Source organism: Micromonospora aurantiaca ATCC 27029, from assembly GCF_000145235.1.
Classification (GTDB): domain Bacteria; phylum Actinomycetota; class Actinomycetes; order Mycobacteriales; family Micromonosporaceae; genus Micromonospora; species Micromonospora aurantiaca.
Window position 1 is genome coordinate 4489051 of sequence record NC_014391.1, and the last position, 56735, is coordinate 4545785.

The following is a 56735-nucleotide window of genomic DNA, read 5'->3' on the forward strand; positions in this document are numbered from 1 at the left end:
CGGCCAGGTCGCCGGGCTCGCCGTCCGGGCCGAGGTAGAACTCGGACTGGACGAGCACGTACTCGCGATCGACGCGGGGCAGGTCGGGCGGGTCGACGATGACCGCACCGTACATCCCGTTGCCGATGTGGTGCAGCATCGGCATGGTCGAGCAGTGGTACATCCAGATGCCGGCGCGGGTCGCGGTGAACCGGTAGGTCAGCCGCTGCCCGGGGTCGATCGGGCGCATCACCTCGTCCGGGGCGACGGCACCGGCGTGGAAGTCGATGCCGTGGTCCAGGGTGCCGTCGTTGACCAGGGTGATCTCGAAGGTGTCGCCGACCCGGCCGCGCAACACCGGGCCGGGCACGGTTCCGTCGAAGGTCCACAGCCGCTGCCGTACCCCGGGCGCGACCTCCCGGACGACTTCCCGGACGTGCAGCTCACGCCGGTGCAGCCGGCCGGGCGGCGCGGGCGGCGCGGTGGCGTCCCGGGCGACGAAGGCCGCGCCAGGGTCGGCCATGGCATCGAGGCGCGGCCTCGTTCCCTCCGTCGCCACGGCCGTCCCTGTCGGAGCGGTCACCGTGGCCCCCGTCGGGACGATCCGCAGTGTCATGCCGGCCTGCCGGTGGGCGGGCAGGGAGCACCAGCCCTCCACCGTCGCCCCGATCACGCCGGCGTCCAGCCGGGCGTCGCCGCCCCGCGTCAGCAGCGGTGTCCTCGCCCCGGAGGCCAGGACGAGGTCGTGGCGGCGGTTGTCCCGGTTGGTCAGCTCGATGACCAGTCGATCACCCCGGGGCACGTCGATCCGGTCGGGGTGGAAACGCATGCCGTCTGCGACCACTGTGACCGTGGTGGTGTGCCCGGTCGGAGTGACGGCGGTGGCGGCGGCGGGGACGGGTGCGTCACCGGAGACGCGTTGGGCGGCGACCCCGACGAGGACGGCGACGAGGACGAGGGCGAGACCCACGGCTGCTCCGCCGAGCGGGCGGGGCACGGGGGCTTCGGTGCGCGCGGACACGGGTTACCTCCGGGCGGTGAGCAGGACCCGCACGGCCGGCACGAGGAACTGCACCAGCGCGGCGAGGACCAGCAGTGAGGTGGTGATGCGGACGAACGGCGGGGTGGGCAGGACGAGGACCAGCAGGGCGGCGTTGGTCATCGCGACGCGCTGCGGGCCGTGCCGCTCCAGCAGGGCGGCGCGGCGGCGCACCGGCGCGGGTCCGCCGCCGAGCACCACGGGCAGCAGGTGGGTCAGGGCTCCGACGAGGACCTGGGCGACGAAGCCGACCAGCAGCGGGAGCAGCACCGCACCGAAGCGGTCGGCCGCGCCGGCCGGGTCCGCAGCGGGCAGCAGCGTCGCGGCGTCCACGGCGAGAGCGACCATCAGCCAGCCGCCGGCCGCGGCGAGCGACCAGGACGCGAACGCGTACGGGGGGCGGGTGCGCGCGACGGCCAGCGCGGGGCGCAGGGCGATCAGCGCGCCGAGGGCGAACAGGCTCAGCCCGGCCGCGGCGACGACCCGCCACCAGGCGAGCAGGCCGACGCCCAGCAGGACGAGTCCGGTCGTCGCCACCGGCAGCGCGACGGTGGCGGCGCGGACCGCACCGTCGGCCATCCGGGTACGCAGCACGGTGGGCCAGAGTGTCAGCAGCGTCCCGAGGACGGTCAGCGTCACCCAGCCGAGCAGGTTCACGTGCGCATGGAACAGCAGCAGCCGGGGGCGCAGCGGGTCGTCGATCACCAGCATCCCGGCGCCGACCGGCACGCCGGCGAGCAGGGCCACGGTCGCCGCCAGGTAGTAGCGGACCGTGACGGAGAACCGGGCCGGCAGGGCGCGGCGCAGCCGGTGGGTGAGCGCGACGAGGTGGGCGGTCACCGCGACGAAGACCAGCGTAGCGCCCGCCACGCCCAGCCAGGGGCGGTCGGCCGTGCCGCCGGTCAGGACCGCCAGCACGCCCACGTTGAGCGCGGCCAGCCGGGCCGCCTCGGCGCGGCGGCGGTCCGGGGCGGGGGCACGCAGCACGGCGGCGGCGAAGTGGGCGCTCCACACCACGACGGCGTTGCTGACCGCACCGAGCAGCAGCAGGTGGACGGCCGTCCAGCGCCACGCCGGGAGGAACGGATGGACGAAGGCGAGCACGACCAGCCCGGCCAGGTAGGCCAGCGGCAGCGCAGCGACCCGGCGGTGCCAGCCGGCCCGCCCAAGGCCCGCCGCCACGGCCGGAGCGGTCACCGGGCCGGGGGCCGGGGCGGCGGGACCGGCCGACGCGACTGCCGAGACGGTCCGCCCGGCCCCCGGGCCCGAGGGCGCGGTCGGGGCGGAGTCCCCGCGGGTGCCGGCCATCACCGCACCGCCGGCACGACCGGCGGGACGACCGCCGTCCGGGTCCGCCGCCGGGCGGCGCGGACCAACGCGGCCACCACTCCGCCGACGAAACCGAGCACCGCCAGGACGTTGCCGACGCCGCCCCAGCGCCACCCGGCCGGCACGCCGAGCACGTCGCCGACCAGGACCCGGATCGTCAGGGTGGTGTGCAGCAGGGCGAGCGGGGCGTACAGCCACGGCCCGTAGGGCAGTGGGCGGCGAAGCACCGCCGGCAGGATCACCGGAGCGTGCGCGAAGATCATCGACATGGTGAAGCCCAGGAAGACCAGGTGCAGGGTGGCGTCGTAACGGGAGCCGCCGGTGACCGGCCCGGCGCCCGCCCACAGCAGGCCGGCCAGCGCCAGCCAGGCGTACCCGGTGAGCAGGCCGACCGCGACGTAGCGGGGCAGGCCGACGGCGCGCACCGTGTGGCGGGCGACGTCGCAGACCACCAGCCAGGCCACCGTCGCGAGCAGGCCGACCCCGAATAGGTACGCCCCGACGGCCGGCCAGAGCGCGGTGGCGGTGGCGCCGGCGGTCAGCATGCCGAGGGCGGCGAGGAACCAGCCGACGCCGTGCCGGGGCAGCGTGAGGTGAGCGAGTTCCAGACGCTCCCCGGCGATGGTGGCCACCACGAAGGTGGCCAGCCAGGGCACGATCTCCGGCACGCTGAGGCCGGCGAGCCAGAGGAGGGTGGCGGCGTACCAGCTCAGCGCGCCGGTGACCTGGGCCAGCAGCGCCGGGCCGGGCTGCCGCCACCACAGCCGCTGGTAGATGAGCAGCAGCAGCACCGAGGCGAGCATGAGCAGCAGCCGGCCGGGCAGGCTCGGCCCGGTCAGCACCAGCAGCACCGCCCCGGCGCCGGAGCAGGCGGGCGCGAGCAGGGCCCACCGGGTGCCGAGGGCCACCGCGCGTTCCAGCGCCACCAGGGTGCCGACGAAGCCCAGCACCATCAGCGGGCCGTGCACCTGCTCCAGTGGGACGTGAGGCGCGGGCACCGGCAGGCCGAGCAGCAGCAGGGCGGCGTAGAGACCGCTCACCAGGGCGAAGCCGCCCGCGGCGAGGACGGGGAGCCGCCACTGTACGGCGATCGGCCGTGGGTTCATGCCGGCTCTTCGGTGATATTCGGCAGGGCCAGCCGCACCACGCAGGCGTCGGGTGCGCCGAAGGGTTCGAGCACGGCGCCGGCCGGTGAGGCACCGGCGTGTTCGAGCGTGCCGCGGACCACGCCGACGTGCAGGGCGCAGATCGCGTCGGGGTTGCGGTTGACCAGCTCCAGGAAGGGACAGGTGTGCAGGTGGATCTCGGTCGCCCCGTCGGCCGTCCGGTGTCGGCGGGGACTGAAGCCCAGCCCGCGCAGGACGTCGAGCAGCGTATCGACCGGCTCCCTGCCGGGCGGGGTGGCGGCGGCGAGGTGGCGTCCCCAGTCCTGGCCGGCGCGGGTGGCCTCCGCCCGGACGTCTCCGTGGCCCCGCCGCGACAGGTGGTCGAGCAGTGCGGCGGCGAGTGCCCGGTACGGCGCGGGGGCCGGGGCCTCCGCGACGGCCACCCGGTAGCGCCACGCCGGCCGTCCGGGCTGGCCCCCACTGGCCCGCGCCTTGACCAGCAGTCCTGCGTCGACCAGGCGGTCGAGGTGGGCGCGGGCGGTGGACAGGTGCAGGCCCGTCCGCTCCCCCACCTCGGCGATCGTCATGCCGGCGCCGGCGGCGCGCACGAGCTCCAGGATCGAGGCCCGGCTGGCGGTGCCGAGAGCCCGGTGGCGCTGCGGGTCGATGGTCTCGCCGACCGGCCCTGTTCTCGGGGTTTCCACGTTAGATAACGTTACAACGTCGTTCAACCGCAAAACCCTGGAGGGTTCCATGTCCGCCTCACGCTCCCCGGCCGACCGCGAGGCCGCGCAGGCCGTCGTCCGGCACCACGCCCAGCTCGCCGCCGACCTCGACCGGCACGTCGGAAACCTGCTGACCGCGGCCGACCAGGGTGACGCCGCCGGGGCGCTCCGGCACCGTGACGAACTGCTCCGATGGCTCCGCGACGAACTGCTGCCGCACGCGCACGCCGAGGAGGACTCCCTCTACGCCGCCGCCGGTGAGCGGGCCGAGGGTGCGCTGCTGGTCCGGGGCATGCTCGACGAGCACCAGGCGATCACCGGCCTGGTCGCCGAGTTGGAGACCGGCAACCGGCCGGTACGCCTCGCCGGCACCGCGCGCGCCCTCGCCGCGCTCTTCGCCGTCCACCTGGCCAAGGAGAACGACCTGGTCGTCCCGCTGCTGGTGGACGCGGCCGACGTCTCGCTGGCGAAGTTGCTGGAGGGGATGCACGATCTGCTCGGCTCCTCGGAAAGCTCGAATGGCGGCGGTTGCGGCGGGGGTGGCTGCGGCTGCGGTGGTGACCGGGCACCGGCCGACGCGCCGGCCCCGACCCTCACCATCGATCCCCGGCTGGACGTCCGGCAGCTCCCGCACGACCAGCGCCACGCGCGGGTGCTGGCGGCGCTGGAGGCGCTGCCGGCCGGTGGAGCGCTGGTGCTGGTCGCCCCGCACGCACCCCGCCCGCTGCTGGCCGAGGTCGCAGCCCGCTACGGCGACGGCATGACCAGCGAGTGGCTGCAGGACGGGCCGGACGTGTGGCAGATCCGGCTCTCCCGCCGGCCGGTGACGGTCTGAGCAGTCTGTCGGTGCCAGGGCGGTGGGGATCAGGGCCCGCCGTCGCGGCGTACCGGGCCGTCCGGCCCTGCTGACGGAGGTTGCCGGTGCGCACGATGGAGTCGCCCACCCTCGTGGTCAGGAGACGAAGTGTGCAACTACTGCGGCTGTCGGGAGTTCCCGCTGATCGGCCGGCTCTCGGCCGAGCACGAGGCGATCGCGAACGCGGCCGGCCGGCTGCGCGGCGCGGTGCGGGCCTCCGGCCCGGACGCCCTGGTGGCGCTGGACGCGCTGCTGGCGCTGCTGATGCCGCACACCTCCACTGAGGAGGACGGCCTCTTCGTGGAGCTGCGGGCCGAGGGCAGCCTGGCCGGGGCGGTGGCGAAGCTCTGCGCGGAGCACGACGACATCCACGGCGTGCTCGGCGGCGTCGACCGGGCCGACCCGGACTGGCCCGCAGTGCTGGCCGCCCTGGACCGGCTCCACCGGCACATCGACAACGAGGAGCACGGTCTCTTCCCGGCCGCGGTGATCGCGCTGCCGATCCCGGCCTGGGACCGGATCACCCCGGCGGAGGCGGCGGCCAGGTGAGCCGGCCCGGATGTCGGCCGCTGCCGACGCCGCCCCGCGGCTACCGGCGGTGCGCCTCGGTGGTCTTGACCGGCACGGTCTCGCCGAGGTCGTAGAGGGCGTCGAGCACGTCCTCGGTCTGCCCGCGTCGCGGCCGCCCAGCGCGGCGCCCCACCCGGCCGGCACCAGGAAGAACACGCTCCACGGTGGCCCCCGGTCCCGAACCTGCCCGGCGATCTCCGGCAGGGTGACACCGAGACGGCCGGGCCCCGCTCCGTGCCCCGCCGGTGACCGCCCGACCGGGCCCGAAGTCCCGCCACGGACCCGCAGGTACAAAGCCGATGATCTCGGGACCTTCGGCCCGGTTTCCCGAGGTTGTACGTCGGCACCATGGCCAGGACGCCCTCGCTCGGGGTTGCGCTCCGGCGCATCTGCCGAGAACGTGGGGCAGTACGGCCATCTATCGAAGGAATGAGGCGTATGTCGCGAGCCACCGATAGTGCGGGGCGGGCGCTGCTGGCCGTGGGCGGCCTCGTACGCCGGGCCGAGGTCTCCGCCGACGGCCGGACATTGCACCAGATCGGCGGCCGGGAGGCGGACGCCTTCTACCGGGACCGCTGGTCCTACGACAAGGTGGTGCGCTCCACGCACGGGGTGAACTGCACCGGCTCGTGCTCCTGGAAGGTGTACGTCAAGGACGGCATCATCACCTGGGAGCAGCAGCAGACCGACTACCCGAGCGTCGGACCGGACCGGCCGGAGTACGAGCCTCGGGGCTGCCCCCGGGGTGCCGCCTTCTCCTGGTACACCTACTCCCCCACCCGGGTCCGCTACCCGTACGCGCGGGGCGTGCTGGTGGAGATGTACCGGGAGGCCAGGGGGCGCCTCGGTGATCCGGTGGCCGCGTGGGCGGACATCCAGGCCGACCCGGAACGACGCCGCCGCTACCAGAAGGCCCGCGGCAAGGGCGGCCTGGTGCGGATCACCTGGGACGAGGCGCAGGAGATGGTCGCCGCCGCGCACGTGCACGCGATCGCCGAGTACGGCCCGGACCGGGTCGCCGGCTTCTCCCCCATCCCGGCCATGTCGATGGTGTCGCACGCCGTCGGTGCCCGGTTCCTGTCCCTGCTCGGCGGCTCGATGCTGTCGTTCTACGACTGGTACGCCGACCTGCCGGTGGCCTCCCCGCAGGTCTTCGGCGACCAGACCGACGTGCCCGAGTCCGGGGACTGGTGGGACGCCTCCTACTTCGTCATGTGGGGCTCCAACGTCCCGGTGACCCGCACGCCGGACGCACACTGGATGGCCGAGGCGCGCTACCGGGGGCAGAAGGTCGTGGTGGTCAGCCCCGACTTCGCCGACAACGTCAAGTTCGCCGACGAGTGGATGCCCGCCCAGCCGGGCACCGACGGCGCCCTGGCGATGGCGATGGGGCACGTCATCCTCAAGGAGTTCTTCGTCGACCGGCGCACCCCCCGCTTCGTCGACTACGTCCGCAGGTTCACCGACCTGCCGTTCCTGGTCACCCTGGAGCCGGGTGCCGACGGGGCGTACCGGCCGGGCAAGTTCCTCACCGCCGACGACCTGGGCGAGACGGACAAGGAGGCGGCCTTCCGGACGGTGCTCTGGGACTCGGCCACCGACGCTCCCGCCGTGCCGCGGGGCAGCCTCGGCCACCGTTGGGGCGAGCAGCAGGGCCAGTGGAACCTGGACCTGGGCGACCTGGAGCCGGCGCTGACCTGCCTCGGGGCGGGCGACGCGGTGGAGGTGGAGCTGCCTCGGTTCGACACCGACACCCCGCAGGCGCTGCGCCGGGGCGTGCCGACCCGCACGGTGCGGGGCCAGTTGGTGACCAGCGTCTTCGACCTGGTGCTGGCCCAGTACGGGGTGGGCCGCGACGGCCTGCCGGGCCAGTGGCCGACCGGGTACGACGACGTCGAGGCGCCGTACACGCCGGCGTGGCAGGAGCCGGTCACCGGGGTGCCGGCGGCGCAGGTGGCCCGGGTGGCGCGGGAGTTCGCCGACAACGCGGACCGCTCCGGCGGACGGTCGATGATCCTGCTCGGCGCCGGCACGAACCACTGGTTCCACTCCGACGCCACCTACCGGGCGATCCTGGCGCTGGTCACCCTCACCGGCTGCCAGGGGGTCAACGGCGGCGGCTGGGCGCACTACGTGGGGCAGGAGAAGTGCCGCCCGGCGACCGGCTGGGCGCAGCTCGCGTTCGGCCTGGACTGGGTCCGCCCGCCCCGGCAGATGATCGGCACCGCCTTCTGGTACGTGCACACCGACCAGTGGCGCTACGACACCTACTCCGCCGACGTGGTCTCCTCCCCCACCGGCACCGGCGCGTTCGCCGGCAAGCACACCATGGACCTGCTGGCCCAGTCGGCCCGCTCGGGGTGGATGCCGTCGATGCCCACCTTCGACCGCAGCCCGCTCGACCTGGCCGACGAGGCTCTCGCCGCCCGGCCGGACGACCCGGCGGGCTGGGTGGCCGAGCGGCTCGGCGAGGGCGACGTGAAGTTCGCCTGCACCGACCCGGACGCGCCGGAGAACTGGCCACGGGTGCTGACCGTCTGGCGGGCCAACCTGCTCGGCTCGTCGGCCAAGGGCAACGAGTACTTCCTGCGGCACCTGCTCGGCACCGACGCGAACCTGCGCGCCGAGGAGGCGCCGGAGGAGTTGCGGCCCAAGGACGTGACCTGGCGGGAGGAGGCCCCGGAGGGCAAGCTCGACCTGCTGCTGAGCCTGGACTTCCGGATGACCTCCACGACGCTCTTCTCCGACATCGTGCTGCCCGCCGCCACCTGGTACGAGAAGCACGACCTGAGCAGTACCGACATGCACCCGTTCGTGCACGCCTTCACCCCGGCGATCAACCCGCCGTGGCAGACCCGGACCGACTTCGACGCCTTCCACGGCATCGCGAAGGCGTTCTCCACGCTCGCCGGGCCGCGGCTGGGCGTACGCAAGGACCTGGTCGCGGCGCCGCTGCTGCACGACACCCCGGACGCGATGGCGACCCCGCACGGCCGGGTCCGCGACTGGGCGGCGACCGGGGAGACCCCGGTGCCGGGCCGGACCATGCCGAAACTGGTGGTGGTCGAGAGGGACTACGGCGCGATCGCCGACAAGATGGCCGCGCTCGGGCCGCTGATGGACACCCTCGGCACCACCGGCAAGGGCTTCTCGGTCGACGTGCGGCCGGAGGTCGAGTATCTGCGCCACAAGAACGGTGAGGTGCGCGGCGGCGCCGCGGACGGGCGGCCGTCGCTGGCGAAGGACACGCACGCCTGCGAGGCGATCCTGGCGCTGTCGGGCACCACCAACGGGCGGGTCGCCACCGCGGGCTTCCGGGACGTGGAGAAGCGCACCGGGGTACGCCTGGCGGACCTGGCTGCCGAGCACGAGGGCAAGCAGATCACCTTCGCCGACACCCAGTCCCGCCCGGTGCCGGTGATCACCAGCCCGGAGTGGTCGGGCAGCGAGCACGGCGGCCGGCGCTACTCCCCGTTCACCATCAACACCGAGCGGCTCAAGCCCTGGCACACGCTCACCGGCCGGCAGCACTTCTTCCTCGACCACGACTGGATGCACGAGGCCGGCGAGGCGCTGCCGATCTTCCGGCCGCCGTTGGACATGCACAAGCTCTTCGGCGAACCGAGACTCGGCCGCAACGGGGAGCTGGAGATCACCGTCCGCTACCTCACCCCACACTCGAAGTGGTCCATCCACTCCGAGTACCAGGACAACCTGATCATGCTCACGCTGTCCCGGGGCGGGCCGACGATGTGGATGAGCGAGGCCGACGCGGCGAAGATCGGCGTCCGGGACAACGAGTGGATCGAGGCGGTCAACCGCAACGGCGTGGTGGTCTGCCGGGCCGTGGTGACGCACAAGATGCCCGAGGGCACGGTCTACATGTACCACGCCCAGGAACGGGTGATCGACGTGCCCAAGTCGGAGACCAACGGCCGGCGCGGCGGCATCCACAACTCGCTGACCCGGCTGCTGGTCAAGCCCACCCACCTCATCGGCGGGTACGCGCAGCTGTCCTTCGCGTTCAACTACCTCGGCCCGACCGGCAACCAACGCGACGAGGTCACCGTGATCCGCCGCCGCTCCCAGGAGGTGCAGTACTGATGCGGGTCATGGCACAGATGGCGATGGTGATGAACCTCGACAAGTGCATCGGCTGCCACACCTGCTCGGTCACCTGCAAGCAGGCGTGGACCAACCGCTCCGGCGTCGAGTACGTCTGGTTCAACAACGTGGAGACCCGCCCCGGGCAGGGCTACCCGCGCACCTACGAGAACCAGGAGCGCTGGCAGGGCGGCTGGGTGCGGACCCGCTCCGGCAAGCTCAAGCCACGCTCCGGTGGCCGGGTGAAGAAGATGTTCAGCATCTTCGCCAACCCGAAGCTGCCGTCCATGCAGGACTACTACGAGCCGTGGACGTACGACTACGAGCACCTGATCAACGCGCCGGCCGGCGAGGACACCCCGGTGGCCCGGCCGAAGTCGCTGCTCACCGGCCAGGATACGAAGATCACCTGGAGCGCCAACTGGGACGACTCGCTCGCCGGCGGCAACGAGATCGCCGCCGGTGACCCGGTGCTGGCGAAGGTCTCCGGCCAGGTGAAGCAGGAGTTCGAGAAGACCTTCATGTTCTTCCTGCCGCGCATCTGCGAGCACTGCCTCAACCCGTCCTGCGCGGCCTCCTGCCCGTCGGGGGCGATCTACAAGCGGGCCGAGGACGGCATCGTGCTGGTCGACCAGGACCGCTGCCGGGGCTGGCGGATGTGCGTGACCGGCTGCCCCTACAAGAAGGTCTACTTCAACCACCGCACCGGCAAGGCCGAGAAGTGCACCTTCTGCTTCCCGCGCATCGAGATCGGCCAGCCCACCATCTGCTCCGAGACCTGCGTGGGGCGGCTGCGCTACCTCGGGCTGATGCTCTACGACGCCGACCGCGTCGCCGAGGCCGCCGCCATCGCCGACGAACACGACCTGTACGACGCGCAGCGGTCGGTCTTCCTCGACCCGCACGACCCGGCCGTGGTCGCCGCCGCCCGCGAGGCCGGCATCCCGGACGACTGGATCGACGCCGCGCAGCGCTCGCCGATCTGGGACCTGATCATGCGCTACGAGGTGGCGCTGCCGCTGCACCCGGAGTACCGGACCATGCCGATGGTCTGGTACATCCCGCCGCTGTCGCCGGTGGCCGACGCGCTGCGCGAGACCGGCCACGACGCGGAGGAGGCCGGCAACCTCTTCGGGGCCATCGACGCGCTGCGCATCCCGGTGGAGTACCTCGCCGAGCTCTTCACCGCCGGCGACCCGGAGCCGGTGCGCGGGGTGCTGAACCGGCTCGCCGCGATGCGCGCCTACCAGCGCCGGATCAACCTGGGCGAGGAGCGCGACGAGTCCATCGCCGCCGCAGTCGGCATGACCGGCGCGGAGATGGACGAGATGTACCGGCTGCTCGCCATCGCCAAGTACGAGCAGCGGTACGTCATCCCCGCCGCGCACGCCGAGGACGCGCACCGGCTGGAGAAGATCGCCACCGAGTGCAGCCTCGATTACGAGGGCGGCCCCGGGATGGGCGGCGGCGGCCCGTACGGCCAGGGGCCCTTCGGGGAGTCCTCCGGCACGCCGGTGCCGGTCCAGGTGGAGACCTTCCACATGCTGCGCGACCGGCAGACCGCGGAGGGCTTCACCGACCCGGGCGACGAACCCCGCCGGGTCAACCTGCTCAACTGGGACGGCAAGGGCAGCCCGAAGGGCCTCTTCCCGCCCCGCAGCCGCAAATCCGCACCCGTCGACGGAGGTAACCCGTGAGCCGGCCGACCTGGCGGGCGGTGGCCGCCCGCGCGGCGTCCCTGCTGCTGCGCTATCCCGAAGAGGAGGTTCTCGCAGCGCTGCCCACCGTGCGGGCCGCGCTCGACGGCCTGCCGGCCGAGGTCGCCCGGCCGCTGCGCGAGGTGGTCGCCCACCGGGAAGCCGCCGCGCCGGTCGACCTGCGGACCGCCTACGTGGAGGTGTTCGACTTCCGGCGCCGCTGCTGCCTGCACCTGACGTACTACACCTGCGGCGACACCCGTCGCCGGGGTGAGGCGCTGGTCGACTTCGCCGCCGCGTACAAGGCGGCCGGACTGACCGTCGTCGACGGCGAGCTGCCCGACTTCCTGCCCGCCGTCCTCGACCTGGCCGCCGCCGACGACGAGGGGTGGCGGCTGCTGCGGGAGAACCGCGTCGGCCTCGACCTGCTGGTCGAGGCGCTGGGGCGGGAGAAGTCGGTGTACCGGCAGGCCGTCGCCGCCGTCCGGGAGATGCTGCCGCCCGCCCAGCCCGGGGACATCGCCGCCGCCGCCCGGCTGGCCCGCACCGGGCCGCCGGTGGAGCAGGTCGGACTCGAACCATTCGGACTGGTCGACACGACTGGAGGACGCCGATGAACATCCTGCTGTGGGTGGTGTACCCGTACCTGTCGATCGCGATCCTCGTCGGCGGCGTGATCTGGCGCCACCGCTACGACAAGTTCGGCTGGACGACCCGATCCTCCCAGCTCTACGAGAGCAGCATCCTGCGGTGGGGCAGCCCGCTGTTCCACTTCGGAGTGCTGATGGTCCTGATCGGACACATCGGTGGCCTGGTGGTCCCGAAGTCCTGGACCGAGGCGGTCGGCGTCACCGAGCACACCTACCACCTCATGGCCGTGTTCATCGGCACGGTGGCCGGCTTCTGCACCCTGATCGGGCTGGGCATCCTGATCGCCCGTCGCCGGTTGACCGGGCCGGTCTTCGCCGCCACCACCCGCAACGACAAGGCGATGTACGTGGTGCTGGCGGGGGTGATCGTGCTGGGCCTCTGGGCCACGGTGCGGGCCAACGTCGCCGGCCCCGGCTACGACTACCGGGAGACCATCTCCCCGTGGTTCCGGTCGCTGTTCTACCTCCGCCCGGACCCGGAGATCATGGCCGGCGTCCCGGTGGGCTTCCAGATCCACATCCTGGCCGCCTTCGCGCTCTTCGCGTTCTGGCCGTTCACCCGCCTCGTCCATGCGTTCAGCGCCCCGGTCGGCTACGCCACCCGCCCCTACGTCGTCTACCGCAGCCGGGACGACCGGCCCGGACTGCGGCCGACCCGCCCCGGATGGGAGGGGCCGCCCCGGCTGCCCACCCCGCGCGGCGGTCGGACCCGCTCACGCCGGTGACCACCGCACCGCACCACACCGGCAGTCACCATTCGTCCCGACCAGCGACGGAGTGGGCCGCGGCGCGGGCGCTGGCCCACCGGCTCCCCGCTCCCCTGCCCGCGGAGTCGGTACCGCTGGCCTGCGCCGCCGGCCGGACCCTCGCGGCGCCACTGGTCGCGGCGGTCCCGCTGCCCGGGTTCGACAACTCCGCGATGGACGGATACGCGGTGCGTGGTCCGGGCCCGTGGCGGGTGGTCGGCCAGATCCTGGCCGGTCGCACCCACGCCGTCGCGCCCCTGGTCGAGGGGACCGCCGTAGAGGTGGCCACCGGCGCTCCCGTCCCGGGCCGGGCGGACCGGGTCGTGCCCTACGAGATCGCCGACCGGATCGGTGACGTCCTGCGGGCGGTGCCGGGCGACCGTCGGCACATCCGGTGCGCGGGCGAGTACGCCGCCCGCGGTCAGGAACTGGTGCCCGCGGGTTCGCCGGTCACGCCGGCGGTGCTGGGGCTGGCCGCGAGCGTCGGCCTCGACCACCTCACCGTCCGGGCCCGACCCCGGGCCCGCCTGTTGATCAGCGGCGACGAGGTGGTCCACGCCGGCCGTCCCCCGTGGGGCAGGGTCCGGGACGCGATCGGCCCGATGCTGGCCCCGCTGCTGTCCGCCTGGGGAGCGGACCTCCTCGGTCCGCGGATGGTCGGCGACCAGCCCGACTGGTTCGCCGAGGCGATCGCGGACAGCACGCGAGACGCCGACGTGACGGTCGTCTGCGGGGCGTCCTCCGTCGGCCCGGCGGACGGGCTGCACGCGTCGCTGCGGCACCTCGGGGCCGTGGCGCACGTGGACGGGGTGCGGTGCCGGCCCGGGCACCCACAGGTCCTGGCCCAGGCCGGGGCCCGCTGGATCGTCGGCCTGCCGGGCAACCCGTACGCGGCGCTGGTCGCCGCGCTCACCCTGATCGACCCGCTGCTCGCCGGGCTGGCCGGACGGCCGCCGGCCGATCTGGACACCGCCGTCCTCACCGATCCGTTGCGCCTCGACGAGCGGAACACCCGGATCGTGCCGGTCCGGCGCGGCGCGCGGGGCCTGCGGCTGGTCGACGGGGCGCACCCGGGATACCTGGGCGCGGCGGCGGACGCCGACGCGCTGGCCGTGGTGCCGCCCGGTTGGCGTCCCGGCACCCCGGTCGGTCTGCTCACCCTGCCGTGGCAGGTGGGACGTCCTCCTGGGCCGGGTCTTCCGGCCCTGCCGGGGTGGGTTGGCTCAAGCGAGGCTCGTACCGGTGAAGCGGACCGCCGAATTCCCCTTTGACGCCGCGACAGCAGCACGACGATCCCGACGGAGTTGAACGATGACCAGCATCCGTGACCGGCAAGCCGGGTCCACCGCCCCGGTCGGGCGTCCCGAGGCCACCTCCGGCGCCGCCCTCCAGCTAGCCATGGCCACCCTCGGCTTCCTGGTGAATTTCTGGGCATGGGCCCTGCTCGGTCCGCTGGGCCCCGGCATCAAGGAACGGCTGGGGCTCGGCTTCGCCGCGCAGTCCCTGCTCGTCGCGGTGCCGGTGATCGTGGGCTCGCTGGGCCGCATCCCGGTCGGCGCGCTCACCGACCGGTACGGGGCCCGGGTAGTCTTCCCGCTGGTCACCGTCGCCACCATCGTGCCGGTGCTGACCCTCACCACGGTCTCCTCCTACCCGGCGCTGATCGTGACCGGCTTCTTCCTCGGCATCGGCGGCACCGCCTTCGCCGTCGGCGTCCCGCTGGTGTCCGGCTGGTATCCGCCGGCCCGGCGCGGCTTCGCCATCGGCGTGTTCGGTGTCGGCATGGGTGGCACCGCGATCGCCAACTTCACCACCGTCCGGCTGGCCGACGCCTACGGGGAGCGGGCCCCGTTCCTGCTGGTCGCGGCGATCCTGGCGGCGTACGCGGTGCTGTCGTTCCTGCTGCTGCGCGACGCGCCGGGCCCGGCCCGGCCCACCGGGTCGGCCTGGCAGCGGCTCGCCGGCGTCGCCCGGCTGACCGTCACCTGGCAGCTGTGCTTCCTGTACGCGGTCGGGTTCGGCGGGTTCGTGGCCTTCAGCGTGTACCTGCCGGCGTACCTGCGCACCGCCTACGGGCTCAGTGCCGCGGACGGTGCGCTGCGGACCGCCGGGTTCGTCGTGCTCGCCGTGCTGGCCCGCCCGGTGGGCGGCTGGCTCTCCGACCGGCTACACCCCGTGCCGGTGCTGGTGTGGTGCTTCTCCGGGGTGGCCGGGTTCGCCGTCGTGCAGGCCTTCCAGCCGGCCCTGATGCCGGTGGCCACGGTCGCGCTGCTCGGCATGGCGGTGCTGCTCGGCGCGGCCAGCGGCGCGGTGTTCGCCTTGGTCGGCAAGGTCGCCCCCGCCGATCAGGTGGGCGCGGTCACCGGGCTGGTCGGGGCCGCCGGCGGGCTCGGCGGGTTCGTGCCGCCGCTGATCATGGGCTGGGTGTACGGGTCGCAGGGCTCCTACGCCATCGGGCTGATGCTGCTCTCCGACGTGGCGCTGGCCGCCGCGGTGTTCACCGCGGTGAAGATGGGAGGCCTGGCCCGCCGCGCCGGTTGACGGTCTCGGTACGGCCTGACCGGCGCCGGACCGGTCGGGCCAGGCACGACAAAGCTGAATCCGGGTAAACGCCAGCCCCGTGCCGAGCCGCCGTGATAATCCTTCTACTATGCGGTTGTAGTAGAAGAGGATGTCGGGGCGGCCGACCTCTGGGGGTGGGATGCGACAGGTGAGGGTGGGGCGTCCACCGGCGCGTGCGCCGCTGCGGCTGGCGCTTCTCGTCGCCGTGACGCTCGGCGTGTTCGGCATGCACACCCTCGGCCACCCGGGCGAACCCGGAGCCGCCCACGCGAGCACCGCCCACCGGAGCGCCGCCGCGCCCGCCGCCGAACACGGACCCGACGGCTCGCCCGGACACCGGGGCGGGGAGCACGCGTTCACCGTGTGCCTGGCGGTGCTGGGCGGCGCCCTGATCCTCGGCGTCCTGTCCCTGCTGCGGTCCCGCCATCGCGGCGCACGCACGCCGACCGGCCACCGCCGGCGGGTGATCAGCCCGGATCGAGGTCCACCCCGCCGGCCCATCGGGCTGCGACTGCGAGCCGTCACGGTCCTGCGCACGTGAGCAGACCCCGGTCCGGCGCCTCACCCGGACCGACGGCCCTGTTCCGACCCACCTCACGACAAGGACCACGTACCAGATGACGCCAACCATCCTGCGTCGCGCCGCCCTCGCGGGCGTCGCCCTGTCCGCCCTGCTCACCGTCGCCGCCTGCGGCGGCGCGGACGACGCCGGCGGCATGACGCACGACGCCGGCAGTGCCACGCCGAGCGCCTCGTCCTCGGCCAGCGCCAACGCCAACGACGCGGACGTGATGTTCGCCCAGATGATGATCCCGCACCACCAGCAGGCCGTCGCCATGGCCGACCTGGCCCCGACCCGCGCGAGCGACCCCGAACTGAAGAACCTGGCCGCCAGGATCAAGGCAGCGCAGGATCCGGAGATCGCCACCATGAAGGGGTGGCTCACGGCCTGGGGCAAGCCCACGGACCTGCCCAGCGACCACAGCATGCCCGGCATGAGCGCCACGCCCGGGCACGGCATGCCGGGGATGGACGCGGGGATGCCCGGCATGATGTCCGAGCAGCAGATGAAGGACCTCGCCGCGGCGAAGGGCCCCGCGTTCGACAAGATGTTCGCCGAGATGATGATCGCCCACCACAAGGGCGCCATCGACATGGCCCGGACCGAGCAGGCCGACGGGAGCAACCCCGAGGCCAAGGCGCTGGCCGCCAAGATCGCCGCGGATCAGGCCACCGAGGTGCAGACCCTGCAGAAGATCCTCGACCGCCTGTAGCCGGCGTGGTGCGGCCGGTTCCGGCCTTGGCGTCGGAACCGGCCGCACCGCCGCGCGGTGACTCCGTCGCGTCGCCTCGCGTACCCTGAGCGACACGAAGGAGGGCACGTGGCGGAACTGGGCAAACTCGAATCGGCCGTCATGGACGTGCTGTGGCGTGCCTCTGATCCGGTGCTCGTGCGCGACGTCCTCGACGCGGTGACCACCGAGCGGGCGCTGGCGTACACGACCGTCCTCACCGTGCTGGACAATCTGCACCGTAAGGGCTGGGCCGTTCGCGAGAAGGACGGCAAGGCCTACCGCTATCGCGCCGCCGGCACCCGCGAGGAGATCACCGCGCGCACCCTGCGTCGGGTCATCGAGACGAGCAGTCATCCCGACCTGGTGCTCATGCACTTCGCCCGGTCCGCCTCCGACCACGAGCTGCACATCCTGCGGCGGGTCCTCGACGAGCGGAAGTCCGAGGCGTGAGCCTCGCGCTCGCCCTCGTCACCGGCGCCGCGGCCGTGGCCTGGTGGGGTCCCGCCGCGTTGCGGTGGTGCTTCCGGCATGTCGCCGATCCCGTCGCGATGCTGCTCGGCTGGCTCGGCCTGCTCGTCGCGATGATCGCCACCTTTCTCCTGGCCACCGTGATGCTCCTCGCCCCGGGCAGCACCCGGCAGTGGGCACTGCACGACCTCGCTCGCGTCTGCTGGCACTGGGCCCAACCCAGCCGGCCGGCCGCCGTCGACGAGGTCGTCGGGGCGGTAGGAGCCCTGCTCCTGCTGACCGTGCTCGCCCGCTTCACCATGACCTGCACCCAGCGGGCCTACCGCGCCCACCGCGCCCGTCGCGCCCACGCCGACCTGCTCACGCTCGTCGGCGGGCCGCCTGCGTCCGGTGAGGCGGTGCTGTGGATTCCACACCCGACCCCGATGGCGTACAGCATCGGCGGATCCCGCGGACTCACGGTCCTGGCCAGCGCCGCCGGTGACCTGCCGGCAGAGCAGCTCGCCGCGGTGCTCAGCCACGAACGCGCCCACCTGCGCGAGCGCCACCACCTCCTCGTCGGCGCAGTGGAGGGGCTCGCGGCGGCCGTACCGTGGCTGCCGCTGACCCGGCAGGCGCCCTCGGCCGTACGCCTGCTCGTCGAACTGCGCGCCGATGCCGCCGCGGTCCGCGAGTGCGGCCCGCGCGCCGTACGCGACGCGCTACTGACCTTCGCCGGCGCGCCGCACCCACCGTCGGCGCTGTCGATGGCCGGCGCCGAGGTGGCCATCCGACTCCAACGCCTTCAGGGGTACCGGCCGGACCGCCGCAACGGGCTCGCCCGCGCCGCGCTCGCCTCGGCCACCCTGGCCGCACCCCTGGTCGTCGGCGTGGCCGCCGGCATCCTGTTCTGCCTGTAACCCCCGCAACCCCGTCCGCGACACGCGGCCGTGCGTCCGGTGGGCGTTGCCTACGTGCCGGCGTTGACCAGGATCGCGGTGACCAGCAGGACAGCGACCATCAGCACCGCCTCGACCAGCACCGTGCGACGCAGGCGACGCGTGCCGCCCGGCGCGGGATCGTCCAACCGGGGTACCACCCGCCTGCTGTTGTAGAGCCCGATGACGGCGACGACCGCCACCAACGCGACCTTGACCAGCAGCACCCGCCCCCAACTGGTGCTCACCAGGTGACCCGGCCGGTCCAGGATCGCCACGGTCAACGCGACGCCGGCGACTCCGGTCAACGTCACCGCCGCCGTGGCCGGCACGGAGAACCGCACCGCCATCTCGGCGGCCCCGGTCGGCGCACCGAGACGTGCACGCCCCAGCAGCAGCGCGGCCAGGAGCAGGACCCCACCGACCCACACGGCTGCGGCGAGAGTGTGCGCGACGTCCGCCGCCACGACGATCATCCGCGGTCGCGCGGTGACGGTGTGCCCGTCGAGCAGGAACGAACCCACCAGCAGCGCCACGGTGACACCCAGAAGCACAGGCCGGACCGCGCGCGCCCGGACCCGGTGCGCGTCGTCGTCGTGCGCTTCGCCGACGGTGGGCACGACCAGGGGTTGAGGGTCGGTCGGGATACCGGCGACGGTCGCTGCGGCATGCCGACCGACCGCGTGCCGGCCCCGGATCAACGCCGGCTCCAAGGACCCGGCCACGAGCAACCCGGCCGCGCCGGCGAGCCGCAGACCCAGGCCGGCGGCCACCGGTGTACGACTGAGCGCGGTCAACGCCTGTGTGCCGGCCGCCGAGGCGAGACCACCATCGGCACTGAACACCGCCGCCAGCGCCGCGAGTTCGAGCACCGCGCCGGCTGCCACCGTCAGCCCGGCCGCCCGCACCCAGACCTGGACCAGTTGGATGTCGCGGCGCGTTCCCACCAGCGTGGTCAGCGCGAAGACCAGACCACCGACACCGAGCAGGATCGCCCCGTAGGACAGCCACCGGCCCGCCACGCCGACGAACCGCACCGCCCCCTGTTCGGCGTCAGCGGTATGACCCACCGCGTGCCCGCCGGCATGGGCCGACGGCGACGCCGACGGCAGTCCTGGCACACCGTGACCGGCATGCCCGGGCGGACCGGCGGTGGGCCGGGGCGTGGCCGTCGCCCCGGGTGCCGCAGCCGACGGAACCACAGTGAACGCCACGTCGCCGGTCAGCGGGTGAGCATCAGGGGCGGCGACACTCCACCGCAGCGCGAACTCCCCGCCGGTCAACGGGGCGGCCGGGTGCACCAGCCACGTACGACCCCCGTCCGGGGTGTGACTGGTCACCGCAACGGCCTCGCCGTCGCGGGAAAGCCGGAAACCGGCCCCGGTGGGCGTGCCGGGCGCGCTGAACGTCAGCCGGACCTCTCCGACAGCGCCACTCACCCGCGCGCCGTCGGCCGGCACGGCCTTGACCAGCTTGAAGTGCGCGGCGGCCGGCGAGGCGAACCCGAGCACCACGAACAGGGCTGGACACCACGCCAGCCATACCAGCAGCACCCACCGTGCCACGCCACGCATCGGCAACCTGCGCCGGGAAGACCTCGTCGATGTGGCGGACACCGTCAGGCCACCTGGGCATGCCGCGAGAAAGGCACTGCTGAACCCTCCGTCGAGAAGACATGGACCCGGCGCCCATCGCTCCGACCTGACGCGGTCGCCATCATAGGGCAACTACTAGCAAGGAGTAGTAGCTCACTGGTCCCGCGCAAATCGACGGCGGCCCCGCCAAGGTCGGACACGCGCAGGTCACCAGGGCTCGGGCAGGCCACCGGCGTCGCGGTGTCCGCGTCGGACCGGCCACCCCGCGACCGGGCAGACAGTGGCTCTGGTCACGATCTTCGGGCCGGAACGTCGTGACCAGCGCTTTCCGCGCCGGGAACGTTCCGGACGTGCGGTCACGAAGGGCGCAGACCGCGCTAGTTTTGCGCCGTGCGTGGGTATCGGATCGGCATCCTCGGTCGGATCGAGGTGAGCGTCGACGGTGTGGCCGTGTCGCTCGCCCCGCTGGAGCGGGCACTCGTCGCGAGCCTGGCGGCCCACCACGGACGCATCGTCTCCGTCGACCGCCTGATCGACGGGCTCTGGCCGTACGATCCGCCCACGGGGGCGCGCAACCGGGTCCAGGCGGTCGTCGCCTCGGTCCGCCGCGGCGCGAAGCCGGAGCTGATCCTCACCCGCTCGCCCGGCTACCAGCTGAACCCCGTGGCGGTCGTCGACTCGGCGGAGTTCGCCGCCGAGGTAGCGGCCGCCGCGGCCACCGCCGATGCCCGCCGCGCCGTGGAGTTGCTCGACCGGGCGCTGGCGCGCTGGCGCGACGACGCGTTCGTCGACGTCGGGTCGCGGCTCGTCGAGTACGAGCGCGATCGGCTTCGTGAGCTGCGCGAGCACGCGACAGAGCTGCGCGCCGAGGCACTGCTCTCGCTCGGTCTGCACCGGGAACTCGTGCCGGAGCTGACCACGCTGGTCCGCGACCGACCCCTGCGGGAGCGGCTGCGTGGCCAGCTGATGGTGGCCCTGCACCGCAGCGGCCGACAGGCGGAGGCGCTCGCCGTGTACCGGGCCGGGGTCCGGGTGCTGGCGGAGGAGCACGGCATCGACCCGGGGCCGGAGCTGCGGCAACTGCACCGGGAGATCCTCGGCAGCGAGCAGGAGACGTCCCCGCGGGGGTGGGTGCGCCCCAACCAGCTTCCCGGAGTCACCGGTGACTTCGTCGGGCGGGACAAGGAGCTGGGGCTGCTGCTGTCGTTGCTGGGGCGCACCCCGACGGTCGCCGGGGTCGCCCAGGTGATCGTCGTGACCGGGCTGGCGGGAACGGGCAAGACCACGCTGGCGCTGCGCGCGGCCCACGAGAGCCGGCACCGCTTCCCCGGGGGGTGCCTCTACGCGGACCTGCGCGGCAACACCCCGGATCCGGCGCGGCCCGGCACGGTGCTCGGCGCGTTCCTGCGCGCCCTCGGCGTGGCCGGCGAGGCCATCCCGGCGGCGGCCGAGGAGCGCGCGGCGCTGTACCGCTCCGTGCTCGCCGACCAGACCTTGCTGGTGATGTTGGACAGCGCGGCGGACGCGGCGCAGGTGCGTCCGCTGCTGCCGCCCGGCGGCAGCGCTGTCGTCACGAGCACGGGAGCGCTGCCGGGGCTGGCGGGCGCCGAGGTCGTCCCGGTCGACGTGCTGCCGATCGACGACGGCCTGGACCTGCTGGCCGGGCTCGCCGGCGGCGAGCGAATCGACCGGGAGGCCGGGGCCGCCGCCGACGTCGTGGAGCTGTGCGGTCGCCTGCCGCTGGCGTTGCGAATCGCCGGCGTGCGGCTGGCCGAGCGGGAGGCGATGACCGTGGCGCGGTTACGCGAGCGGCTGCGCGACGAGCGACGGCGCCTCGACGAACTCTCCCTCGACGGGCTCGACGTGCGCAGCAGCTTCACCGTCGGGTTCGAGCGGTTGCCGCAGCCCGCCGCGCGGCTGCTCGCGGTGCTCAGCCGCACGTCGCTGCGCAGCTTCGGCATGTGGGACGAGACCACCGAGCCGCTGCTGGAGCAGCTGTGCCGGGCCCACCTGCTGACCGACGACGCCAGCGGCCGGGTACGCATGCACGACCTGGTCAGGCTCGTCGCCCGGGAACGCACCGAGGTCCCCGTCGACGAGGTCGTCGCGTGGTACGCACGGCTGCACGCGTACGCCGAGCGGGCCGACGCGTCGCTGCCCTGCGGGGCCCTGCCGGTGGCCGGCGCGGGGCCGGCGCTCGACGCCTGGGAGGCCGTCGACTGGTTCGAGGCGGAGCGGGAGAACCTGGTCGCAGCGGTGCAGGACCTGCTGCGGCTGGGCGCCGTCGACCTGGCGGGGCGGTTGGCCTGCACGATGGGCAACTTCGCGACGATGCGCAGCCAACACCTGCCCGAGCTGGTCGACTGTCTGCGCGCCGTGCTCGACCGCCACGCCGAGCTGCCGTCGGCGACCCGGATGTCGCTGCGGCTGCACCTGGGCACGGCGTACCGGTCGCTGAACCGGCACGCCGAAGCCGTGCCGCTGCTGCGCGCGGCGCAGCGGGCCGGCCGCGGGCGGTGGGTGGCGCACCGCCTCGTCGCCCTGCAGGGCTACTCGCTGTGCTGCCGCCACCTCGGCAGGTTGCGGGAGGCGGACGCCGCGCTGCTGGTGATGGTGCGGCTGTGCGCCGCGCACTGGCCGGTCGGCCGCGTCGGCGGGCACGTGCTGCTGGCCCTCGGCATGCAGCACGGGCAGTACCGGCTCACCTCCCCGTTCGCCTTGGACGCCTGCGCTGCGGCCCTGCGGGTCTTCGTCGACGACGGCGACGTGTGGGGCGAGGCGCTCGCGCGGGAGACCATCGGGCTGCTGCACCGGCACGCCGAGCAGTGGCCGCCAGCCGTGGAGCAGCTTCGGCAGGCGGTGGCCGCCGCGCGCCGGCTCGGCGACCGGATGAGCGTGACCACGGCCGAGCAGGCGCTGGCCGCGACGCACCTCGCGGCCGGCGACGGCGAGGCGGCACGGCGGCTGCTGCGGCGTACGGTGCTGGCGTTCCACGAGCTGCGTCACGAGTGGGGCGAAGCGATCTCCCGGCGGCTGCTCGGCAAGGCGCACCTCGAGGAGGGCGACGCGGACCGGGCGGTGGTGGAACTGGAGAGTTCGGTGGCGATGCTGCGCGGCGTCGGGCAGCCGTTCCCGCTGGCGAACTCGCTGCACCTGCTCGCGCGGGCGCAGGCCACCCTCGGCAGGCACGACCGGGCCGTCGCGCTGGGCGAGGAGGCGCTGCACATCTTCGAGCACTTCGACTCCGCGTACGTCGACGACCTGCGCGAATCGCTGACGCGTTGGCGGAGCGCAGCCGGCGCGCAGTAGGAGCGCAGGGCGCGCGCAGCGGCACCCAGCACAGTGATGGCAGTCACCCACCAAGGAGGTCTGCCATGACCAAGCTCATCAACCGCGTCGGCGACGCGATGCTCAGCAAGGTGCTCGGCCGCGAGGTGGCCGGCGCCTGCGTGCCGGAGCACGGCCAGTCGTGCTGCGCGGTGTCCAACGGCTACTGCTCGGGCGGTTCGTACTTCCGCTACTACCGGCGGAGCACCCTGTCCTGCACCGGCGTGTGCTCGGTCACGACGTCGTCGCCGATCTGCTACACGAAGAAGGTCGGCGTCTGCTGACCTGGCTCATCCTCGGGGGCCGCGCCGTCGGCGCGGCCCCCACTCCCCGCTGACTCGTTGAGGAGTTCCCATGCCGGGTTTCGCCTACGCCGCCATCGCCGTGATCGGCGCGGTAGCCGTGCTCAACCTCGTCCTGACCCTGGCCCTCGCCCGGCGGCTCCGGGAGACGCAGACCGCCACCGCCCACGACGGCGGGGCCGCCCCCGAGGTGCTGCCCGCCCCGGGCCTGGAGGTCACCGGCTTCCCGCACGTCGACCTGACCGCCGGTCGGCGCACGGTGGTCATGCTGACCCCCACCTGTCCACCGTGCCAGACCATCCTGGACACCCTCACCGTCGACGCCCGGCGCTACCGCCACGACACCTTCGTGTTCATGATCGGCATGCCGGAGGACACGGTGGAGATGGCGCCCCGCCTGGCCGACTTCGACACGGCGACCATCAACGAGGACCAGGCGGAGAAGGAGTTCGGGGTCAAGGGCTTCCCCGCCGTGCTGTCGGTCGTCGACGGCGTCGTCGTCAACTCCAGCCACCAGCTTCCGGTCCTGGCCTGAGACGTGGCCACGCTGCGAGCCGCCCTGCGACTGGGCTGCGCGGACCGCAGGGCGCTCGCCGCCACGGTCGCCCTCGTCGTCATCGGCGCGGCGCCCCCGATCGGCGTCGCGTGGTTCACCAAGCTGCTGTTTGACGAGGTCGGCAGGGGCCGCTCGGCCGACCCGTCAACCGCCACCTGGTACGCCGTGGCGATCGCCGTCCTGGGCGCGTTGGCGGCGATCGCCAGCCGGGTGTCCGGATACTTCACCACGGCCCTGCAGAACGCGATCACGATCGCCGCCGACGTGCGGCTGTACCGGAAACTGAACACCTTCGTCGGGCTGGGCCCGTTCGAGCAGCCGGCCCTGCGCGACCGGCTGGCGCTGGCCCAGCAGGCCGCCACCCAGGCGCCGTACGTGGTCGTCATGTTCGCGGTCGACGTGGCCCAGAACGTCGTCACCATCGGCGGCTTCGCCGTGATCCTGACGTCCCTCTGGCCGCCGGCCGGTCTGCTCCTGCTCGCCGTGGCGGTGCCCGACTTCCTCATCCAACTGCGACTGTCCCGGCGGACCGCGCGGGCCGTGGAGGAGAGCGCCAGCCTGTTCCGGGCCCGGTTCCTGTTCCAGACCGTGCTGACCGACCTGCGCGCCGCCCGGGAGGTGCGCCTCTACCACCTCGGCCGTTTCTTCCACGACCGGCTCATCGGCGCGGTGCGCTCGGCCGCCGGGATCGAGCTGGCCGCCGCCCGGCACACCACGACGGTGCAGGCGTGCTGGGCGTTGGCCGGCGCCGCGGTGACCCTCACCGCGACGGTGTTCGCGGTGAACGCCACGGTCCGTGGCCGGCTCAGCCTCGGCGACCTCACCCTCCTGCTGGCCGCGTTCACCGCGGCGCACAGCGGCCTGGCCGGCATCGCCGCCCAGCTCGGCGAGGCCGGTGCCGCCATGCGGCTGTTCCGGCACTACGTCGCCGTCCTCGACAGCCCCACCGACCTGGTCGACGGAACCCTGCCGGCGCCGCCGCTGCGCACCGCGATCAGGTTCGAGGACGTATGGTTCCGCTACGACGAGGACGGCCCCTGGGTCCTGCGGGGCGTCGACCTCACGATCACCGCCGGGCAGGCCGTCGGGCTCGTCGGACTCAACGGGGCCGGCAAGAGCACCCTGGTCAAGCTGCTCTGCCGGTTCTACGACCCGGACCGCGGCCGGATCACGTGGGACGGGGTGGACCTGCGCGAGCTGCGGATCGAGACGGTGCGCCGGCGGATGGGCGCGGTGTTCCAGGATTTCATGTGCTACGACCTCACCGCCGAGGAGAACGTCGGCATCGGCCGGCTGCCGCACACGACCGAGCAGGTCGCCGAGGCCGCCGCGCACGCCGAGATCCACGACCGCCTCCGCGCCCTCCCCCACGGGTACGCCACGCTGCTCAGCCGCACCTTCGCCGGCCAGGACGGCGAGCCCGGCGTGACGCTCTCCGGCGGGCAGTGGCAGCGGGTCGCGCTCGCCCGGTCCCTGATGCGCGCCGACGCCGACCTGCTCATCCTGGACGAGCCCAGCTCCGGGCTCGACGCGGACGCCGAGACCCGCGTGCACGCCTCGCTGACCCGGATCCGCCACGGCCGCACCGGGCTGCTGATCTCCCACCGGCTCAGCACCCTGCGCGACGCTCGGCGCATCGTCGTGCTGGACGCCGGGCGCGTCGTCGAGTCGGGCACGCACGACGAGCTGATGGCGGCCGGCGGTGAGTACGCCCGGCTCTTCCGCCTCCAGGCGGACGGCTACCAGCTGGCGGCGACATGACCGGCTGGCTGCGCCGCCGCTGGCGCCTCGTGGTGGTGAGCGGGCAGAGCATGGCGCCGACGCTGCGGGACGGCGACCGGCTCATCGTCCGCGTCGGCCGGGCGCCCGCCGTCGGTGACCTCGTCGTCTTCCGGGCCCGCGACGTCGTCCCCGCCTCCGACCTGACGTGGATGGTCAAGCGGGTGCACCGGGTCGAACCGGACGGCGCCGTGACGGTACGGGGCGACAACACCCACAGCCAGGACTCGCGGCATTTCGGCGCGGTGCCACCCGAGGCGGTCCTCGGCGTGGTCAGAGGGAGGCGATGACAGATGTACGTCGAGATCGGGTGCCGGGTGCTGCTCGGCACGGTCCTGCTGGCGGCGGCGGTCGGGAAGGTCTCCGGCCGCGACGCCTACCGCGAGTTCACGCGCTCCGTGCGCGACATGGGCTTCCGGCCCGCCGGCCCGCTCGCCGCGGCCGTGGTCGCCGCCGAGTTCACCGCCGTGGTCCTGCTGGCGGTGTTCCCGCTGGCCGGATTCCTCGCCTCGGGCGCCCTGCTGCTCGCCTTCACCGCCGCCATCGTCGCGAACCTGCGGCGCGGCGGCGGCACCTGCCGCTGCTTCGGCCGCACCGCCGCGCCCCTGGGCCGGCACCACGTGTGGCGCAACGCGTTCCTCGTCGCCTGTGCCGTCGCCGGCGCGCTCGCGCCGGCCGGTGCCGTACGCCCCGGCGAGGCGGTCCTGGCCGGCACCGCCGCGCTGGCCGTCGGCGTGCTGGTCGTCATGCTGGACGAGCTGCGCTACCTGTTCGGCGTCGCCAGCCGCACGTGACACAGCCGACCACGGCCGGGATGCCGAGGGTCCGGGCCGGGATCGCGGTGTGGCTGGTCGGCCCGCCCTCGGCGGTGACCAGGCCTGGTTCGAGACCGGCGGTGTCGGCGCACGCCAGGTCGCCGGCGATGAGCAGGTACGGGTGGCCGGGGTCCGGCACGCCCGGCATCGGCGGCCCCAGGCACGCCGCGACGTGGGGCCCGCAGGTCGTCGAAGTCGCTGACCCCACGTCGCGGTCGCGCTCTTGGAGGCACACACCGGTACCGGTGATGCCCGATGGCTCCGCCGGGCGTGTCCTACGCCCGGCGGAACCGCAGTGGTTATCCGAGGACGAACCGGAAGAAGCGGGGGCGGTAGATGCCCGGATCGCGGTAGTGGTCCGCTTCCGGGGAGACACGGGTGTCCATGCTGTTGACGTTGTAGGAGGCGATGAAGGTGTCACCGGAGCTGAGCGCGGGGTGCACGTGGGCGTTGTAGGAGATGACGTTGGGGTTCCAGTAGCTGCCGTAGGGGCCGGGTTCCGGCATGCGGTAGACCGGGGTCTTCTGGGTGAAGGGGCCGTACGGTGAGCAGGACGTCCAGGCGTTGATCTGTCCGCTGAACGCCTCGGTGCTGTCCTGGCTGAGGAGGAGGAACTGTCCGCCCCAGGGGGTGACGCTGTACTCGTTGGCGATGCCGGTCAGCAGGTTGCGGGAGTTCTGCTCGCGGAGCGTCCAGCCCCACGGCGTGTGGTACTGCCAGGTGCCGTTGGCGAGGTCGCTGCCGTACACCCGGGCGATGCGCATCTGCTTGTTGATCGGGGAGTCGTCGACGCCGTAGACGTAGGTGTAGCCGTCGCCGCTGCGGCTGGCCGGCAGCAGCCCCGAGCCCCAGGCGACCCCGCTGGCAGAGGGCAACTCCCGGACGCTGACCGGGGTCCGCAGGTTGGACAGGGCGAAGTTGGCGACGACGTTGCGGTTGAACCGCCAGTCCCAGGCGCCGGAGCCGAACCGCTCGTACTCCTGGTACACGACTTGAAGTTGTCCGCCCGAGAGGTGGCCGTCACCGACCCAGTACCACTTTCCGGGTCCGGACGGCGGCATCAACGCCCGAGGCGCCCCGGCGGTGCCGCCCTGGTAGGTGGTGAGGCTGCCGCCGTTCTGCACGACGAAGGTGTTGTTGACCAGGGGGGCGCTCACCGGGCGGGTGCCGTCGCTGTTGAGCGGGCCCATCCAGGTGTCGGAGAACAACCAGACGATCCGGCCGTCGGGCAGCTTCACCGAGTACGTGGAGTCGCCGCCGGTCCAGCCGTCCGGCGTGCTGGCGGCGTATCTGTTGAACGCGCCCTCCGGCTCGACCGTGGTCTCGACGCTGTGCACCGAGAGCGGGCGCAGCGCGCACGAGCGGGCCGTGAGTGGCAGCACGCTCTCCACATTCGTGGTGAACGTCTTCGGGCTGCTGTCCGCGTCGGCGGAGTGGATGTCCAGTTCGGTCCAGGTGGTCACCAGAGTGGCCACCATGGGGTACGCGAAGTCCGGCACCGTGATCAGTCCACCCGCGTCGGGATGGCGCACGGTGTGGATGCTCGGGTACTTCGCCAGCGTGCCGGTGCTTCCCGTCGGCGACCAGACGACGACGGCAGATCTGCGGTTGGCGTCCCTGGTGGTGTCCACCATCAGTGTCGAGCAGTATCCGCAGCTCGCGTCGCCGGAGTTCCTGACCGCGCGGAAGTCGTGGTAGACAGCACCGCCCTTACGCAGGATGTCCTGGTACTCCGCCTGGGCGCCGGCGGGCGTCGAGTGACTCTTACGGGCCGGTCTGGCGCCCCCGAGGGCGTCGTCGCTCGTCCCGCTCGCGCCGGTGAGGTTGCTGCGCCACAGGCTCGCGTCGGAGTCGGAGTAGCCGTAGATGCGCCAGGCGTCCACGGTCGGGGCGGGCGCGGCGTTCGCCTTGGCCAGCCGGTAGTTGGCGATGTGGTAGTTGAGGAGCATGTCCGCGAAGTTCAGGCCGTAGCCCTCAGCGGTGTGCCGGATCGCCTCGATCGGCAGATGGTCGTGGTCCCGGATGCTCTCCCACGTGCGTCGCACGAAGGAGGCGTCGACCTGCTCGGTGAGGTAGGTCGGCAGCAGGAACGCGCCATACTGCGGACCGCCGCCCAGCCCGCCCCAGGAGTTGAGTGCCGCCCCGGGCTTGCTGAGCACGTCGTAGACGTTGCGGGCGTACAGCTTCTCCTCGCCGGGGATGGGCACGTACGGCGCCCGGACGTAGGTCTGGTGGGTCGCCCACTCCGCGGTGGCCTCCATCCACCAGTTCATCGAGCCGAACTCCTTGCCACCCACGAAGAGGGCCAGGTAGTCCAGGCCGACGTCGGACCGGTCCCAGTACTGGTACTGCATGACGTGGAACAGCTCATGCCGCGGCAGGTAGTCCCAGTCGTCCTGCCCGTTGGGCACCAGCATGGTCGCCTGCTGGTTCAAGCCGAACGGCAGGACGAACGGCGCGTCGATCGGCAGGCCGACCCCGCCGACGATCGGAATCTCGTCGACGCCGTAGACCAGCACCCAGGGCTTGCCGTCCCGCACGGGCAGCGGGTAGCCCATCTCGCGATACTCGTCGACGGCGATCGAGAGCGCGTTCAGCAGATGCTGCACCGCCTTCGCCCGGCCGTTCGGGTTGGCGTCCGCCGGGATGCCCGGCCTGCCTCCACCGGCGATGTTGTAGAGGACGAGGAACTCGCCGGCCGACGCCCGGCAGCGATAGGTGACCCCGAGGTAGTCGTACGGTTCGGCGGCGCAGTCGTCGTAGCCGGCGGCCGTGGCGGCGCCGGCAGGCACCGCGACATCTGGCGCGATCGTCCGCGCCGCCTCCGGATCGGCGCTCGCCGCCAACATCGACAGGTATGTCAGATATCGCTGCGGGTCGCGGATGGCCCCGGTCGGTCGAAGGTGCGCCGGCACCGACCGGGGCGAGCGCACCGCGCCCAGGCCGTACCGCACCGCGTCGTCGCGGGAGAGCTTCCCCCGGTGGTACGCCGAGAGCACGCGTTCCCCGGGGCCGAAGTCGGGCGGGGCGGCCGTCCTGCCGGTGGCGGTGCTGAGCGGCGCCTCCTTGAACGGCGTCGGTTGCGGGACCGGCGGGGCGGCGACTCGCGGTTCGGTGTGCGGCGGCGCGACGGCTCCCACGGCGGCTGGCGCCGCGGCCGAATCGGGCGCCGCCTGCGCGGCGCCACTGGTCAACACGGCCGCTGCCAGCACAACTGTCGCGCTGAGCAGGGCCAGGGGGTCTCTCATCGCACTCCCTCTGTTGGATGACCGGCCGGTGCCGGTGCCGTCCGGCGGACGGCGCGTCGGGCCGGTGGATCGTTGTGCTCGGCCAGCAGGCATCGCACCCCGGCGATTGCGTCGCTCATCGCCCCCCCGGATGAGCGCACCGGACTCTGCGCACCCTTCGTCGCTCGCGGCCACCCCGTGCTGGCCGCGCCGCGAAGCGCACGCTCGTACCGCCCGCTCACTGTCAGCGGGCTCGACCATAATCAGGGCCGGCGCATGCAGCGATCTTGCAAAATGCTTGCAGAGGAGTCGCGCCGGCCCGCACACGCAGCGACGGCAGGGAAGTGCACATGGAGTTTCGGGTCCTCGGGCCGGTGGAGATCTGGTCCGAGGGTGTCCGCGTCGCCATCGGAGGACGACAGCCCCGGTTGCTCCTGGCGGCGCTCGTCCTGGAGGCCAATCGACCGGTACCTGCGGACCGGCTCATCGACCTGATCTGGGCTCAGGCGCCCCCACCCAGCGCACGAGCGACGGTGCAGGCCATGGTCTCGCGCCTACGGGCCACCTTCCGGCAGATCGGTGCATCCGCGCAGCTGCTGAGCGAGCGCGGCGCCTACCGGCTGCACGCCGATCCGGCGACCGTCGACGCACACCGCTTCTCCGCCCTCGTCCAGCAGGCCGCAGGCTCTTCCGACGATCGCACCACCGTGGAGTTGCTGGACCAGGCGCTGGACCTGTGGCGAGGTGAGCCACTGCTCGACGTCGTCGACGATTCCGGACGCCAACTGCTCTGTTCGGGTCTCATCGAGGCCGGCTGGACGGCTGCGGAGGACCGGGCGGACGCGCTGCTGCGGCTGGGTCGCACGAGGAGAGTGGTGCGCGAGCTGTCCGACCAGGTGGCCGGACAGCCCTATCGGCACCGCCTCGTCGGTCAGCTCATGACAGCCCTGTATCTCGAGGGCCAGGCCGATCGAGCATCGGAGGTCTACCGCGATCTCCGCACCCGGCTACACGACGATCTCGGCCTGGAACCGTCACGCGAGCTCAGCCGCCTGCACCGGCTCATCCTCAGGGGCGATCCGGTGCTGCCGGCGGAACGCGACGACGCACTGCCGAGCGTCCCGCACCGTCCGGAAGAGCTGCCACAGGACGTGCCAGGTTTCATCGGTAGAACTGACGAGATGACCCGTCTCGACCAGCTGTCGGGCGGATCCAGCGCCACGACGGTCTGGGTTCTCAGCGGAATCCCCGGAGTCGGAAAGACGGCGCTGGCGGTGCGCTGGGCGCATCGGGTACGTGACGCCTTCCCCGACGGTCAGATGTTCATCGACCTGCGCGGCTTCGACGTCGAGCGCCCACCCGTCACACCGTCCGCCGCGCTCGGACAGCTACTCGGTGGGCTTGGTGTCGACCCCCGCGTCGTTCCGGACGATCAGGACGGCCGGGTCTCGCTGTTCCGCTCGACGATGACCGGCCGCAGGATTCTGCTGGTGCTGGACAATGCTCGTGACGCTGACCAGGTGATACCACTGATCCCGCCCAGCGGCACCGTGCTGATCACCAGCCGTCGTCGGCTCGGTGAGCTGGTCGTCCGGGCCGGCGCCCGATCTCTGCTGCTGGGCGTGCTCAGCCCGACGGACTCCGTACGGCTGCTGGCGGCGATGCTCGGCGACGAGGCCGTCCGGGTCGAGGCCGGCGCCGCGGCCCGCCTCGCCCACCTCTGCGGGCACCTGCCACTGGCACTGCGGATAGCGGCAGCGAACCTGCAGACGAGCGGCCATCCCCACATCGCCGGACTGGCCGAGGAACTCGACGAGGGCGGTCCTCTCACCAGCCTGACCGTCGACGGTGCCGACGAGGGCGCGGTCACGAAGGCCTTCGCGATGTCGTATCGGGCCCTGCCCACCGCACAGCAACGAATGTTCCGTCACATCGGGCTGGTCCCCGGTGGCAGCTTCACCCCCCACGTCGCCGCCGCGCTCGAGGGGGTCGCGCCCCCCATCGCGACGAGAACACTTCGCGCCCTCGCGTCCGCACACCTGATCGAGCATCAGGGAGGCGACAGATACCGGTTTCACGACCTGCTCCGCCAGTACGCCGTGGACCGGCTCGTCACGGAGGACGACGACACCACCCGTCACGACGCCCGGCAGCGTCTGCTTGAGCACTATCGCAGCAGGGCCGACGCCGCCGGACGTCAACTCATCCCCCACTTCCTCAGGCTCCCCGGGCCCGTCCCGCAACAATCGTTTCCGGATGCCGACGAGGCGTCGGCGTGGCTGGACGCAGAAGCAGCCAATGTCATCGCGGCGATCAACCACGCCGCCGACCACGGGCATGCACGCTTTGTCTGGCAGCTCACCGACGCCCTACGCGCCTGGTTCCACCAGCGTGGACGCCGCGCCGAGTGGCTGTCCGCGGCCACCGGAGGGTTGGCCGCCGCCCAGGCCGCGAACGACCTGACAGCCCAGGCCAGCATGCACCTGAGCATCGCCCTCGCCCACGTCACCGCCGGCCGGTACGAGGAAGCCCGCCAACACCTCCTCGACGGCCTCCGCATCAACGCCCATGACCGGTGGCCGGAGGGACGCACGGCCCTGCTGAACAATCTCAGCGCGGTGCACCAGCGCCTCGGCAACCCCCGAGCCGCAATCGAGTGCGCCCAACAATCCCTGGAGCTCAACCGGCAATACCGCAACGACGGCGGCGAGGCCATGTCCCTCGCCAACCTCGGCTTCGCACACTGGCAGCTCGGCGCGCTGTCACAGGCGGACCAGCACATCCGGGACGCACTAGCCTGCGCGGAACGGAGCGGCTCGCGGTACAACGAAGCGGTACTTCTGGTCGACCTCGCGGGCATCCGCCGCGACCGTGGAGACCGGGAAGCCGCCGAGGAGCTGTACGACCGGGCGCTGGTCGCCAACCGTGATCTGGGCTATCAGTACGGCGAGGCGACGGCACTCAGCGGACGTGCGTTGTTGTGGTCGATGACCGGCCGCGCACCACGCGCCTGCGCCGACGCGCGACAAGCAGTGGCGTTGACCCAGGAGATCGGCGACGCCGGCACCGAGGCGTGGGCACGCGAGGCTTACGGCCGCGTGCTGCTGGCCGCTGAACGGCCGGCAGAGGCAGCCGAGGAACACCGCCTGGCGCTCGACCTGGCCCGGCAGACCCGGTTCGTGTGGTGCGAGGCGAGTGCCCTGGTGGGGCTGGCGGCGGTGTGCCTGGCCACCGAGCAGCCCGACGTCGCTCGCGAGCACGCCGAGGCCGCGCTGCGCATGGCGATCGAAGCCGGCTACCGGCTGATCGAGTCGCGCGCGCTTGGACTGTTGAAGACGCTCGACGACTGAATCGTCTTGACCGGGCCCACGTACGGCGGCGGCCAACCCGGCGAGATACCAGGCAACAGACTCCCTGTTCCGCTCTGGATGGGTTTCGGGGGCGCCATCCAGGGCTACGGCGGGCCGGCCGACGTCCGTCGCGTTGGTCCCTCGAATCCTCCTTGACGGCGATCATGCCGCTCCAGTGAGGCTCAAATCGTCCGGAGCAGAGTCGGATGCATCTGACGCACACGGTCACAGACTGGAGCATGGATGACCACCACGCCTGTACGAGCACCGGCGGCCGGGGAGTTGCTGGCACCGGTCAGCAAGGAGGGGCAGGCGTTCCTTGACCTGCTGGCCTTGCACATTCCGTACGTGCGGGAGGTAAGCGGAGCGCACGACCGGGACGGCACATTCCCGTTCGAGGTGTTCGATCGCTTTCGCACCTCGGGGGTGTTGGCCGCCACCGTTCCCGCCGAACTGGGCGGTCTCGGGGTGAGCCACATGCACGACGTGGCGCTCGCGCTACGTACCCTCGCCGAGTTCGACGCGTCCGTCGCGCTCGCGCTGCACATGCAGCTCAGCCGTGGGCTCACCCTCACATACGAGTGGCGTTACGGCGCGCCGGAGGCGCAGTCCCTCGCCGAGCGGCTCATGCGTTCGGTCGGCGAGCGCGAGGCGATCATCTGCGGCGCGGTCAAGGACGCGCCGCGTGCCACGACCAGGCTGACTCCGGCGCCTGGCGGAGGTTGGTTGCTCAACGGTCGCAAGACCCTGGTAAGCCTCGCGCCCGCCGCCACACACTTCGCGGTATACGCCGAGGTGCACGTCGACGAGGAACCGCTCCGCCTCGCCGCGCCGGTACTGACCCGCCAGACGCCCGGCCTCACGGTCCTCGACAACTGGGACGGCCTCGGCATGCGCGGCTCGGGCACTGTCGACATCGTCTTCGACAACTGCCCGATCGCAGCGGAGGACGTCCTCCCCAGGGCCGCCGTCGGTGCCCGCCAGGACGCGGTGCTCGCTGGGCAGACGGTCAGCTCGGTCACCATGCTCGGCATCTACGCCGGGATCGCGTCGGCGGCGCGCAACGTGGCCGTCGACTGGACCGTCCGGCGCCGGGTCGACCCAGGAGCGGCGGTCCGGACGCTGCTCGCCGAGATCGAGGCGCGATTGTTCGCACTGCGCTCGTCGGCCGCCGCCGCGCTACGCAATGCCGACGAGCTCGCATTCGACTTCTCGGTCGACGCCGATGAGCGCGGCCGCCGGATGATGACCCCGTTCCAGTGCGCGAAGCTCATGGTCAACCAGCTCGCGTCAGACATTGTTGATCGCTGCATGACGGTCGTCGGTGGCGCCTCCTTCTCGGCCCGGCACCCGCTCGCCCGCCACTACCGCGACGTGCGCGCCGGCCGATACATGCAGCCGTACACCTACGTCGACGCGATCGACTACCTCAGCGGCCAAGTCCTCTGCTTCGACCAGGACAACGACTACGTCAGCGCCCGGGCGATCAGAGCCCGGCGCGAGCCGTCCCCTTAGGAGAGCCATGCGCGTCCTGTTCATCCCGTCCCCCGGGCTCAGCCACATCCTGCCCACCGTGCCGCTCGCCCGCGCCCTTCAGGCCGCGGGCCACCACGTCCGGTACGCGGGTGGCGGCGACATCCATGCCGTCGCCGAGGCCGGTTTGTGTGGCGTCGACGCCTCGCCCGGCGCCGACTACGCGAAGTTGTTCATCCCCGACGAGACCGACGGCGTCGACCCGATGCACTCCGACGAGGCGGGCGTCGCTGATCTCGCAGCCATGTTCGCCCGGGTCTCGGGGGCCGTGGTGAACGGCGCGCTCGCGTTCGCGAAGCAGTGGCGGCCGGACCTGGTCGTGTACACCCCGACGCAGGGTGCCGGGCCACTCGTCGCCGCTGCGCTCGGGATACCCTGCGCCGAACTGCCGCTCGGGCCGGCCGACGGTGAGGAGCAGCTGCCATCGCTGATCCGTGCGGCGATGGCCACCGACTACGAGCGGCACGCTGTCGGCGGCTCGCCCGGTACCCGGGTCCGGCTCATGCCGATGGCGCCGAGCATCGAGTCATTGTTGCCCGGTCCGCACACGCCGGGTGCCTGGCCGGTGCGGTACCAGCCTTACAACGGCGGTGCGATCCTGCCGGAGTGGCTCGTGGAAGCGCCGGCGCGGCCGCGCATCGCGGTCACGCTCGGCACGATCGACGCCCGCTGGGGTGGGATCGCCCAGCTGGCCCCGTTCATCGAGGCCGCCGGTTCTGTCGAGGCCGAGTTCGTGCTCACTCTGGGCGGCGGTGATGAGGCGCTGCTCGGCAAGTTGCCGCAGAACGTCCGCGTCATCGAGTGGCTCCCGCTTGGTGTGCTCCTGGAGTCCTGCGCCGGGATCATCCACCACGGCGGCAGCGGCACGATCATGACCGCGCTCGTCGCCGGGGTGCCGCAGTGTGTGATCCCGCAGGGTTCCTTCCAGAACATCGGGCGCGACGTGCTGGTCAAGCGAGGCATCGGCTTCTCGACCAGTTCGGCCCAGTTGGGTCCTGCAGAGTGCCGGCGGCTCCTCGAGGACGACTCGATGCGCGAGGCGGCTCGGGACGCGGCCTCCGAGGCCGCCACCATGCCGCCGGTAGCCGACCTCGTTCCCCGGTTGGTGCAGCTCACCAGGTGAGCCGGTACGCGAAACGGCCTCGCCCGCGGCGACCGGACGAGGCCGTTTCACACTGCCGGCGCTGCCCGGCGTGACGCTCAGAGCGCCGGTGCCGGGTGGCCGAGTTCCCGGAACAGCGGGGCGAAGTCGAATATGTCCCAGTGCTCGACGACCTTGCCCTCCTCGTTGAAGCGCAGCTCCTCGAGGTAGTGCCAGGTGACCTTCCGCCCGGTCGCCGGTATCCCGGCGAACTCACCGCTGTGCGTGGCGGTCGCGGTCAACCGGAGCATCACCCGGTCGCCTTCCGCGAGGATGCTCTTCACTTCGAGTCGCAGGTCTGAGAAGGACACCAGCGAGCCACGCATCGCCGTCAGGACGAGTTCAGTGTCGTGCGGCTCGCCGTCCAGGTTGTAATGCGTGACGTCGGGCGCCCAGTGCTCAGTCACCCCCGACACGTCTGCCCGGTTCCAGGCGGCGACCATCTGCAGGCAGCGATTCTTGTTCTCCAGCGGCGACATGCCAACTCCTCATGCTCTGGGGTCTGCCGGGTTGCCGCCGATGCTGGCACCCGGCGCTCGGAAAGGGCTTCAGTCCTCCTGGTGTCCGGCACAGCCGACGAAGAGGCCACGGCCCGACTGGCTGCCCTCGAGGTAGCGCACGCTCAATCCCGCGCCCCGGAATGCCTTCTCATACGTGTCGCGGGGGAAGAGCGTGATGCGATGCTGCTCGACGAAGTGGTGGACGCCGCCGGTGGGGCGAGCGACGATGTAGTGGACCTCCATTCGGGAAGCGTCGCCGTCGCGCTTGGAGTGCGAGACGCGTACGACGGTCGTCCCGTCGGCCTCGACGAGGGAGGCCGACACGTATCCGTCGAGGTAGGTGTCCGGGAACCACCAAGGGTCGATCGCGACCACACCGCCGGGCGAGAGGTGCGCCGCGAAGCGCCGCAGGGCCGCGTTCAGCTCCTCGACGTCGGTGAGGTAACCCACGGAGCCGAACATGCAGGTGATCACGTCGTACCGCTCGCCGAGATGGAAGGAGCGCATGTCGCCGTGGTGCACGACCGCCCCCGGGATGTTCGTGCGGGCCGCCTCGACCATCGCAGGGGACAGTTCCAGGCCCTCCACCCGGTCGAAGAGCCGAGCGAACGCGCGCAGGTGCGCACCGGTGCCGCAGGCGACGTCGAGCAGGGTCGCAGCGCCGGGCAGCAACGCCCGCGCCTGCTCGGCGACGAACGCGGCCTCCTCGTCGTAATCCTTGCCTCGGGCACGGTGCACCAGCTCGTACACCTCGGCCTGTTCCTCGCCGTACATGCCGGCCGCCGGCACCGATGTCGTCATCGCCGCGCTCCCGCCACCGTCGGCCGCACCCGACGGCGGGCGGCGACGAGTACCTGATCCAGCAGAATCTCCAGAGCGGCCCGAGTACGGGGGTCGGCGGGCGCTCCGGTCGTGTCCAGTTCGGCGCGCTCACCGGGCAGGGCGAGGCCGAGCGGGGTCGGCCAGCCGCGCAGCGCGTGCGCGATGGTCCGCAGGGTGGCCAGGGTGGAGTGCGCGCCCTGTTCCCCGGAGGAGATGGCAACGCAGCCGATCGGCCGGTCGCTGAGGAACGGCTCACGGGCGTCGGCGAGGTCGTTGGCGTAGTCGAGAGCGTTCTTCAGCAGGCCGGAGACGGTGCCGTGATACGTGGGTGAGAGGAGCACGACCCCGTCGGCACGGGCGAGGGCCGCCACGATCCGTGGTACCCGCTGCGGCCCGTCCCCGCGGTGTGGCCGGTAGAACGGCAACTCGAGGTCGGCGCCGCGCAGGCACGTGACGACGGCTCCCTCCTCGGCGCATCTACCAGCACACCACACGGCAAGCCGGCCGGTGCGCGACGATGCGCACAGCGAGCCACCGATGAGTACGACCTGGGGAGCCGGATGGTTGCTGCGGTGGGGTGGTCCAGGCATCGACGGACCTCTTTCTGTCGTGCTGAACGTCGTGTCATGGCGACTCTGCCCGGCTCCGGTCGGCGACGCATCGACGCCCGCTCGAGCACCTTTCGACCGGATGTGGCCAGGATGGCGACGCGCAGGCCGTGCGCATCCGTACCGAGGGAGCTGCGGTGAAGGTCCTGTTCACGGTGTCGTCCTGGCCCACCCACTACGCCGTGATGGTGCCGATCGGCTGGGCACTGCAGGCCGGCGGGCACGAGGTGCGCGTTTTGTGCACCCCGTCGCAGGTAGCGCCGCTGTGCGCAGCGGGGCTGACTCCGGTGCCGATTCTGGACAGTCCGTCGGACGAGATCCGGCTCCGCCTGCAGTACTTCATGGAGGCGGTCGACGGGGTATGGCCGTACCCGTGGCCGCCGTTGCATCCGATCACCGGCGCGCAGCTGGACGGCTTGGACGACTTCGACCTGACCGGGTTTCGCGAGCGTCAGCTCCCGGAGGTCGCCGCCCGGGCCGCGGCCAGCTTCGACGCCGCGGTCGAGTACACGACGGCGTTCCGGCCGGACTTCGTGCTGCACGACCCGGCGAGCCTGGAGGGCCTGCTCGCCGGCCTCGTCACCGGCGTCAAGACGGCCATGGTGCTGTGGGGTCCGGTCGGTCCGGCCGAACCAGAGCACATGCGGATCGTGCCGGATGACATCAGCGGCTCCTTCGCCCGCTACGGTCTCGGCCCGTTCGACGCCGGCATGATCAAGACGGTCGTCGACCCGTGCCCGTCATCGGTCGAACCGCCGCTGGCGGCCGAGCGGCTGCCGGTGCGCTACGTCCCCTACAACGGCACCGCCCCGGCTCCGACGTGGCTGCTCGAACCCATCGACCGTCCGCGGGTCTGCCTGTCCTGGTCGACGGCGTTGCGCTCGATGTCGGGTCCCCGCTCGTTCGTGCTGCCCGAGGCAGTGCGTGCGCTCGAAGGCCTGGACGCCGAGGTGGTGCTCACCGCGACCGCACAGGACGTGGCCGAGCTCGGCCCGGTGCCGCCGACGGTGCGGGTACTCGAGCGGCTTCCGTTACGGCTGCTGCTGCCGACGTGCTCAGCGGTTGTCCACCACGGAGGCGGCGGCAGCACCCTGACCTCGCTCTGGGCGGGCGTGCCACAGGTGCTGCTGACGTTCGCCTCCGAACAGGCCGCGTCGGCGACCCGGGTGGCCGCCGCCGGCGCTGCGGTTCAGCTACCGGGTCACCTCGTCGACGCCGCCGCGATCCGCCGTGCCATCGACGAACTGCTCGCCGACGGGTCGTACAGGCGGTCGGCCGTGCGGCTGCGCGGAGAGATGGAGCAGCGGCCGACGCCCGCGGATCTCGTAGACCTGATCGGCGTCTGACTCTCTGCTTCCTCCTCCGTGACAGCTCTCCGGCTCCCTGACGGCGATCATCGAAGCTGCACGTGTCGAGCGGACCGGCTGGCGGCACTGCGGATACGGCTGCGGTTGCCGCTCAACGACACCGACGACCGCCCCGCCTGACCGCCGGGCGGCCGGCGGGTGCTCAGGTGATCAGGCTGTGCAGGCAGGCGAGCATGCTGCGCGCCTGGACGCTCAGGTAGTGGCTGTGTCGCAGCAGCGCCACAAGCTGGTGCACGGCGATCCAGCGGAACGCCCGATGCTCCAGCTCGGCGCCGCGACTGGTCTCGACGATCATGTACCGGTTGAGCGCGTGGAAGAATCGACCGCCCTCCTCGGACAGCACGGTGTCGAAGTGGATCTGGTCGGCAGGCGCGTCGAGAAAGTCTGGGAGGAACCGCGGCCGGTCGCCGGGTGGCAGCATCTCGTGGTTGCCGGGGATGCACTGCACGGTGGGACCGAGTTCGACGACGTCGAGATACCCGGGCTCGACTCTGGCCTGCACGAGGACGTGCAGCACGCCGCCGATGTCCTGCACCAGGAGTCCGATCAGCCCGGTGCCGACCGGCTCGATCATCGGCTGCGTCCAGTGGGCGACCTCACGCCCGCCCGCCGAGACGCCGACTCCGATGACCGAGAAGAACCGGCCGCTCTCGTGGACGATCGCGTCCTCAGTCCGATGCCAGCCGGTCACCTCGTTCAGCGGGATCCGCCGGGTCTCGACGTCGAGCCCGCAGCGCATCTCGGTGATCCAACTGAGGACCTCGCCCGTGGTGTGCAGACTGCCGGCGGTCTCGTCGCAGGCACGGATCAGCGACTCGCGGATCGCGCCGCCGCCGGACAGCACCCTGTGCACACCGGCGCCAGCGAACGGCAGGCATGACAACACGGTGCGAGCGTCCATGTTCACCAGATCGTCTGCGCTGAGCAAGGCATGGATCTGGCCGAGCGTGAGCCAGCGGAACCCGTCCAGCACCTCGACGTCCCCGGTCACCTCGACGACCATGTTCCGGTTGCGCTTGCGGTAGAACCAGGACCCCTGCTCGGACTGGCGTACATCACCGATCACCCGGTGCATACCGGGGTGGCGGAAGTAGTCCAGGTACGGCACGGCACGGCCGTTGTGTACCCGCGTGTAGTTGCTTCGGGTCGCCTGTACGGTCGGCGACAACTGCAGGCCGTTGCCGTTGCCCGGTTCCACCTTCGCCTGCATCAGGAAATGCAGTACCCCGTCGAACTCCTTGGCGATGATGCCGAGAATTCCGATCTCCGGCTGGTGGATGATCGGCTGGCGCCAGTGGGCGACCGGCCCGCCGGGAACCGCCACGTCGATGCCCTGCACCACGAAGAACTTGCTCAGGTCGTGGCGGATGTCGCCGGTCGCCGGGTCGGTGTGCCAGCTCTTCAGCGCCGACAACGGAATCCGGCGTACGTCGGTGTACGCGCGCCGGGCGAATTCGTCAAACCAGCCCCGGACGTCCGCAACGCCGGCGCCGTCGCGGACGAGAGCCGAGCGGGCTAGGCGCAGGTGGATCGGCTCACGATCGACCCGTAACGTCGTGGCAGGGGGCAGGACAGGCATGCGGCAGTCCTCCGTCGTCGTTACCAAGTGCGAAGTCTCGACGGTCGCGCACCCGTCACGGGTAACCGCCGACGATGGCTGGATCCGCGCTCTACTGGCGCGCGAGCAGGCTCGCGCACCGGCCCGGTCACAGCTTGGCCAGAACCTTTTGGAGCGCATCGATGATCCGGTCCTGCTTCGCCGGCTCCAGCGCGGGATACATCGGCAGCGAGAAGATCTCCCCCGCCAGCTTCTCCGTGATCGGCAGGGCGCCCTCGGCATAGCCCAGATGCGCGAAGCCGGTCATCGTGTGCACCGGCCAGGGATAGCTGATGTTGAGGTTGATGTCGTACTCGCGCAGAGCGGCGATGATCTCGTCCCGCCGGGGATGGCGCACCACGTAGACGTAGTAGACGTGCTCGTTGTGGGGTGCGACCACCGGCAGCGCGAGGTCCGTCCCGGCCAGCGCGGCGGCATACCGGTCGGCCACCGCCCGCCGAGCCGCGATGTAGCTGTCCAGCCGGCGCAGCTTGCGGCGCAGGATCTCCGCGTGGACCTCGTCGAGGCGGCTGTTGTGACCGGGCGTCTCGACGACGTAGTAGCGCTCCTCCATGCCGTAGTACCGCAGCCTGCGCAGCCGCCGGGCCGTCTCGTCGTCGTCGGTGACGACCGCTCCCCCGTCGCCGTATGTGCCGAGCACCTTGGTGGGGTAGAACGAGAACGCGCTGGCGTCACCGGTCGTTCCGGCCAGCCGGCCGCGGTGGCGCGCGCCGTGCGCCTGCGCGCAGTCCTCCAGCAGGATCAGATCGTGGGCGTCGGCGAGTGCGCGCAGTTCGGTCAGGTCGACGCACTGTCCGTACAGGTGCACCGGCAGGATGCAGGTGGTCCGCGGGCCGACCACGCTGCTCACCGCTGAGTTGTCCATCAGGTACGTGTCACTGTCGACGTCGACGAAGACCGGCACCGCGCCGACCGAGTCGATCGCGACGATCGTCGGCGCTGCAGTGTTCGACACCGTGATCACCTCGTCGCCCGGGCGGACCCCGGCCGCCTGCAGCGCGAGCTTGATCGCGTTCGTGCCGTTGTCGACGCCGACGCAGTGGGCCATCCCGTGCCAGGCCGCATACTCCGCCTCGAACGCCTTTACGCTCTGGCCCAGCACCAGTTGACCGGACCGGAACACGGTGTCGACCGCGTCGAGGATGTCGTCCCGCTCGGTCTCGTACTCGCCGAGGTAGTCCCATACGTTGTCGCTCATCGATGCGCCGGCCCCTCATCCGTTCGCTGCGCCAGGCTAGGTCGGCACGACGTTCGCAGCACGCGCTCGGGAACCGCTGCAACGCGGCTCGATACACCTTGGTGAGCCGTTCAGCACGCCGCGAGCGGGCTCTGCCAGGGTTCTTGGCCGACACCCTCCCCTTTTCGCAGGAGCGCCGATGTACAGCGCCGATCTGGCCGACGTGTACGAGCGGATCTATCAGAGCCGGGGCAAGGACTGGGGCGCCGAAGCCGTCCTCGTCGACGAGGTCGTGCGCCGGCACCGCCCGGCGGCGCGCACGCTGCTCGACGTCGCCTGCGGAACCGGGGCCCATCTCGAAGCGCTGTCCCGCCGATTCGCGCACGTCGAGGGCCTCGAACTGGCCGAACCGATGCGGGAGCGGGCCAGGCTGCGGCTGCCCGGCGTCCACATCCGGGCCGGCGACATGCGCGACTTCGACCTGCACACCACCTTCGACGCGATCACGTGCATGTTCTGCTCGATCGCGTACGTGGACACGGTCGAGGAGATGCGCGCCGCCATCGGTTGCATGGCGCGGCACCTGGCGCCCGGAGGGGTCCTGGTCGTCGAGCCCTGGTGGTTCCCTGAACAGTTCATCGAGGGCTACGTGGCGGGTGACCTGGCCCGTGGTGAGGACCTCACGATCGCCCGGATCTCCCATTCGACACTCGACGGCCGGGCCACCCGGATGGAGGTCCGGTTCCTGGTCGCCGACGAGTCGGGTATCCGCGAGTTCGTGGAGATCGACCGCTTGACGCTGTTCACGCGTGAGGAGTACGAATCAGCTTTCCGCGATGCCGGATGCTCGATCGAGTTCCTCCCCGGCCCGCCGACCGGGCGCGGCCTGTTCGTCGGTATCCGACAGTGAGGGCGTGCGGCACCGTCATCCGGCCGCACGCAGCATTCTCGCCGGGGAACCGGTCACGCGTGCCACGTCGCGGACCGCCTCGACCAGTTGGGCCTGCCGCAGGGTGGCCCGCTCCTCGATCGGCCCGTCGACACCGGAGCGAACCGCCTGGACGAACGCCCGCACCGCGTTGCGTACCTGCGGGTCGGCCGGCATCGCCAACTCGGTGGCCTGATCCTGGCGTTCCACCCGGACCGGCGGTTTCAGCTGGTCCGGCGGCGTGAACGCCCGGTCGACGGCGATCCGGCCGGTGCTGCCCCACAGCGCGTACTCGCACCGGTAGGAGTGGTCGAAGCCGAACGCCAGCTGTACCGCCACGCCGTCCGGCGCGGCCAGCAGGGCGGATCCGGCCACGTCGACGCCGGTGGTCTCGTCGTACCGCAGCGTGGCGGCGAGCACCTCGAGTTCCGGCAGGAACAGCTGCGCCGCCCGCAGCGGGTACACCCCCACGTCGAGCAGTGCGCCGCCGCCGAGGGCCGGCTGGTAGCGGAACCCGGCCGGATCGAGTGGCGGCACACCGAACGAGCTGGAGAACACCTGCAGCCGGCCGATGGCGTTGGCGGCGACCATGGCCCGGACTGCGTCGTGCTGCGAGTGGTGCAGGAACATGAAGTTCTCGGCGAGGACACGTCCGCGTTCGCGGGCGACGGCCATCAGTTCGACCGTCTCCACGTGCGTGGTGCACAACGGCTTCTCGGCGAGCACGTGTTTGCCGGCCTGCAGCGCCTCCGCCACCCACTCGTAGTGCAGCCGCGGCGGCAGCGGGATGTACACCGCCTCGACGTCGTCGCGCTTGAGCAGATCGCGGTAGCCGGTCACCGCCGCGCAGCCGAACCGGCCGGCGACCTGTTCGGCCTTGGACCGGCTCCGGCTGGCCACCGCGACGACCTCGACACCGTCGAGCCCTGCGATCGTGGGCATCAACCGCCGGATGGCGATGTCGGCGCACCCGAGCACGCCCATCCGAAGCACAGAACCGGATCCAGACAACGGGCACCTCTCAGCGCGGGCGTACGTGCGAACCAAGGCGACCCTGGCGGGCACGCCTCATCGGCTGCTCGACACCCGCTCGATCGGGTTCGGCGGCAACTTACGCATCGTCGACAGCACCGAGTCGAGCCGTTCCCGGGCGTACAGGTGCGCCACCCTCGGGAACGAGTAGTGCAGCTGGTCTCGGGCGCCGGGTACGACACTCACCTTCAGCAGGTGGTTGTCGGCGAACCGCTCCAGGAGCCGCTCCGCCGGCGGGACCTCCCAGCCGAGCAGGTCGGCTACGGCCTCAGCGGTGAACTCCCCGTGCGGCAGCATGCTCAGCAGCCGGAAGGTGCTCTGCTCCACCCGGTTGAGCAGGTCGTAGCTCGCGTCGTATGCCGATCGCACATCCAGCTCGCCGAGGCACAGCTCGTCGAGTACCTCGCGCGATCTCTGCAGATGCTCGGCCATGCCGCTGAGCGAGCGGGCCGGTACCGCGGCGAGCCGCGCGCCGATGCACCGCAACGCGAGCGGCAGCCGGCCCACCATGTCGACGAGGGTGCGGGCGGCCCGCTGTTCGCGATCGACACGGTCCCGGCCGATGATGCGGGCGAGCAGCTCCAGACTCTCGGCGTGGTCGAACACGTCGAGATCGATGTTCCAGAGGCCGCCCAGCCCGTACAGGCGGCGACGTCCGGTGACGACGACCGCGCACCGCGGGTCGCTCGGCAGCAGTAGCCGCACCTGGTCGACGGAGGCGGCGTCGTCGAGAAGCACCAGGAGTCGTCGTCCCGCCGTCGCCGACCGGTACGTCTTGCACCGCTCGGTGAGGTCGTCGGGGATGTGCTCCTCCGCCAGACCCAGCGTCCGCAGAAAGCCGTGCAACACCTCGGCCGGGTCCAGGGCCCGGCCTGAGGAGCCGTTGAGGTCGGCGTACAGCTGACCCCCGGGGTACGAGCGCCGCAGCCGGTGCGCCAGGTGCGTCGCGAGGGCGGTCTTGCCGACACCGGGCATGCCGGTGATGAACCCGATGCGGGTCGCGGTCCGCGACCCGACGTCCGCGTCCATCGCGAGGTGTGCGCCGAGTTCGGCGAGTACGCCGGCCCGTCCGGTGAAGTCCGCGATGTCGGTCGGCAGCTGGGCGGGCCGCGGCAGCTGACTCGCCGGGGCGGTGGGCACGGGCCGGGGCTGTTCGGACACCGTCCGGCGACCCGGAGCCGGCTCGGCGGGCGTCTGCCCGCCGGCGACGATCCGCTCACGTGCCGGCGGCCCGGGCTGGCTCGGCACCATCGGGGCGTCGGACAGCAGCGAATGGTGCAGCGCGCCGAGGGCGTGGCCCGGTTCGAGCCCAAGGTCCTCGATCATTCTGCCGCGCAGGGTCCGGAAGACTTCGAGGGCCTCCTGACGGCGGCCGGAGCGGTGCAGTGCCAGCATGAGCGAAGCGTGCAGCTGCTCGTCGAGCGGGCGGGTGAGGACGAGGGCTTTCAGTTCACTGACCAGCTCGTTGTGCCGGCCGAGGGTGAGATCGGCCTGAATGCGCAAATCGAGGATGCGGGCCCGGAGTTCTTCGAGGCGGGTCACGTACGAGGTGAGCAACGCGCCGGGCACCACGTCGACCAACGCGGCCCCGCGCCACAGGGCGAGGGCACGGCGCAGCGTCGTCGCGGCCCGCTCGGCGTCATCGGCCTCCAGTAGCGCGCGTCCCTCGGCGGCGTCGGTCTCGAACCGGTACAGGTCGACCGCCTCGTCCGGGACGTTGAGCAGGTAGCCACCCGGTTTGGTGGACAGGATCGGCTCCGACCCGCACCCGACCAGGGCCCGGCGCAGCTTGTACACGTAGGTCTGCAGGGTCGTCATCGCGCTTGCCGGAGGGTCCTGCTCCCACAGCTCGTCGATGAGCTCGCCGGTCTGCACGAGGGCGTTTCGACGCAGCAGGAGAAGCGAAATGACCTGGCGCGGCTTGGGTGCGGTAGGAACGACCTCCCGTCCGTTGGCGTACATTTCCAGAGGCCCGAGCACTCGAAAGTCCATTGAGTCCCCCAAACTCGACGTTCGGTGTAGACGAGGTCGAGCGTAAACGACCTTTACACCGCAGGCCAAAGACTCGGGACCGCAGTGCACAAAGGAAGCAGAGAGTGGTATCGAAAGTAGTAGAGCGTCGATATGGGCATTTCAGAGGTGGCGTTGGCGACGAGTTGGGCGCCCAATTTGTTGCATGCATGTAAACATATTTTGCAGCCATCTTGGGAATGCTGGACAGCCGAGAGATTGACCGGCCTTAAGGCCCCTGTCAATTCTTGGTGCGACCACGAAAGGGCCGCACCGCCCCTGCGACGAGGCCCGGCCGGGAGGAATTGCGGGCGCCCGGAGGTTGAATGATCGAGGCGGCCACCGCCTTGTTGACGGCATCGATTCGCGAGACCGCGCTGAGCTTGGCGAAGATGTTGCGCAGGTGCCGCTTCACGGTTGTCTCCGCGAGAGACAGACGGGTCGCGATCTGTGCGTTGCTGAGGCCCTCGGCGGTAGCAGCGAGCACTTCGAGTTCGCGCGGCGACAGCACTTCGTCGCGCCGGCCGTAGACATGGTCGAGGCTGCTGCGCGAGACTCCGAGCACGACCCGGGCCCGATCGCGCGAGACGGCTCGGACCGCGCTCACCAGGTCGTGCCGCGCCACGCTCTTGTGCAGATAGCCCCGCACGCCGACCTCGAGCAGATCGCGCACCAGCTCCGGGCCATCGAGCATGCTCAGGATGATGACGGCCGTGTCGGGTGACCCCTCCCTGATCCGGCGCACCGTGCCGACGGGGTCGCCACCCGGGATCTCGATGTCCAGCACGACGACATCGGGCCGGACCGCCATCGAGACGGTCACTGCGGTGACGCTGTCACCGGCCTCGGCGACGACCGACAGATCCTGCTCGGTCTCGAGGATCTGGCGCACCCCGTGCCGGATGAGGTCGTGGCCATCCACGATCATCAATGTCGTCGGGCGGACGTGACCAACAGGCGACCCCATCGCCGGTGACGTCGAGTCGGGCTCCGATCGTGAATCGATCTTCATCAACACCTCAGCGAGTCGGTGAGCACCCGCCAGCCCCCGCCGGAAACATGCCCCTGTGAGTGAAAAGAGTACGTCGATGCCTTACGAAAGAGTACCAGCGAAGCCCATTCTGCCAAGAGATCGAATCTCAATGGAACATCAGTGTTCCATTACTGGAGTTTCGTGTGCTAGATTCAGGGCGCCGAGAGGAGGCGCAGCATGCCGACCAGACCTGCGCTCATCGCCCGTGACCTGTGCAAGAAGCTAGGCAAGACGAAGGCGTTGGACGGCTTCGACCTCACGGTCATGGAGGGCACCGTGTGTGGCCTTCTCGGCCCGAACGGCGCGGGCAAGACCACCGCGGTGCGCATCCTGACAACCCTGCTTCTGCCCGACAGCGGCAGCGCGACCGTCGCCGGGTTCGACGTGGTACGCGAGCCCGCCCGGGTGCGCTTCCAGATCGGACTCACCGGGCAGCAGCCGACCGTCGACGAGATGCTGACAGGCCGCGAGAACCTGCGCATGTGGGGCCGCCTGTACCATCTTCCGGCCCGGGCGGCGCGGATCCGCGCCGACGAGCTGCTGGAACAGTTCAGGCTCACCGACGCAGCCGACAAGCAGGTTCGGCACTACTCCGGCGGCATGCGCCGCCGGCTCGATCTTGCCATCGCGTTCATCCTCGCCCCACGGTTGCTCTTTCTCGACGAGCCGACCACCGGCCTCGACCCTCGGAGCCGCAACGAGGTCTGGAACGCCGTGCGCATGTTGACCCACGGCGGTACCACCGTTCTGCTGACGACGCAGTACCTCGACGAGGCCGACCAGCTCGCCGATCAGATCGCCGTGATGGCCCACGGCCGCGTGATCGCCGACGACACCCCGGAGCAGCTCAAGTCGACCCTCGGCGGCGACCAGCTCGACATCGTCGTGCGCGACGCCGCTGAGCTGGCCGCGGCTACCGCCCTGGTGGAACGCGTCACGACGCAGAGTGCGCACAGCGAGCCAGACACCCGCCGCATCAATGCTCCGGTCAAAGACCGGGTCGGCACGCTCGTCGAGGTGACGCGCCGGCTCGCTGAGGCCGGCATCGACGTCGCTGACATCGCGCTGCGCAGGCCGACCCTCGACGAGGTGTTCCTGCGGCTGACCGCAGACCCGGCGCAGGAGGGCATACCCATCGATCAGACCAAGGAGCCGGTCGGATGAACCCGACGGTCGTATCGTCGCCGGACCGCCTCACCGGACACCTGCGCTGGACGTTGACCGAGAGCTTCGTCATGTGGCATCGCAACCTGATCAGCTGGGTTCGCGTGCCGATTCAGATGGCATACAGCCTGTTCTGGCCGGTTGAGATGGTCGTGCTGTTCGGCTTCGTGTTCGGCGGCGCGATGGCCGTCGACGGGGTCGACAACTACCGCGAATACCTCATGCCGGGCCTGTTCGGCCAGACCATGCTCTTCGGCATCGTCACCACCCTGATGACGGTCGCCAACGACAGCTCCAAGGGGGTGACCGACCGCCTCCGCTCGATGCCGATCTCGCGTTCGTCGGTCGTGCTCGGGCACTGCTTCACCGGAATGTTCCACTCCTTCCTCGAACTGGTCAGCCTGATCCTGTGCGGCCTGGCCATCGGCTGGCGCTGGCACAACGGCTGGGAGAGCGCCGTTCTGGCGGTGCTGCTACTGCTGTTGCTGCGATACTCGCTGATCTGGGTGGGCATCTACATCGGACTCCGGCTCTCCCCGGAGGCCGCCGGGTCGTCGTTCGTGGTGCTGTTTCCGGTCTCGCTGCTGGCCAACACGTTCGTGTCGCCGGAGCAGATGCCGACGTGGCTACGGGTCATGTCCGAATGGAACCCACTCTCGGCGACCATCGGTGCCAGCGCCGAACTGTTCGGCAATCCCGGGCGCACCGGTGGTTCCTGGGCCGCGGACCACGCCACCCTTCTGGCCATCGTCTGGCCGCTGGTGATCACCGCGGTCTTCCTCCCGCTGGCCGTGCGCCGGTGGCGCAACCTGAGCCGGTGACGCGCCGGCCGACCAGCGATCGTCGATCCCCGCGCGAGGCGTCCCTGCCAGCCTGACCGGCGCCCGGGCCCGGTAGGCCCGACGCCGCACCGTAGCGAAGGGCGATCAGGTGGCAGGTAACGAACCGACCGGACCGGTAGCACCGGTCACATTCATCAACCGCTTCACGGTGCACGCGTCCGCGGAGGAGTTCGAACGGACGTTCGCCGCGACCACCGCGTTCATGGCCGCGCAGGACGGCTACCTCGGCAACACGTTGCTGCGACACACGACCGACGAGCAGAGCTACGTCAACATCGCGGTGTGGCGCGACGCCGAACGATTCCACAACGCGCTGGCACAACCCGGATTCACCCCGCACGCCCGCGCCCTGCGAGCCCTGAGCAGCAGCGAACCGAACCTGTACCGGGAAGTCGCCGGAGAGCAGCGATGACCCCGTTGACCCGCCGCCGGTTGCTCGGCGGATCGATCGTCGCGGGCGGCTCCGCACTCGTCGGCGGTATCGGCGCGCCCGGCGGCGCCGCGGCCGCCGGCTGCGCACCCGAGTTCGGCGCGGTGAGCGTCGGGCGCGACGACCCGCGCTACCAGGAGCTCACGATCCGGGGCGCGAACCGCCGCTTCACCGGCACACCCGACTCGGTACGGCTGGTGAATACCCCCGCCCAGGTCGTCGAGGCGGTCCGGGACGCCCGGCGCACCGGAGCCCGGCTCGCGGTGCGCAGCGGCGGGCACTGCTTCGAGGACTTCGTCGACAGCCCCGAGGTTCGCCTGGTCATCGACGTCTCCGAGATGCGCGGCATCTCCTACGACCCGGTGCACCGGGCCATCTCCGTGCAGTCGGGAGCAACGCTGGGCCAGCTGTACCGGACGCTGTACCTCGCGTGGGGTGTCACTCTGCCGGCCGGCGTCTGCCCCAGTGTCGGAATCGGCGGGCACCTCGCCGGTGGTGGCTACGGCACGCTGGCGCTACGGCACGGGCTCGCGGCCGACCATCTCTACGGCGTCGAGGTCGTCGTCGTCGATGCGTCAGGACGGGTGCGCACGGTCGTCGCGACCCGGGCGCCGAACGACCCGAACCGCGACCTCTGGTGGGCGCACACCGGCGGCGGCGGCGGGAACTTCGGCGTCGTCACCCGCTACCTGCTGCGCTCCCCCGGCGCGACGGGCGCCAGCGCAGCCGCCCTGCTGCCCCGGCCGCCCGCCACGCTGCTGCACGCCGCGGTCAACTGGAACTGGAGCGACATCAACGAGCAGATCTTCCTCCGCCTCGTCCACAACTTCTGCCGGTGGCACGAGGAGCACGGCGGCGACGGGACGACCGACACCGGAATCGACGCGGGAATCTTCCTCTACCATAAGATCAACGGTCAGATCCAGCTCGGGGTGAACGTCGACGGCACCCGCCCGGATGCCGACGCGCTGCTCACCGGATACCTGGCCGCGCTGTCCGACGGACTCGGCATCACCAACACCGAGGAACGGTCGGTGACTCCGTGGCTGAAGGCCACCCTGTCGATGCCGCCTGCCGGCGACTACTCGTTCAAGGCCAAGGACGCGTTCCTGCGTACGGGCTGGACCGGCGAACAACTGTCCACCCTGTACCGCTATCTGTCCGAGGGCAGCTACGAGTTCTACGGCAGCAATGCCTTCATCGGGTACTTCGGCGGGAAGGTGAACACCGTCGATGCAGCGTCCACGGCGATGGCGCACCGCGACGCGCGCTTCGCCTCGGTGATCCAGTCGGTGTGGTTCACGCCCGAGCAGGAGACCAAGCTCCTCACCTGGGCCCGCGAGTGCTACCGCGATGTGTACGCCTCCACCGGCGGCGTACCGGTGCCGGGTGAGGCCTACAGCGGTACCTACATCAACTACCCGGACGTCGACATCGCCGATCCCGCGTGGAACCGGTCAGGGGTGCCCTGGCATGCGTTCTACTACCGCGACAACTATCCACGGCTGCAGCGGGTCAAGCGGACATACGACCCGCTCGACGTGTTCCACCACGGGCTATCCGTTCGGGCCTGGGAGTAGACGATGAGGATTCTGATCACCGGTGCGACCGGCAACGTGGGCCGGCACCTCATCGCGCATCTCCTCGCCCTGCGCGTCGAGGTACGCGCGCTGACCCGCCAGGAACCAGCCGTCGCCGGGTTACCCGCGGGCGTCGAGATCGTCCGGGGCGACCTCGCGGCACCGGACACCCTCGGTCCCGCCTTCGACGGCGTCGACCGGATGTTCCTCTTCCCGGTCGCGGAAACCGCCGGGGCGGTGGCCGAGCGCGCCCGCGCCGCCGGGATCCGCCGCGCCGTCGTGCTCTCCTCGGACGCGGTCACCGACGGCACCGACACCGTCTACCACCTGCCGGTGGAGCGCGCGATTGAGAAGTCCGGCCTCGAGTGGACCCACGTGCGGCCCGGCGAGTTCGCGCTCAACAAGCTGGACACCTGGGGTCGCTCGATCCGCGAGAAGGGCGTGGTGCGTGCGGCCTACCCGGCGGCGCGCGGCGTACCGGTGCACGAGGCCGACATCGCGGCCGTCGCGGCGGCGGCGCTCACGAGCAACGACCACGTGGGCGCCGCGTACCGCGTGACCGGTCCGCAGCAGCTGACGCCGGGTGAGCAGGTGGCCGCGATCGCGACCGGCATCGGCCGTCCGCTCACGTTCATCGAGGTGAGCCCGGCGGAGGCACGCGCGGACCTGATCGGCCTCGGCTTCCCGGAGCAGATCGCCGACTACCTCCTCGCCTTCGAGGAGCGGTGGGTCGAACATCCACCGCAGGTCTCTCCCGATGCCGAACGGGTGATCGGCCGCCAGACCCGCACGCTCGCCGAATGGGCCGCCGACCACGTCGCGGACTTCTGACCGGACTCCCGAGAGAAGACCGGGTCGCTGTGTTCGTCGGTCACCTGACCGACGAACACAGCGACCCGTTATCGCACCGGAGGCGTCTGCGCGGTGACGAACCGGACCGGGGTGTCGATGACGAGCGGTCCCGCGCCGTCGCGCATCTCATCGAGGGCCTTGATGAGCCGGGCCCGCAGCGCGGCGGCGTCGTCGGCGGTCAGGTGGTCCCACATCAGCCGCATGCCGTGCGTGTGTGACCAGTCGACCCAAACCTCTCCGGTGGCCGCGACGAGCGGTACCGCCTCGTCATGCACGTCGACATCGACGAATCCCGCCGCCTCCATTGTCGCGCGCAGGTCGGCCGGGCCCTCCAGCCAGCTGTTGAAGCGCCGCTGCAGCGCCTCCGGCCGCCATTGCTCGGGCAGGCTGCGCAACAGATCGTTCGGAATCAGCTCGGTGAAGACCGGCGGGAGGAAGGGAAAGGTGCCGGTGCGGAACTGGGGGCTGGTGAAGCCAATCCGGCCGCCCGGCACCAACACCTGCGCGTAGCGGCGCAACGCGCTGCGCACGTCGGGCAGGAAGATGAGGCTGTAACTGCCGATCACGACGTCGAACGAGGCCGCCGGGAAGTCGACCCGTTCGCCGTCCATGACGCGTGCCTCGACGTTGCCGACGCCGCGCCGGGCGGCTTCGGCACGGGCTGTTTCGACCATGCCCGCCGCGATGTCGATGCCGACGACGCGGCCGGCCGGACCGACCCGGGCCGCAGCCGGGAACAGGCAGGCGCCGGAGCCGCAGCCGACGTCGAGGACCCGGTGGCCGGGTGCGGGCGCGACACGCTCGACCAGCCGTCGCCCCATCGGTCCGAAGAACTCGACCCCGAGCCGGTCGTAGGTCCCGGCGACCCGGTCGAAAGCAGCGGCCACCTCGGTCTTGTAGTCCGAGGCCTTGAGCGTCGTCACGGCCGCCACCCGCCGTTCTCCGGCCACGGGTCACCGAGCTGGCGCAGGGTGCCCTGGAAGTCGGGCCAGTCGCGGTGGTCGCGGATCTTGCCGTCGACGATCCGGAAGAGGTGGATCTGCTCGCCGGCGAAGCGCCGGCCGGTCGGCGGGATCCCGACGAGGTTGCCGACGTGACGGCCGTACAGCACAAGGTGGGCGCGGACCCATTCGCCGTTCTCGGTAACGTTGATCTCTTCGAGGTGCGCCTCCTCGGAGAACGTCCGGCGTACCCAGGCGACGACCATCGCGAAGGCCTTCGGACCCTGCGAGATGCCGTGTTCGAGCGTCGCCGGGTTGAGGTACTCGTCGTGGATGTACTCGTCGACGTCGTCGGTCTTGCCGGTGTTGAACGCGTTGATCACGCGCCGTACGGCGTCGGTCTGACTGCTCATGCGGTGCTCCTACCGATGGTCGGGGCGGTTGCCCGACCCTGGCAGCAGCCGATCGTCACCGGTTCGAACCCGGCTCGAACGGCGCTCGCCCACACGTACCCGACGGTCCGGTCTCCAGACAGACCCGCTCGAGGTGCGGAGCGCAGAATCCGGCCATGGGTAATGGGAACAAGTCCGCGCTGAGGCGCAGCATCGTCATCACCGGCGGCGGCACCGGCATCGGCCGCGCCGTGGCCCGCGGGTTCGCCGAGCAGGGCGATGACGTCCTGATCGTCGGCCGTACTGCGGCGAGCCTGAGGGACACCGCCGAGGGTTACCCGGGCATCCGGACGTCTGTCGCCGACATCACCGCTCCCGGCGCACCGCAGGCCGTCGTCGACGCGGCTCAGCAGGCGTACGGGCGGATCGACGTCCTGGTCAATAACGCCGCCACGTCGGTCGCGAAGCTCCTCGCCGACACCACGGAGGAGGAGATCCAGTCGCAGTTCGCGACGAATGTCATGGCACCGATCCACCTGACGCGGTGTGCTCTCGAACCCCTCGCGGCCAGCCGGGGCGTGGTGGTCAACATCAGCACGGCGGGCGCGCTCGGCCAGCGGACGTGGCCCGCCAACGGGGCGTACGGCGCGAGTAAGGTGGCGCTGGACTTCCTGACCCGCACCTGGGCCGTCGAGATGGCTCCGCACGGGATCCGGGTCGTGGGGATCGCGCCCGGTGTCGCCGATACGGGTATCGGGGTCCGCAGCGGCATGACGGAGGAGCAGTACGCCGACTTCCTCAAGTGGATGGCCGACCGTGCGCCGGCGGGACGGGTCGGCACGCCGGAGGAGATCGCCACTTGGGTGCGCAAGCTCGTCGAGCCGGACGCCGGTTACCTGACCGGCGTAGTGATCCCGATCGACGGGGGCCTGTCCCTCACCTGACGCCGTGACGTGCCGTCAGCCGTTCGAGGACTGGTACCACCTCGCGGGGGGCCGGCATGCCGAGGGCCTCGCGCCGCAGCCGCGTCGCCCGGTCGCGAAGCCGTCTGTCAGTCAGGGCCCGCTCCACCAGCGCGGACGTCGCGGGCACCTCCCGCACGCGCAGACCCGCGCCAAGCCGCTCGAGGCGGCTCGCCTTCAAACCGGTGTCCCACAGCATGTCCGGCACCAGCACCTGCGGCACCCCGTGCACGAGCGCGGTCTGGAACGAACCGGCTCCGCCGTGGCTCACCACGGCGGAGCAGAGCGGCAGCAGCGCGTCCAGCGGCGCGAAGTCCACCACCCGTACGCGCTCGGTGTCGACGCCGTCGCGCTGACCGCCCGACAATGTCGCCACCACCTCGACGCCCAGGTCGGCGATCCCGTCCAGCAACCGGGCGACGGGTACGCGGTCCGCGCCCCATATCTCCCGGTGTGAGATTCCCATCGTGACGCATACCCGGGGCACCTCCGGATCGAGTTCGGCCAGCCACGCCGGAACGACCGAGGGCCCGTTGTACGGCACGTATCGCATGCCGATGCGGGGCGATGCGGTGCCCAGGCTCAACGAGGACACCACCGGATCCACGGTCCACTGCCCGACCACCACCTCCTCGCTGAACGTGCGGCCGTGCCTGCGCAGCACGCCGTCGAGCCACTCGCGCAGCGGATCGTCGCATGCGGACGCGGGGCGTCGTGCGGCCGCGCGCAGGAACGCGCCGCGGGCGTGGCCGAGGATGTCCAGTCCGAACAGCACCCGCGCATGGGCGGCGCCGCACGCCGCCGCCGCCACCGGGCCGGCGAACGACATCGTGTCCCACAGCACCAGATCGGGCTTCCACCTGCGGGCGAACTCCACCAGGCCGTCGACCATGCCGTCGGTGTAGTACCGAAAGACCATCGGCGTGTACGCCGCGAAGACGCCGAGAAGGTAGTCGTAGGTGAGCGTCGTCGGGTCGGTCTCGGCGAGGTCGAGCAGCTCCGGCCAGTCCGCCCAACCGAAGGTCCCGCCGCCGTCTTGCGCGGCCCCGCTCTCGACGTCCCCGCCGGTGTCCTGTTCACCGACGCTCGGGATCGGCTCGCCGACCCCTGCGAACGGCAGGCCGGCGCTGACGACGTGCTCCTCCCCCTCGGGGTGGGTCGCGACGCACACGTCGTGGCCGGCCGCACGTAGCGCCCACGCGATCGGCACGAGGCTGTAGATATGGGACCGGACCGCGAAGGTCGTCAGGAGTACCCGCATACCGCGAAGCTAGGAGCCGGCCGTGGTGGCCGGCTCGAAGCGCGCTGGGCAGCCCGTCAGCGAAAGTCGTCGGCGTGGTCCTGAGCCCACTGCGCGAACGTGCGCCCGGGCCGGTTGGTCACACTCTCGGCCGTGGGGTGCTCCTCCACCGTGTCCTTGTCGTACTGGTGCTCGGCCTCTGGCGTCGTCTCCTCGTTGGAGTACGTGACGAGACCTAGCAGGAACGGTGCGTTCGCTGCTGCCCAGCCACCGAGCGCCTGGTAGTACGCCAATGCCTCCTGCGCGGTGACGTCCTTGAAGGACAGTTCCCGTCCGACCGCCGCGGCGATCGCCTCCAGCTGCTCGGCGTGGGTGAGCGGCTGCGGCCCGACGATGGTGTAGGCCTTACCTGTGTGCCCGTCTTCGAGTAGCGCGAGAGCAGCGATGTCGGCGACGTCACGCTCGTGCGTCGGCACGCCGACGGCGTCCGGATGCGGGTCGTACACTGCGTTCTCGGCACGGATCGACGGCGCCCACATGTGCAGAGTGTTGGTCGCGAACTCGCCGGGCCGGACATGGGTCCACTCCAGGCCGGACTCCTCGACTGCCCGCTCGACCGGCAGGTGGAAGTCGGTGTCGTAACCCGTGGTCACCGCCCCCGACGACAGCACGACGATGCGCCGCACGCCGGCCTTCACGGCGCGGGCGACTACCTCACGCGCGGTCTCCGGTGCCGGGAAGAGGTACATCCGCTCGACGCCTTCAAGCGCCTCGCTCAGCGAGTCCGGCCGGCTCAGGTCGCCGCGGACCAGGTCCACGCCGGCCGGCACCTCTGCCCTGGCCGGGTCGCGGGTCAGCGCGCGGACGTCGACGCCGGCGGACACCAACTGCGGCAGGACGTTGCGGCCAACGTAACCCGTCGCACCGGTCACAAGGATCCTCATCGTTGCTCCCAATGGCTTGTAGGGGTGGTGTCCGGTCGCGCTCACGCGTCGCGGACGACACCACGCTCGAGCGTGCGGATGACCGTCGACGTGACCTCGTGCCGCGACATCATGCCCTGGCCGGACATTTCGCAGCCGGTATAGACCAGCGACCACAGGACGTGCTGGATCCACCGCGCATCAACGGCGTGATCGAAGACCCCCTCCTGCTGACCTCGCTCGATCAGCAGGATGACCGGCTGCACGATCGGCGGCTTCTCGGGCTTACGGTTGGCGAACTCCTCCGCCAGCCGTGGGTCGCCGAACAGGAACAGCAGACGGTCGCCGAGCTCCACCATGGCCGCCACCAGGCGGCGCATGGCGTCGAGCGGCTTGCCCTGCTCGACGTGCGCGTCGACGACGGCTTGCTCGATCGCCGTGTAGCAGTCGGCGACCACCGAGTTGATCAGCTCGTCGCGGTCGGGGAAGTAGCGGTGCAGTGTGCTACGACCCACGTCGGCCGCCACCGCGACGTCGGCCAGGGTGGCCGAACGATTGTGCGCGAAGACCGACGCCGCAGCGTTGAGAATCGCGCGCCGGGTTCGGTTGCGCGTTCCGGACTCCGGCACCTCCGTGACCATTGACC

At 71.5% G+C, this 56735-nt stretch carries 49 protein-coding genes and 1 pseudogene (1 of these 50 running past the window's edge); 29 read left to right on the forward strand and 21 right to left on the reverse strand.

Going from position 1 to position 56735, the window contains the following annotated elements; translation table 11 throughout:
* The 4 genes in view from MICAU_RS19665 to MICAU_RS19680 are tightly spaced (at most 54 nt apart) and all read right to left on the reverse strand, a layout consistent with a single transcriptional unit that may run on beyond the window.
* Positions 1 to 949, reverse strand: partial view of a multicopper oxidase domain-containing protein gene (locus MICAU_RS19665; RefSeq protein WP_236619268.1) — the 5' portion only. It extends 353 nt beyond the left edge of the window; only the first 949 of its 1302 coding nucleotides appear in the window; its start codon is at positions 947 to 949; its stop codon lies off the left edge, out of view.
* 54 nt (positions 950 to 1003) lie between these two features.
* The gene (locus MICAU_RS19670) at positions 1004 to 2326 is read right to left on the reverse strand and encodes a hypothetical protein (protein ID WP_013287105.1); all 1323 of its coding nucleotides are present in this window, start codon (positions 2324 to 2326) and stop codon (positions 1004 to 1006) included.
* Positions 2326 to 3453 carry a DUF8744 domain-containing protein gene (locus MICAU_RS19675; protein WP_013287106.1) on the reverse strand — a complete coding sequence of 376 codons (1128 nt, stop codon included), beginning with the start codon at positions 3451 to 3453 and terminating at the stop codon, positions 2326 to 2328. Before MICAU_RS19675 ends, MICAU_RS19670 begins: the two co-directional genes overlap by 1 nt.
* Positions 3450 to 4208: a helix-turn-helix transcriptional regulator gene (locus tag MICAU_RS19680; protein WP_262420890.1), complete on the reverse strand. Its 759-nt coding sequence runs from the start codon at positions 4206 to 4208 to the stop codon at positions 3450 to 3452. The genes MICAU_RS19675 and MICAU_RS19680 overlap by 4 nt, the downstream gene beginning before the upstream one ends.
* On the opposite strand from MICAU_RS19680, the gene MICAU_RS19685 reads away from it, so the two are divergent.
* Together MICAU_RS19685 and MICAU_RS19690 are read left to right on the forward strand one after the other, a co-directional pair.
* Complete coding sequence (locus MICAU_RS19685) at positions 4207 to 5013, forward strand: DUF2249 domain-containing protein (protein ID WP_013287108.1); 807 nt, start codon at positions 4207 to 4209, stop codon at positions 5011 to 5013. The two genes, MICAU_RS19680 and MICAU_RS19685, sit on opposite strands and share 2 nt — an antisense overlap.
* Positions 5014 to 5142: 129 nt before the next feature.
* Positions 5143 to 5583, forward strand: coding sequence for a hemerythrin domain-containing protein (locus MICAU_RS19690; protein WP_013287109.1), 441 nt, complete (start codon positions 5143 to 5145; stop codon positions 5581 to 5583).
* Between the two features lie 49 nt (positions 5584 to 5632).
* On the opposite strand, the pseudogene MICAU_RS32490 reads toward MICAU_RS19690, so the two are convergent.
* Positions 5633 to 5808 (reverse strand): annotated as a pseudogene (locus tag MICAU_RS32490) (radical SAM/SPASM domain-containing protein); the annotation flags it as partial.
* 234 nt (positions 5809 to 6042) lie between these two features.
* On the opposite strand from MICAU_RS32490, the gene MICAU_RS19695 reads away from it, so the two are divergent.
* The 10 genes from MICAU_RS19695 (at position 6043) to MICAU_RS19740 (ending at position 18025) form a co-directional block, all read left to right on the forward strand.
* Positions 6043 to 9708: a nitrate reductase subunit alpha gene (locus MICAU_RS19695; RefSeq protein WP_013287110.1), complete on the forward strand. Its 3666-nt coding sequence runs from the start codon at positions 6043 to 6045 to the stop codon at positions 9706 to 9708.
* Positions 9708 to 11405, forward strand: a complete 1698-nt coding sequence (gene narH, locus MICAU_RS19700) for a nitrate reductase subunit beta (protein WP_013287111.1) — start codon at positions 9708 to 9710, stop codon at positions 11403 to 11405. Before MICAU_RS19695 ends, narH begins: the two co-directional genes overlap by 1 nt.
* A complete protein-coding gene (narJ, locus tag MICAU_RS19705) occupies positions 11402 to 12022 on the forward strand; it encodes a nitrate reductase molybdenum cofactor assembly chaperone (protein WP_013287112.1) in 621 nt (206 codons plus the stop codon). The genes narH and narJ overlap by 4 nt, the downstream gene beginning before the upstream one ends.
* Positions 12019 to 12780 carry a respiratory nitrate reductase subunit gamma gene (gene narI / locus MICAU_RS19710; protein WP_013287113.1) on the forward strand — a complete coding sequence of 254 codons (762 nt, stop codon included), beginning with the start codon at positions 12019 to 12021 and terminating at the stop codon, positions 12778 to 12780. The genes narJ and narI overlap by 4 nt, the downstream gene beginning before the upstream one ends.
* Positions 12777 to 14072, forward strand: a complete 1296-nt coding sequence (locus MICAU_RS19715) for a molybdopterin molybdotransferase MoeA (protein WP_013287114.1) — start codon at positions 12777 to 12779, stop codon at positions 14070 to 14072. Before narI ends, MICAU_RS19715 begins: the two co-directional genes overlap by 4 nt.
* Before the next feature lie 127 nt (positions 14073 to 14199).
* Positions 14200 to 15342 (forward strand): MFS transporter, encoded by a 1143-nt coding sequence (locus tag MICAU_RS19720; RefSeq protein WP_174361801.1) that lies wholly within the window; start codon positions 14200 to 14202, stop codon positions 15340 to 15342.
* A gap of 160 nt (positions 15343 to 15502) precedes the next feature.
* A complete protein-coding gene (locus tag MICAU_RS19725) occupies positions 15503 to 15904 on the forward strand; it encodes a DUF6153 family protein (RefSeq protein WP_013287116.1) in 402 nt (133 codons plus the stop codon).
* Between the two features lie 76 nt (positions 15905 to 15980).
* Complete coding sequence (locus tag MICAU_RS19730; RefSeq protein ID WP_013287117.1) at positions 15981 to 16637, forward strand: DUF305 domain-containing protein; 657 nt, start codon at positions 15981 to 15983, stop codon at positions 16635 to 16637.
* A gap of 108 nt (positions 16638 to 16745) precedes the next feature.
* Positions 16746 to 17108 (forward strand): BlaI/MecI/CopY family transcriptional regulator, encoded by a 363-nt coding sequence (locus tag MICAU_RS19735; RefSeq protein WP_013287118.1) that lies wholly within the window; start codon positions 16746 to 16748, stop codon positions 17106 to 17108.
* Positions 17105 to 18025 carry a M56 family metallopeptidase gene (locus tag MICAU_RS19740; RefSeq protein ID WP_013287119.1) on the forward strand — a complete coding sequence of 307 codons (921 nt, stop codon included), beginning with the start codon at positions 17105 to 17107 and terminating at the stop codon, positions 18023 to 18025. Before MICAU_RS19735 ends, MICAU_RS19740 begins: the two co-directional genes overlap by 4 nt.
* Positions 18026 to 18075: 50 nt before the next feature.
* Here the strand turns inward: MICAU_RS19740 and MICAU_RS19745 are convergent, their stop codons facing one another.
* The gene (locus MICAU_RS19745; RefSeq protein WP_013287120.1) at positions 18076 to 19617 is read right to left on the reverse strand and encodes a copper resistance CopC/CopD family protein; all 1542 of its coding nucleotides are present in this window, start codon (positions 19615 to 19617) and stop codon (positions 18076 to 18078) included.
* Positions 19618 to 20028: 411 nt separating this feature from the next.
* Here MICAU_RS19745 and MICAU_RS19750 point away from each other — a divergent pair, with 411 nt between their 5' ends.
* The 6 genes from MICAU_RS19750 to MICAU_RS19775 all read left to right on the forward strand — a co-directional run bounded on the left by MICAU_RS19750 (position 20029) and on the right by MICAU_RS19775 (position 26396).
* Positions 20029 to 22947: an AfsR/SARP family transcriptional regulator gene (locus tag MICAU_RS19750; RefSeq protein ID WP_013287121.1), complete on the forward strand. Its 2919-nt coding sequence runs from the start codon at positions 20029 to 20031 to the stop codon at positions 22945 to 22947.
* A 65-nt stretch (positions 22948 to 23012) separates the two neighbouring features.
* The gene (locus tag MICAU_RS19755; RefSeq protein ID WP_013287122.1) at positions 23013 to 23249 is read left to right on the forward strand and encodes a hypothetical protein; all 237 of its coding nucleotides are present in this window, start codon (positions 23013 to 23015) and stop codon (positions 23247 to 23249) included.
* A gap of 70 nt (positions 23250 to 23319) precedes the next feature.
* Positions 23320 to 23802, forward strand: a complete 483-nt coding sequence (locus MICAU_RS19760) for a hypothetical protein (protein ID WP_013287123.1) — start codon at positions 23320 to 23322, stop codon at positions 23800 to 23802.
* Positions 23803 to 23805: 3 nt separating this feature from the next.
* A complete protein-coding gene (locus MICAU_RS19765) occupies positions 23806 to 25584 on the forward strand; it encodes an ABC transporter ATP-binding protein (RefSeq protein ID WP_013287124.1) in 1779 nt (592 codons plus the stop codon).
* Entirely contained in the window at positions 25581 to 25892 is a 312-nt protein-coding gene (locus tag MICAU_RS19770) for a S24/S26 family peptidase (RefSeq protein WP_013287125.1), read from the forward strand. The genes MICAU_RS19765 and MICAU_RS19770 overlap by 4 nt, the downstream gene beginning before the upstream one ends.
* 3 nt (positions 25893 to 25895) lie before the next feature.
* The gene (locus MICAU_RS19775) at positions 25896 to 26396 is read left to right on the forward strand and encodes a MauE/DoxX family redox-associated membrane protein (RefSeq protein WP_041799049.1); all 501 of its coding nucleotides are present in this window, start codon (positions 25896 to 25898) and stop codon (positions 26394 to 26396) included.
* Here MICAU_RS19775 and MICAU_RS31995 read toward each other — a convergent pair.
* On the reverse strand, positions 26347 to 26565 hold the full coding sequence (locus tag MICAU_RS31995) for a PEP-utilizing enzyme (RefSeq protein ID WP_083791333.1): 219 nt from the start codon (positions 26563 to 26565) through the stop codon (positions 26347 to 26349). The two genes, MICAU_RS19775 and MICAU_RS31995, sit on opposite strands and share 50 nt — an antisense overlap.
* 151 nt (positions 26566 to 26716) lie before the next feature.
* The gene (locus MICAU_RS19780) at positions 26717 to 29665 is read right to left on the reverse strand and encodes a DUF5005 domain-containing protein (protein WP_013287126.1); all 2949 of its coding nucleotides are present in this window, start codon (positions 29663 to 29665) and stop codon (positions 26717 to 26719) included.
* A gap of 329 nt (positions 29666 to 29994) precedes the next feature.
* Between MICAU_RS19780 and MICAU_RS19785 the strand changes: the two genes are divergently transcribed.
* The 3 genes from MICAU_RS19785 to MICAU_RS19795 all read left to right on the forward strand — a co-directional run bounded on the left by MICAU_RS19785 (position 29995) and on the right by MICAU_RS19795 (position 35650).
* Complete coding sequence (locus MICAU_RS19785) at positions 29995 to 32994, forward strand: AfsR/SARP family transcriptional regulator (protein ID WP_013287127.1); 3000 nt, start codon at positions 29995 to 29997, stop codon at positions 32992 to 32994.
* Between the two features lie 282 nt (positions 32995 to 33276).
* Positions 33277 to 34509 carry an acyl-CoA dehydrogenase family protein gene (locus MICAU_RS19790; protein WP_244879629.1) on the forward strand — a complete coding sequence of 411 codons (1233 nt, stop codon included), beginning with the start codon at positions 33277 to 33279 and terminating at the stop codon, positions 34507 to 34509.
* Positions 34510 to 34516: 7 nt separating this feature from the next.
* The gene (locus tag MICAU_RS19795; RefSeq protein WP_013287129.1) at positions 34517 to 35650 is read left to right on the forward strand and encodes a nucleotide disphospho-sugar-binding domain-containing protein; all 1134 of its coding nucleotides are present in this window, start codon (positions 34517 to 34519) and stop codon (positions 35648 to 35650) included.
* A 77-nt stretch (positions 35651 to 35727) separates the two neighbouring features.
* On the opposite strand, the gene MICAU_RS19800 is transcribed toward MICAU_RS19795, so the two are convergent.
* The 3 genes from MICAU_RS19800 to MICAU_RS19810 form a co-directional block, all read right to left on the reverse strand.
* Complete coding sequence (locus MICAU_RS19800; RefSeq protein WP_013287130.1) at positions 35728 to 36147, reverse strand: ester cyclase; 420 nt, start codon at positions 36145 to 36147, stop codon at positions 35728 to 35730.
* Positions 36148 to 36216: 69 nt separating this feature from the next.
* Positions 36217 to 36969, reverse strand: a complete 753-nt coding sequence (locus MICAU_RS19805) for a class I SAM-dependent DNA methyltransferase (RefSeq protein WP_013287131.1) — start codon at positions 36967 to 36969, stop codon at positions 36217 to 36219.
* Positions 36966 to 37580: an NADPH-dependent FMN reductase gene (locus MICAU_RS19810; protein WP_013287132.1), complete on the reverse strand. Its 615-nt coding sequence runs from the start codon at positions 37578 to 37580 to the stop codon at positions 36966 to 36968. The genes MICAU_RS19805 and MICAU_RS19810 overlap by 4 nt, the downstream gene beginning before the upstream one ends.
* A gap of 155 nt (positions 37581 to 37735) precedes the next feature.
* Here MICAU_RS19810 and MICAU_RS19815 point away from each other — a divergent pair, with 155 nt between their 5' ends.
* Complete coding sequence (locus tag MICAU_RS19815) at positions 37736 to 38944, forward strand: nucleotide disphospho-sugar-binding domain-containing protein (protein ID WP_013287133.1); 1209 nt, start codon at positions 37736 to 37738, stop codon at positions 38942 to 38944.
* A gap of 163 nt (positions 38945 to 39107) precedes the next feature.
* Here MICAU_RS19815 and MICAU_RS19820 read toward each other — a convergent pair whose 3' ends face one another.
* Together MICAU_RS19820 and MICAU_RS19825 are read right to left on the reverse strand one after the other, a co-directional pair.
* Positions 39108 to 40544: an NDP-hexose 2,3-dehydratase family protein gene (locus MICAU_RS19820; protein ID WP_013287134.1), complete on the reverse strand. Its 1437-nt coding sequence runs from the start codon at positions 40542 to 40544 to the stop codon at positions 39108 to 39110.
* 127 nt (positions 40545 to 40671) lie between these two features.
* Positions 40672 to 41781 (reverse strand): DegT/DnrJ/EryC1/StrS family aminotransferase, encoded by a 1110-nt coding sequence (locus MICAU_RS19825; protein ID WP_013287135.1) that lies wholly within the window; start codon positions 41779 to 41781, stop codon positions 40672 to 40674.
* Positions 41782 to 41959: 178 nt separating this feature from the next.
* Between MICAU_RS19825 and MICAU_RS19830 the strand changes: the two genes are divergently transcribed.
* On the forward strand, positions 41960 to 42670 hold the full coding sequence (locus MICAU_RS19830; protein ID WP_013287136.1) for a class I SAM-dependent methyltransferase: 711 nt from the start codon (positions 41960 to 41962) through the stop codon (positions 42668 to 42670).
* A gap of 15 nt (positions 42671 to 42685) precedes the next feature.
* Here the strand turns inward: MICAU_RS19830 and MICAU_RS19835 are convergent, their stop codons facing one another.
* From MICAU_RS19835 to MICAU_RS19845, 3 genes are all read right to left on the reverse strand, one after another.
* A complete protein-coding gene (locus tag MICAU_RS19835; protein ID WP_030268087.1) occupies positions 42686 to 43672 on the reverse strand; it encodes a Gfo/Idh/MocA family protein in 987 nt (328 codons plus the stop codon).
* Positions 43673 to 43756: 84 nt separating this feature from the next.
* Positions 43757 to 45712: an AfsR/SARP family transcriptional regulator gene (locus MICAU_RS19840; protein ID WP_013287138.1), complete on the reverse strand. Its 1956-nt coding sequence runs from the start codon at positions 45710 to 45712 to the stop codon at positions 43757 to 43759.
* A 259-nt stretch (positions 45713 to 45971) separates the two neighbouring features.
* The gene (locus tag MICAU_RS19845; RefSeq protein ID WP_013287139.1) at positions 45972 to 46742 is read right to left on the reverse strand and encodes a response regulator; all 771 of its coding nucleotides are present in this window, start codon (positions 46740 to 46742) and stop codon (positions 45972 to 45974) included.
* 198 nt (positions 46743 to 46940) lie between these two features.
* On the opposite strand from MICAU_RS19845, the gene MICAU_RS19850 reads away from it, so the two are divergent.
* The 5 genes from MICAU_RS19850 (at position 46941) to MICAU_RS19870 (ending at position 51610) form a co-directional block, all read left to right on the forward strand.
* Positions 46941 to 47927, forward strand: coding sequence for a daunorubicin resistance protein DrrA family ABC transporter ATP-binding protein (locus tag MICAU_RS19850; RefSeq protein ID WP_013287140.1), 987 nt, complete (start codon positions 46941 to 46943; stop codon positions 47925 to 47927).
* Positions 47924 to 48748, forward strand: a complete 825-nt coding sequence (locus MICAU_RS19855) for an ABC transporter permease (protein ID WP_013287141.1) — start codon at positions 47924 to 47926, stop codon at positions 48746 to 48748. Before MICAU_RS19850 ends, MICAU_RS19855 begins: the two co-directional genes overlap by 4 nt.
* A 109-nt stretch (positions 48749 to 48857) precedes the next feature.
* Positions 48858 to 49181 carry an antibiotic biosynthesis monooxygenase family protein gene (locus tag MICAU_RS19860; protein WP_013287142.1) on the forward strand — a complete coding sequence of 108 codons (324 nt, stop codon included), beginning with the start codon at positions 48858 to 48860 and terminating at the stop codon, positions 49179 to 49181.
* Positions 49178 to 50779, forward strand: coding sequence for an FAD-binding oxidoreductase (locus tag MICAU_RS19865; protein WP_013287143.1), 1602 nt, complete (start codon positions 49178 to 49180; stop codon positions 50777 to 50779). The genes MICAU_RS19860 and MICAU_RS19865 overlap by 4 nt, the downstream gene beginning before the upstream one ends.
* A gap of 3 nt (positions 50780 to 50782) precedes the next feature.
* Entirely contained in the window at positions 50783 to 51610 is an 828-nt protein-coding gene (locus tag MICAU_RS19870; RefSeq protein ID WP_013287144.1) for an NAD(P)H-binding protein, read from the forward strand.
* Positions 51611 to 51678: 68 nt separating this feature from the next.
* Here MICAU_RS19870 and MICAU_RS19875 read toward each other — a convergent pair whose 3' ends face one another.
* Complete coding sequence (locus MICAU_RS19875) at positions 51679 to 52554, reverse strand: class I SAM-dependent methyltransferase (protein ID WP_041799270.1); 876 nt, start codon at positions 52552 to 52554, stop codon at positions 51679 to 51681.
* Entirely contained in the window at positions 52551 to 52985 is a 435-nt protein-coding gene (locus tag MICAU_RS19880) for an ester cyclase (RefSeq protein ID WP_013287146.1), read from the reverse strand. Before MICAU_RS19880 ends, MICAU_RS19875 begins: the two co-directional genes overlap by 4 nt.
* A 155-nt stretch (positions 52986 to 53140) precedes the next feature.
* On the opposite strand from MICAU_RS19880, the gene MICAU_RS19885 reads away from it, so the two are divergent.
* A complete protein-coding gene (locus tag MICAU_RS19885) occupies positions 53141 to 53908 on the forward strand; it encodes an SDR family NAD(P)-dependent oxidoreductase (RefSeq protein WP_013287147.1) in 768 nt (255 codons plus the stop codon).
* Here the strand turns inward: MICAU_RS19885 and MICAU_RS19890 are convergent.
* Genes MICAU_RS19890 through MICAU_RS19900 form a run of 3 tightly spaced genes read right to left on the reverse strand, consistent with a single transcriptional unit; the run spans position 53901 to position 56730 of the window.
* Positions 53901 to 55187: an activator-dependent family glycosyltransferase gene (locus MICAU_RS19890; RefSeq protein ID WP_013287148.1), complete on the reverse strand. Its 1287-nt coding sequence runs from the start codon at positions 55185 to 55187 to the stop codon at positions 53901 to 53903. The two genes, MICAU_RS19885 and MICAU_RS19890, sit on opposite strands and share 8 nt — an antisense overlap.
* Before the next feature lie 56 nt (positions 55188 to 55243).
* A complete protein-coding gene (locus tag MICAU_RS19895; RefSeq protein WP_013287149.1) occupies positions 55244 to 56110 on the reverse strand; it encodes an SDR family oxidoreductase in 867 nt (288 codons plus the stop codon).
* A gap of 41 nt (positions 56111 to 56151) precedes the next feature.
* Positions 56152 to 56730: a TetR/AcrR family transcriptional regulator gene (locus tag MICAU_RS19900; protein ID WP_013287150.1), complete on the reverse strand. Its 579-nt coding sequence runs from the start codon at positions 56728 to 56730 to the stop codon at positions 56152 to 56154.
* Between the last annotated feature and the right edge of the window lie 5 nt (positions 56731 to 56735).

Excerpts from the sequence above, each read along its gene's own strand:
- MICAU_RS19670 (WP_013287105.1), bottom strand. The coding sequence starts at position 2,326 with ATGGCCGGCACCCGCGGGGACTCCGCCCCGACCGCGCCCTCGGGCCCG.
- MICAU_RS19675 (WP_013287106.1), bottom strand. The coding sequence starts at position 3,453 with ATGAACCCACGGCCGATCGCCGTACAGTGGCGGCTCCCCGTCCTCGCC.
- MICAU_RS19685 (WP_013287108.1), top strand. The coding sequence starts at position 4,207 with ATGTCCGCCTCACGCTCCCCGGCCGACCGCGAGGCCGCGCAGGCCGTC.
- MICAU_RS19680 (WP_262420890.1), bottom strand. The coding sequence starts at position 4,208 with ATGGAACCCTCCAGGGTTTTGCGGTTGAACGACGTTGTAACGTTATCT.
- MICAU_RS19695 (WP_013287110.1), top strand. The coding sequence starts at position 6,043 with ATGTCGCGAGCCACCGATAGTGCGGGGCGGGCGCTGCTGGCCGTGGGC.
- narH (WP_013287111.1), top strand. The coding sequence starts at position 9,708 with ATGCGGGTCATGGCACAGATGGCGATGGTGATGAACCTCGACAAGTGC.
- narI (WP_013287113.1), top strand. The coding sequence starts at position 12,019 with ATGAACATCCTGCTGTGGGTGGTGTACCCGTACCTGTCGATCGCGATC.
- MICAU_RS19720 (WP_174361801.1), top strand. The coding sequence starts at position 14,200 with ATGGCCACCCTCGGCTTCCTGGTGAATTTCTGGGCATGGGCCCTGCTC.
- MICAU_RS19725 (WP_013287116.1), top strand. The coding sequence starts at position 15,503 with ATGCGACAGGTGAGGGTGGGGCGTCCACCGGCGCGTGCGCCGCTGCGG.
- MICAU_RS19730 (WP_013287117.1), top strand. The coding sequence starts at position 15,981 with ATGACGCCAACCATCCTGCGTCGCGCCGCCCTCGCGGGCGTCGCCCTG.
- MICAU_RS19745 (WP_013287120.1), bottom strand. The coding sequence starts at position 19,617 with ATGCGTGGCGTGGCACGGTGGGTGCTGCTGGTATGGCTGGCGTGGTGT.
- MICAU_RS19755 (WP_013287122.1), top strand. The coding sequence starts at position 23,013 with ATGACCAAGCTCATCAACCGCGTCGGCGACGCGATGCTCAGCAAGGTG.
- MICAU_RS19760 (WP_013287123.1), top strand. The coding sequence starts at position 23,320 with ATGCCGGGTTTCGCCTACGCCGCCATCGCCGTGATCGGCGCGGTAGCC.
- MICAU_RS19770 (WP_013287125.1), top strand. The coding sequence starts at position 25,581 with ATGACCGGCTGGCTGCGCCGCCGCTGGCGCCTCGTGGTGGTGAGCGGG.
- MICAU_RS19775 (WP_041799049.1), top strand. The coding sequence starts at position 25,896 with ATGTACGTCGAGATCGGGTGCCGGGTGCTGCTCGGCACGGTCCTGCTG.
- MICAU_RS31995 (WP_083791333.1), bottom strand. The coding sequence starts at position 26,565 with ATGCCGGGCGTGCCGGACCCCGGCCACCCGTACCTGCTCATCGCCGGC.
- MICAU_RS19780 (WP_013287126.1), bottom strand. The coding sequence starts at position 29,665 with ATGAGAGACCCCCTGGCCCTGCTCAGCGCGACAGTTGTGCTGGCAGCG.
- MICAU_RS19785 (WP_013287127.1), top strand. The coding sequence starts at position 29,995 with ATGGAGTTTCGGGTCCTCGGGCCGGTGGAGATCTGGTCCGAGGGTGTC.
- MICAU_RS19795 (WP_013287129.1), top strand. The coding sequence starts at position 34,517 with ATGCGCGTCCTGTTCATCCCGTCCCCCGGGCTCAGCCACATCCTGCCC.
- MICAU_RS19800 (WP_013287130.1), bottom strand. The coding sequence starts at position 36,147 with ATGTCGCCGCTGGAGAACAAGAATCGCTGCCTGCAGATGGTCGCCGCC.
- MICAU_RS19805 (WP_013287131.1), bottom strand. The coding sequence starts at position 36,969 with ATGACGACATCGGTGCCGGCGGCCGGCATGTACGGCGAGGAACAGGCC.
- MICAU_RS19810 (WP_013287132.1), bottom strand. The coding sequence starts at position 37,580 with ATGCCTGGACCACCCCACCGCAGCAACCATCCGGCTCCCCAGGTCGTA.
- MICAU_RS19820 (WP_013287134.1), bottom strand. The coding sequence starts at position 40,544 with ATGCCTGTCCTGCCCCCTGCCACGACGTTACGGGTCGATCGTGAGCCG.
- MICAU_RS19825 (WP_013287135.1), bottom strand. The coding sequence starts at position 41,781 with ATGAGCGACAACGTATGGGACTACCTCGGCGAGTACGAGACCGAGCGG.
- MICAU_RS19830 (WP_013287136.1), top strand. The coding sequence starts at position 41,960 with ATGTACAGCGCCGATCTGGCCGACGTGTACGAGCGGATCTATCAGAGC.
- MICAU_RS19835 (WP_030268087.1), bottom strand. The coding sequence starts at position 43,672 with ATGGGCGTGCTCGGGTGCGCCGACATCGCCATCCGGCGGTTGATGCCC.
- MICAU_RS19840 (WP_013287138.1), bottom strand. The coding sequence starts at position 45,712 with ATGGACTTTCGAGTGCTCGGGCCTCTGGAAATGTACGCCAACGGACGG.
- MICAU_RS19845 (WP_013287139.1), bottom strand. The coding sequence starts at position 46,742 with ATGAAGATCGATTCACGATCGGAGCCCGACTCGACGTCACCGGCGATG.
- MICAU_RS19850 (WP_013287140.1), top strand. The coding sequence starts at position 46,941 with ATGCCGACCAGACCTGCGCTCATCGCCCGTGACCTGTGCAAGAAGCTA.
- MICAU_RS19855 (WP_013287141.1), top strand. The coding sequence starts at position 47,924 with ATGAACCCGACGGTCGTATCGTCGCCGGACCGCCTCACCGGACACCTG.
- MICAU_RS19865 (WP_013287143.1), top strand. The coding sequence starts at position 49,178 with ATGACCCCGTTGACCCGCCGCCGGTTGCTCGGCGGATCGATCGTCGCG.
- MICAU_RS19870 (WP_013287144.1), top strand. The coding sequence starts at position 50,783 with ATGAGGATTCTGATCACCGGTGCGACCGGCAACGTGGGCCGGCACCTC.
- MICAU_RS19880 (WP_013287146.1), bottom strand. The coding sequence starts at position 52,985 with ATGAGCAGTCAGACCGACGCCGTACGGCGCGTGATCAACGCGTTCAAC.
- MICAU_RS19885 (WP_013287147.1), top strand. The coding sequence starts at position 53,141 with ATGGGTAATGGGAACAAGTCCGCGCTGAGGCGCAGCATCGTCATCACC.
- MICAU_RS19890 (WP_013287148.1), bottom strand. The coding sequence starts at position 55,187 with ATGCGGGTACTCCTGACGACCTTCGCGGTCCGGTCCCATATCTACAGC.
- MICAU_RS19895 (WP_013287149.1), bottom strand. The coding sequence starts at position 56,110 with ATGAGGATCCTTGTGACCGGTGCGACGGGTTACGTTGGCCGCAACGTC.
- MICAU_RS19900 (WP_013287150.1), bottom strand. The coding sequence starts at position 56,730 with ATGGTCACGGAGGTGCCGGAGTCCGGAACGCGCAACCGAACCCGGCGC.